The organism is Pseudomonas sp. RW10S2 (assembly GCF_014268985.1).
GTDB lineage: Bacteria > Pseudomonadota > Gammaproteobacteria > Pseudomonadales > Pseudomonadaceae > Aquipseudomonas > Aquipseudomonas wayambapalatensis.
Map to the genome: position 1 here is coordinate 1 of NZ_JABWRO010000035.1, position 42,608 is coordinate 42,608.

Consider the following 42,608-nt stretch of genomic DNA (forward strand, 5'->3'; position numbering starts at 1 on the left):
CGATCGCGGCACAAGGCCGCTCCCACAGGGGATCGTGTCGGACTCCAGAATGCAAAAAGCCCCGACGGGTCGGGGCTCTTGCATGCAGCTCGAGGCTTACTGGTTGACGGTCTTGCCCGCCACCACGGCTTCTTTCTTCTTGCCGTTGGCCTGGAGCAGCGAGTTGTAGTACGCCTCGCCCTTGGCGCTGTCGTACATGCCTTGCCACTTGGCGATCACCACCGCGGCCAGGGCGTTACCCACTACGTTCAGCGCGGTACGGGCCATGTCCATGATGCGGTCGACACCGGCGATGAAAGCCAGGCCTTCCAGTGGAATGCCCACGCTGCCCAGGGTCGCCAGCAGCACCACGAAGGAAACGCCCGGCACGCCGGCGATACCCTTGGAGGTGACCATCAGGGTCAGCACCAGCAGCAGTTGCTGGCTGATCGACAGGTCGATGCCGTACAGCTGGGCGATGAAGATCGCAGCGATGCTCTGGTACAGGGTCGAACCGTCGAGGTTGAACGAGTAACCGGTCGGCACCACGAAGGAGCAGATCGACTTCGGCGCACCGTACTTCTCCATCTTCTCGATGACGCGTGGCAGCACGGTTTCGGAACTGGAGGTCGAGTAGGCGAGGATCAGCTCGTCCTTCATGATGCGCATGATCTTGATGATCGAGAAGCCGAACACGCGCGCCACCAGGCCCAGCACCATGAAGGCGAAGAAGGCGATGGCGAAGTACACCAGCAGCACCAGCTTGGCCAGCGGCAGCAGGGAGGCGAAACCGAAGTTGGCGACGGTCGCGGCGATCAGGGCGAATACGCCGATCGGGGCATAGTTCATGATCATGTGGGTGACCTTGAACATGGTCTCCGACACGCCCTGGAAGGTACGCACCAGCGGCTCGCGCAGGTCGGCGTTGAGGCTGGAGAGGCCCATGCCGAACATGACCGAGAAGAAGATGATCGGCAGCATCTCGCCACGCATCAGCGCTGCGAAGATGTTCGACGGGATCAGGTTGAGCAGGGTCTCGATGAACGCATGCTCATGCTGTACCTCTGCAGCCGTGGCCTGGTACTTGGAGATGTCGACGGTGCCCAGGGTGCTCATGTCGATGCCGGCACCTGGGTGGAACACATTGGCCAGTACCAGACCGACGACGATGGCGATGGTGGTCACCACTTCGAAGTAGATGATGGTCTTCAGGCCGATGCTGCCCAGTTTCTTCGCGTCGCCAACCCCGGCGATGCCCACGATCAGCGACGAAATCACGATCGGGACGACGATCATCTTGATCAGGCGAATGAAGATGTCGCCGGCGGGCTGGAGGACGTTGCTGATCCACCATGCCTTTTCTGCACTGAAATGATTCAGTAGCGCGCCGACTGCAACGCCCAGGACAAGACCGATCACAATCTGCCAGGCGAGGCTCAGTTTTGCCTTCTTCATGTCGTTACCTTTGTTGTAGTGGTCATGGCCGACAGGTCGGAAAAGCGCATCCCAGCGCCGTTGGCAACGTCACGGGCAGCGATTGGCTTCCGTCCGGCGACCCTGTTCTCAGGTCACCGCCAGCGAGCGAACGAGCGCTCGGGCCAGCGAAAAAGGCGGCAACTATTGCGACGTGGACAGGGCCAGTCTAATGCCGGAAACGACTACCCTATGCCGAATCGGCATAAGAAAAGACCGCAAATCGGCCAATTCAGCGGCCATAAAATCCAGCCGTTCGGTTTTCCGAACAAGGCCAAACCGCCATTTTTAGGCAGAAACGACAGGATCAGTTCCAGGGTAGAGGAGGGTTGTTCGACAATCCGAATGGAACAAAAAGCACTGTGCGCACCGCACAATCGAGGGGAAAAAAATTCGATATACGGTTACGACAAAATGTGTCTTGAAGGGGAAATCGTACAAGTGCGCCCGAAAAGGCAAATCTGCGTGTGGACGCTTCGGAAGCCAGATCAGGCCGTCATGTCTTTTCCGACACCGCTGATCTGGATCTTCCGACGCTGTCTCTCCTGACCCGGCCCTTGTCGGAGGTACTCCCTGTACCCCTAGGCCACTCCGATCCTGAAGCGATCAGAACAGCCCGGCCCCCTGGTCATGTGCTGCCTCTCCTCGAGGCGGCGCATCATGGACGCCGCAACGGTAAGTACGTTCAGCGACCATATGATTACAATGCGCGACCGTTGGTCAGTACCAGTTCGGGTCGCGCTTGAGCTGCTCCTTCAGCAGCGCCTTCATGCCGTCGTCCGGCTTGCCCAGCCAGCGGTAATCCGCATGGCGGGTCGGCGACTTGTCCGAGGGCAAGCCTTCGGGAACCTCCACGAGCATCCCGTAGGCTTCATCCTTGTCCCAGCTGAACGCCACGATCAGGCGCTTGTAGGTGCAGTTGTGGTCCGACTCGCAGAGAGGGCCGACCAGATACTTGTCGCCGTCCTCGGTCACAGCCGACATCTGCTGCGTCGAGCTGCCGCTGAGGTTGATCACCCACTCGGGCAGGCGTTCTTCATTCTTTATGGTCTTCTGCCAAGTCTCTCGGTATTCCGGATCCGAACCCAGCAACTGGTTGGCCCGCACCTGGCCGTCATTGGCTGCCATCGCCGCAGAGCCACCGCCCAGTAGCAGGGCGGTGACCAGGGCCTTGCAGAGCATCCTGCTCATGGGCGTCAACCTCTACCGCGTCCGAAGAAGAAGGAAGCGACGAACAGGACCAGGAAGACGATGAACAGAATCTTCGCGATACCGGTTGCGGCGCCGGCGATACCACCGAAGCCCAGTACCGCGGCGACAATGGCGATGATCAGGAATGTGATGGCCCAACTCAGCATGATGACTCTCCTTTCTTTTCGGGATAGGGTCGGCGTGGCACCTAGAACACCCAGCGTTCCTGAGGAACGATTCTTTCCAGCGTGGCTGGCGAAGCCTTGGCCGAAGGCAGCGGCTGGGCGGCCTTGACCAGCGTGGTGGCATGAGCCGTCTTCAATTGCGTCAACAGCGCGGTCTGCGCCGCCACCTGATCGGCCAGGCGGGCGGTCTGCCAGCTGTGGTAGAACAGCCCGGCGGCAAGGGTCACGACCAACGCCATCGCGAGGTACAGAAACTGATGCAAGGGCAGTACTGCATCCTGCGAGCGGTTGACGGATTGGCGATTCATGCCGGCTCCTCCTGCTGTCTTTGTTATCCAAACCTTGAGGAGGTTATTGCAGCCTGCATGCCAGCTTTTAAGATGGATAAAAATCCTTATTAATCAACAAGTTATACAAATTCAACGGAGAAGGTGAGGACGTATCCTGCACGATGCCTCTCGTCGACCCGTGCGTTTTGCACGATTCACCCTTCCACCTTGCTCGCCACTTTCAACAGATCGGCATCCACGCCGCGTACCCCGAGGATCTGCCCGGCAATCTGCACGGCAATGGTCTTCTGCTCCTGGCTGACCACTTCGCCAGACAGCCGCACCAGGCCTTCCTGGCTCGCCACCTTGATGTTCGGCCCGTCGAGATTGCGGCTATAGCGCAAGCTGCTTTGCACCTTGTCGATGATCCAGGCATCGCTGGGCTGCGGCCCTGTCGGCGCAGTCGGCGGGTTTTCACGGGCCTGGGCCATGGCTGCGGAATCCAGGCTGATCAGGTTGTTGACCAGGTACACACCCTCGCTGGTACGGGCGATGACGCCGGCCAGCTCCTTGGCCTCGACGTTGTCGACGCGACCGCGCATGGTCACCACGCCGTCGCGGCTCTCGACCTCGATCGGCGCCTTTTGCGTTATCCGGCTCCAGAGCAGGCGCGCGCGGATGATCGCGGTCAGGGTGGCGTCCTCCAGGCGCTGGGCGTAGGCACGTCGCTCAAGCGGCTGCTCCGCCAGCTCGGCATTGACCTGCAGACGGTTGTCCACCCGCTCGATGCCGCGAGTGGCCAAGGCGACACGCTCGGCCAGGTCGCGCTCGACGGGGTTTTCCACCTCGCCGCTGAGACGCGCCTGCTGGCCCTCCACCTGCACCTCGATGCGGAACGGATTGAGCACCTTGTTGAGGGAAACCGCAGTCTGCACGGCCCCCTCCAGTCGCGCATCCTGCAACGGGTCGGCGACAGCAGGGCCGATTACCAGCAGCAGGCCGGCAGCCAGGGCGCAATGACGCATGAACAAAGGCATGGCACTTCTCCTTTTCGTAACAAATCCAGGCACTTTCGCAACCTGCATGCCAGCGTTCTCGAGTGCCTGAAACTCTATTTATTTCAATCTGTTAGCCAACAAACAGGGCAACAGCTAGCATGCATAGGGCGGAATCCTTCAGAATCGACCATGCAACTTGCCCGATTTTTCCGACACTAACTGAGATCAATCCCAAAGGAGCGCAGGAAAAATGGAGTCAGCCCAGGACAACCAAGGCCGCATTCTGCTGGTGGACGACGAGTCCGCGATCCTGCGCACCTTCCGTTACTGCCTCGAAGACGAGGGCTACAGCGTCGCCACCGCCAACAGCGCCGCTCAGGCAGAGACCCTGTTGCAACGCCAGGTGTTCGATCTGTGCTTCCTCGACCTGCGCCTGGGAGAAGACAACGGCCTCGATGTGCTGGCACAGATGCGCATCCAGGCGCCCTGGATGCGCGTGGTGATCGTCACCGCGCACTCGGCGATCGACACCGCGGTGGATGCCATCCAGGCCGGCGCCGCCGACTATCTGGTCAAACCCTGCAGCCCCGACCAGTTGCGCCTGGCCACCGCCAAGCAACTGGAGGTGCGCCAGCTGTCGGCGCGCCTGGAAGCGCTGGAAGGTGAAGTGCGCAAGCCCAAGGACGGCCTCGACTCGCACAGCCCGCAAATGATGGCGGTGCTGGAAACCGCGCGGCAGGTGGCGACCACCGATGCCAATATCCTCATCCTGGGGGAGTCCGGCACCGGCAAGGGCGAGCTGGCCCGCGCCATTCACGGCTGGAGCAAGCGCGCGCGCAAGGCCTGCGTGACCATCAACTGCCCCTCGCTGAACGCCGAGCTGATGGAAAGCGAGCTGTTTGGTCATACCCGCGGGGCCTTCACCGGCGCCAGCGAGAGCACGCTCGGGCGGGTCAGCCAGGCAGACGGCGGCACGCTGTTCCTCGACGAAATCGGTGATTTCCCACTGACCTTGCAGCCCAAACTGCTGCGCTTCATCCAGGACAAGGAATACGAAAGGGTCGGCGATCCGGTCACCCGTCGGGCCGACGTTCGCATCCTTGCCGCGACCAACCTCAACCTTGAGGAGATGGTGCGCGAAAGCCGCTTCCGTGAAGACTTGCTGTACCGCCTCAACGTCATCACCCTGCACCTGCCGCCACTGCGCGAGCGTAGCGAGGACATCCTCACGCTCGCCGATCGCTTCCTCGCCCGCTTCGTGAAGGAGTATTCGCGCCCGGCGCGCGGGTTCAGCGAGGAGGCCCGGGCGGCCCTGCTCAACTACCGCTGGCCGGGCAACATCCGCGAACTGCGCAACGTGGTGGAGCGCGCCAGCATCATCTGCCCGCAGGAACGCGTGGAAATCGGCCATCTGGGGATGGGCGAGCAGCCCACCGGCAACGCCCCGAAGGTTGGCGCAGCGTTGAGCCTCGATGAGCTGGAGCGCGCCCACATCGGTGCCGTCCTGGCGGCCAGCGATACCCTCGACCAGGCCGCCAAGACCCTCGGTATCGATGCCTCCACCCTGTACCGCAAGCGCAAGCAGTACAAACTGTGAAGTGGCCCATGAAGCTGCGCACGCGGCTGTTTCTCAGCATCTCGGCACTGGTGACGGTCGCACTGCTGGGCTTGCTGCTGGGGCTGGTCAGCGTGCTGCAGATGGCTGCGGTGCAGCAGAGGCTGGTGCGCGACACCACCCATACCCTGGAAGTCGGGCTCAAGCTGCGGCAGAACCTGGGTGAGCAGTTGAACCTGATACTCGATGCAGATACCGATCCGAAAAGCCTGGTGAACCTGCAGGAAAACTTCCAGGCGCTACTGGTATCGGGCCTAGAGCAGGGCGGTGAACGTACCGGGTTCAGCAAGGCCAGCAGCAACTACCAGGCCTTCCTCCAGGCCTATCGCGACAGCCCCTCACCGTCGCGCAGCATGGGCGTCGACGACCCCTTGGGCGCTGCGTTCAACCAGGTTCGTACCGACCTGATCGACTCGCACAAGCAGGCGTTGGAGCACATTTCCCGCAGCGAGGAACATGCCCGCGACCATGCCTTGCTGGTCAGTGGTGCATTGGGCCTGATGGGCCTTGCGGTGGTGGTGCTGGGCTTCATCACCGCGCATAACATCGCTCGTCGCTTCGGCCAGCCGATCGAGGCCCTGGCCAAGGCAGCCGATCAGGTTGGCCAGGGCAACTTCGACGTTACCCTGCCTGTGACCCAAGCCACCGAACTCAACCAATTGACCCGCCGTTTCGGCCTGATGGCCGACGCCCTGCGCAAGCACCAGGCCACCAATATCGACGAATTGCTGGCCGGCCAGCAGCGCCTGCAGGCCGTGCTCGACAGCATCGACGACGGCCTGCTGATCATCGATCGCCAAGGCCGCCTGGAGCACCTCAACCCCGTGGCTCAACGGCAGTTGGGCTGGGATGCCTCCCGGCTCGGCAGTAGCCTGGCCGAAGCCCTGAGCCGTCCGGAGCTGGAGCAACAGATGCGCCAGGTGCTGCGCGGCGGCAGCCTGGACCGGCCACCGGATGACCTGAGCATCGAGGTGGACGAAGAGACCCGCCTGCTGACCTTCAGCCTGACGCCCGTCAGCCATCCGCAGGGGCCGATTCTCGGCGCGGTGATGGTGTTGCATGACGTGACCGAACAGCGTGCCTTCGAGCGCGTACGCAGCGAGTTCGTCCTGCGTGCCTCCCATGAACTGCGCACGCCGGTCACCGGCATGCACATGGCCTTCGGCCTGCTACGCGAACGGATCACCTTCCCGCCCGAAGCGCGGGAAAACGATCTGCTCGACACCATCGGCGAAGAAATGCAGCGTCTGACCCAACTGATCAACGACCTGCTCAATTTCTCTCGCTACCAGAGCGGGCTGCAGAAACTGGAACTGGCGCCCTGCACACTCGATGACTTGCTGGAGCGGGCCCAGGCACGCTTCGCCGAATCAGCGGCGCACAAGCAGATCGAACTGGTCAGCGAGCTGGAGCGTCCGCTGCCGCACATTCAGGTCGACCTTGCGCAGATCGACCGGGTGCTGGACAACCTGCTGCACAACGCCATCCGCCACACCGCCAGCGGCGGGCACATTCGCCTGCACGCACGGCGGCATGCCGAGCGGGTGATTATCAGCGTCGAGGACGACGGCGAAGGCATCGCCTATGGCCAGCAGGGGCGGATCTTCGAGCCGTTCGTGCAGGTCGGGCGCAAGAAAGGTGGCGCAGGGCTGGGCCTGGCCTTGTGCAAGGAAATCGTGCAACTGCATGGCGGGCGCATGGGCGTGTTCTCGCGGCCGGGGCAGGGGACGCAGTTCTACATGGCACTGCCGGTGTGAGGCGTCGGCTCAAGGCTCATCATCGAGCCGCCGCCCGCCCATCCGCCGTCCTCGGGTGATCAGCTCAGCGAACTGTCGGGCGTTGAGCGGATGGGCGAACAGCCAACCCTGCCCATAGTTGACTCCTTCGCTGTTGAGCAACACGGCCTGGTCCTCGCACTCGATCCCCTCGGCGATCACCCGCAGGTGCAGGTCATGGGCCATGCGGATGATGTGCGGGGCAACGCCACTGCTGGCGGCGTCGTGGCCCAGGGCGTCGATGAACGCCTTGTCGATCTTCAGGCAATCGACCGGCAGGGTCTGCAGGTAAGCGAGGCTGCAGTAACCGGTGCCGAAGTCATCGATCAGTACCTGATGCCCGACCGAGCGCAGCGCCTGCAGGTTGTCGCGAGCCACCACCACATCGATCAGGCCGCGCTCGGTCACTTCGAACGCGATCTGCGTTGCAGACACCCGATGATGGGCCAGCAAGCGCGCTGCGACCCGGCCGATACGCGGCACCATCACATCGCACGCCGCCAGATTCACCGAGATGTACAGGTGCCGATTGGCCCGCAGCAACTGGCCCAGTTGCTCCAGTACCCGCTGCAGGACGAAATCGGTGATCTGGCGGATCTGCCCGGTGTTCTCGGCCAGCGGGATGAACAACTCCGGGCTGGTCAGGCTGCCATCCGGTCGCCGCCAGCGCACCAGCGCTTCGGCGCCGACACAGCGGCGACTGTCCAGCTCGAAGATCGGCTGGTAGAGCACCTGCAACTCGCCACGGCGCAGCGCCTGCTGCAACTCCGAGCTCATCGAGCGACGCTGCAGGATCAGTTGCAGCACCAGCCAACCGATGCAGCAGGCGAGCAGCAGGCTGCCGGGGAACAGCAACCAGAGCATGCCGTTGAGCTTCAGCGGCAGGCTTGCACGAGGGGCGATGAGGACGAGTTGGTAGTCCGGCGACTTGGTCGGCATCCGGTAGACGAGGCGGTCGCTGAGCTCGATCAGCGCCTTGCGCGACGGCGGCGGCCAGTCCGGCGCCGGTGGCCAGGGCTGGGGAGGGCCCAGCACCGGGATCGCCCGACTGCCGCGGTCGAGCACCACCAGCAGGCTGCCACCGGGCGGGAGATCGACCACGTCGGTCAGGTGGCCACGTGAGGTGGACACCAGGAAGTGGCCACGCCCCAGCATCAACGCAGCGAGATTTTCGTTCGGCTCGGTGGTGGTGTTCAGCCAGTAGCTGTAGGTGGGCCCTTGGATATCGGGGGCGCGCATAGGCCGCATGACCTGCTCTGCGCCTCGGCTGGAACAGGCGATGTCACCGTCGACATAGGCCGCCTCATAGACAAAGCGGTAGCTCAGGCCCACCTGACGCAGCGCAGACAACATCGCTGGATCACAGCCGCGTATCGGCAGCGTCTGCAACTGGTCGACCCCCTCGCGCAATTGCCCGAACACCTGCTCGAGGCGCTCGAGGAAGCGCTCGCCGCGGGCATTCATCTGCGCGCTTTCGCTCTGTTTCATCTGCTGCAGGGTGACACCGAAGCTGGCGGCCAGCAGCAGCGCAGCACTGGCCAATGCGACCAGAGAGGCCAACAGCCAGGGGCGGTGGAAAATTTGGCGCACAGAGGCGATCAGCGAAGACATGCGCGGCATCCAGTTGAATACCAAAGGTATAGCAACTGGATGAACAGTTGGCGCGGTGCGATAGGCGGTCCTGATTCACCGCATGCTGTTGAGCACCTGCAGTATCGCCGCGGTCTGTGCGTCTGGCAGGCCGTCGAAGCGCTGCGCACGGAAGTGCATCTGGAAAGCGGCGATGACATGGCGGGTCGAGACATCCAGCTCGCCGGTCTGCTCGATGGCATAGCCGAAACGGGCCAGTTGTTGCTGGTACCAGAGCGGGCTCGGTGGATTGGCCTCGAAATACACCTGCTGGCGCGCCACGGAGGCGGCGTTCGGCCAGATCCCGAGGCCTGCGTCAGCCAGGCGCTTCCAGGGGAACAGCGGCCCCGGGTCGAGCTTGCGCAAAGGCGCAATGTCGCTGTGGCCAATGATGTTGCGCGGCTGGATGTTGTTGCGCTGGACGATATCCTTGACCAGGGCGATCACTGCCTCGATCTGCGCTTCGCTGTAGGGGTGCCAGACACGTCCGCTGGGGGTATCGGTATAGCCGGGATTGACGATCTCGATACCGATCGAGCTCGAGTTGAGCCAGGTGCGGCCCTGCCACTGACTGTCGCCGGCATGCCATGCGCGGCGGCTTTCATCCACCAGCTGGTAGACCGTGGCATTGCCGTCGCCAACCAGGTAATGGCTGCTGACCTCGCCATGGGTCAGCAGCGCCAGCGAGCGCTCCAGCGAAGCGTTAGTGTAGTGCAGGACGACGAACTGGATGCGGCTGTCCTGGTTCGCCGAGGTGTGGCTGCGGTCGATACGCAGACCGCTGGAGCAGCCGGCGAGCAGGATGAGGAGAAGGGCAGTAGCGAACGTTTTCATCGGATGGAGGCACGTCATGTGTCGGTATAAGCGCTACAGTATAACGTGCTATCGCCGATTACCCATTCCCAACGATGCCCACTCAGCGGACTGAGCGCACGAACCGTGTCGAAAGCAACAGGGCTGGCGTAGCGGTACTTGTTACCCTTGCTCGACGCGATTGCGCCCCTGGTCCTTGGCGCGGTATAGCGCTTCGTCCGCACGCTTGAGCACCTGGTCGCCACGCTCGCCGGATCGGAAGGCGCTGACGCCGATGGACGTGGTGATCACCACGCGCTCGCCCTTGAAGTGAAACGGGCAGGCCTCGATTGCCGCACGCATCGCTTCGGCGACCTGCAGCGCTGTGGGGGGAGATGTCTGGGGGAGCAGCAGGACGAACTCCTCGCCACCAAAGCGGGCGATGAAGTCGCGCCCGCGCAAGCGCTTGCGCAACTGGTCGGCAACGATCTTCAGCACCTTGTCGCCGGCCAGGTGGCCATAGCCGTCGTTGATGCGTTTGAAATGATCGAGGTCGAGGATGGCCATGGCCAGGTGGCCGCCATTCTCCTGCCAGTCGGCAAGCTCGCGCTCGACCCGTTCGCTCCAGGCGGCGCGGTTGGGCAGACCGGTCAGCGGATCGACCAGTGCTTTCTGGCGCTGTTCTTCCAGATGCTCACGGTAGCCAAGCGCCTCCTGCTCCATGCTCGCCACTCGCTCGGCCAGGCCCTGCAGGCGTCCGGCCAGTTCCTGCTCACGGCGGTCACGCTCGTGCTGGTGCTCATCCATGGTGACCAGCAGGCCCTCGAGCCGGTTGTCCAGCAGGTGCTTGAGGCTGTCGATGTCTACTGCGCCCTGGACGCTGCTCTGCAGGCCATCGACCTGTTCGCGCAGCTGGCTGTCCAGCTCGCGGGCGGCGGTGCTGTTGTCGGCGTGTCCCTCGCTGGCCTCCTGCAGATGGCTCTGGAAGGTCTCCAGGCGCTCGTTGATCTGCTGCAGGTAGGCTTCGAATTCATGCTGGCCGCTGTCGTTGATTGCCAGCATCAACACCGCAAGGTCGTCCAGCACCGGGATCAGCTCATACCAGTTCAGACCGCGCGCCACCCGCTCGCGCATATCCAGGGCCTGGGCCTTGTGGCGCTCAGGCAGGCTGAGGTCATCGAGCAAACCGATGAGGGTTTCCTCGATGTGCGCGGCAACCTGACTGTAGGGCGGCTCCACGGCATCCGGCAGGTCGTAGGGGCCGTCCTCGGCAAGCGGCTCGTCCTCCAGCGGCTCGGGGGTGTCGGCGTCTTCCTGTGGCGAGCCGTCGGCGACAGGCTGCGGTTCGACTGGCTCAGGCTCGGCGGCAGCTTCAACAGGTGCGGGGTGGGTAAGGTCGGCTTGCTCGGGGGCCTCGGCGACGGGCTCCACCTGCTCGACAGACGGGGTGACTTCCGGCGCGGGCAGCGCGACTTCCGGGGCCGGCTCGGGTGCCGGCTGCACCGCAGGCAGGGGCTGCAGCTCGTCGGCGTCGAGCAAGCGGGGCGGGGCCGGTGGTTGCGCCTCGGGCAAATGGACGGGCGGAGCTTCGGTCACCGCCTCGACGTGCACCGCAGCGCGCGGCAATGCTGGCACCTGCTCCGGCTCTGGTGCGACCTGAGAGCCATCTTCACGACCGCCGAACAGCCGCTGCAACAAGCCCGGACGCGCCTCTTCGGTCACCTTGCGCAGCGACGACAACGCTCGCCCTTGCAGCCCGCTGAGCTCACCCAGTAGCGGCGGCAGCTCACGCGACTGGCTGACGCCACCGTCGAGTTTCTTGGCCAGCTTCTTCAGGGGGCGGGAAACATCGCCAGGCAGTTCCAACCCTTGCAGTTGGGTGACCAGCGAGGTCAGCGCATCGCTGACCTGGTTCATGCGCGTTTCGCGACGCTGTTCAGACTCCAGCACCGCCTTTTCCAGGCGTGGAATGAGCCCGGCAAGCCCCGCGTCCATGCTGTCGCTGCGGATGACCTCGCGCATTTCCTTCATGCACTGGTCGACGACCTTGTCGCTACCCTCGGCGGCCAGCGTGCTGCGGACCAGGCCACGGCGCAGCAGGTCGAGGCGGGCTTCCCAACGGCGCTCGAGTTTCTCCTGCCGTTCGATGCTTTTTAGATATTTTTCTTTCCAGCGCTCGGCTTCGTCGGTCATGCCTGGATCCGCAACGGTAATGGCATCAGGGAGTATGTGAATACTGGATTTCGGCGCGAAGCGCGAACTCTTGAGTGTGTCAGCGCACGACCGGCAGGGTATCCACAGTCAGGGCATCCGGCAATCGGATCTCGACCGCGACAGGCAGGTGGTCGGAAATTGGCTGCGACAGCACTTCGACCCGTTCAAGCGTCAGGCTCGGGCTGAGCAGGATGTGATCCAGGCAGCGTTGCGGGCGCCAGCTGGGGAAGGTCGCCTCGACCTGTGGGGCGATCAGGCCGAGGTCGCGCAGGGGCGAGCGCTCGAGCAGGTCATTGGCGTGGGTGTTCATGTCGCCCATGAGGATCTGGTGGCGGTAGCCGCCGATCAGCTCACGGACATACCCCAGTTGCAGGGCGCGGGTCTTGGCGCCCAGCGCCAGGTGCATCATCACCACGATCAGCGCGTTCTCGCCTTCGCCAAAGCGCACCAGGATCGCCCCGCGACCGGACGGACCGGGCAGGGGGTGGTCTTCAAGGTGCTGGGGCTTGAGTCGGCTGAGCACGCCGTTGCTGTGCTGGGCGAAACGCCCGAGATTGCGGTTGAGCTGCTGGTACCAGTAAGGGAAGGCGCCGAGCTGGGCCAGGTGCTCGACCTGGTTGACGTAGCCCGAGCGCAGGCTGCCGCCGTCGGCTTCCTGCAGGGCAACCAGGTCGAAGTCACCGAGCAGGTCGCCGATCTTCTGCAGGTTGCCGGCCCGCCCGGTATGCGGCAGCAGGTGCTGCCAGCTGCGGGTCAGGTAGTGGCGGTAGCGCTCGGTGCTGATGCCGACCTGGATATTGAAGCTGAGCAGCCGCAGGCGACCATCCTCCGGCAGGCCTGGGTCCTGCAGATGATGTTCGTTGACCCGCGGCTGGTGCAGGCCAACACTTCGCGTGGTACGCAAGCGGGCCATGGCTGCGCCGCTTACTTAGCGGCACGCTCCTTGGCGATCAGTTGGTCGGCGACGTTCAGGACGCCTTCCGGCCCGCCAGCGGTACCCAGGTCGAAGCGGTACTTGCCGTTGACCACCATGCTCGGCACGCCGGTGATTTCGTACTTCTTCGCCAGTTCCTTGGCCTGGTTGACCTGGCCCTTGATGGCGAACGAGTTGAAGGTGGCGAGGAACTTGTCCTTGTCCACGCCTTGGGTGGCGAGGAAGTCGGCCATGTCGTTCGGGTCGGTCAGGCGCTTGCGCTGGTTCTGGATGGCATCGAAGACTGCGGCGTGGACCTTGTGCTCGACGCCCATGGCTTCGAGGGTCAGGAACATCTGGCCGTGGGCATCCCAAGGGCCGCCGAACATGGCCGGGACGCGCTTGAAGTTGACGTCTGCCGGCAGCTTGTCGACCCAGGGGTTGATGGTGGGTTCGAAGTGGTAGCAGTGCGGGCAGCCGTACCAGAACAGCTCGACGACTTCGATCTTGCCTGGCTGCGAGACCGGGACCGGGTTGCTCAGCTCGATATATTCCTTGCCGGCCACAGGCTCTGCGGCCTGTACCGCGGCCATACCGAATACGCTGGCGGCGACCAGCGCAGCGCTGAGAATCAGTTTACGCATGCTTTACTCCTGAGCAGTCAGTGGTCGCCTCGACACGACCTATGCTGTGACAGGCCATGAAGGGCTCGAGTTCTGTAGTGTAACGGCTGGGACCATAAAAAAGGGCGGCCTGCGCCACCCTTTTCATGTTTAGCGATGGTGCATTAACCGAGTGTTAACGCTCGCCTCAATGCAGCCCCTGGATATAGCTGGCCAGCGCCTCGATATCCTTGTTGCTCAGCTTGCCGGCGATGGTGCGCATGGTCATGGCATCGCCATCGTTGGTGCGGTTGCCTTCACGGAAGTCGGTGAGCTGCTTGCTGACATACTGCGAGTGCTGGCCGCTCAGGTGAGGGAAGCCGGCCAGGGCGATGCCTGCGCCGTTAGGGGAGTGGCAACCGGTACAGGCCGGCATGCCTTTCTCCAGGTCACCGCCGTTGAACAGCGCACGACCACGCTCTACCAGCTTGGGATCTGCCGCGCCGACACTGCCTTTCTGGCTGGCGAAGTAGGCGGCGATATCGGCCAGGTCCTGGTCATTGAAGGCCGCCAGCATGCCGGTCATTTCCAGCACCGTGCGCTTGCCCGACTTGATGTCGTGCAGTTGCTTCTCAAGGTAGCGCTGGCCCTGGCCGGCCAGTTTCGGGAAGTTCGGCGCCAGGCTGTTGCCGTCGGGGTTATGGCAGGCACCACAGACCGCAGTCTTCGCCTGGCCGGCAGCGGCATCGCCTTTGATGGGGTCGGCAGCAGTGGCCGCACCTGCGACACCCATGGTCAACAGCAGACTCACGAATAGTTTGTTCATCAGCTAATCCAACACGGCTAAGGGTGAAATGTTATGTATCGGGACTGCCGCTCATCCAAAGGATGACCAATCGGTAGTCCTCGGCACTGCAGTCCATGCACAATCCACGCGGCGGCATAGCCTTGAAACCCTGGGTAACATGCGCCACCAGTACATCCAGACCTCGCGCCAGCCTCGGTTCCCAGGCCGCCGCATCGCCCTTCCTCGGGGCCTGTGGCAGCTGACCGGCGTGACAGGCCGCACATGTGCGGTTGTACAACGCCTCGGGATCCTGTGTAGCCTGTGCGCTGAAAAACGGCTGGAACATACCGACCGCCAGCAGCCATTTCGCCATGCGGAACGACCTGACAGGGTTGGGGGCCGCGCTGCGTTCTGATGCGCGAGCTAGTGATCGACACCCCATGCTCGTTCTCCTTCGCTGGGAGAATGAGCACACAAAAACTGGGGCATTATATACTTCCGCCCTCCAAACGGAAACGCGGCCTGGATCAGGCAACACCCACATCGGATATCCCATGCAAGTCAAGAACCCCATCCTCGGCCTCTGCCAGAAAGCCAAATTCGCCCTCAGCGCTGCCAAGGTCGAACAATGCCCGGAAGACCAGGGCTACGAGGTGGCTTTCGCCGGCCGCTCCAACGCCGGTAAATCCAGCGCCCTCAATACCCTGACCCATGCCAGCCTGGCGCGTACCTCCAAGACCCCGGGGCGCACCCAGCTGTTGAATTTCTTCAGTCTGGACGATGAACGGCGTTTGGTCGACCTGCCAGGTTACGGTTATGCGAAAGTGCCGATTCCGCTCAAGCAGCACTGGCAGAAACACCTGGAGGCCTACCTGGGCGGGCGCGAGTGCCTGCGCGGCGTGATCCTGCTGATGGATGTGCGCCACCCGATGACCGATTTCGACAAGATGATGCTCGACTGGGCCAAGGCCAGCGGCATGCCCATGCACATCCTGCTGACCAAGGCTGACAAGCTCACTCACGGCGCGGGCAAGAACACCCTGCTCAAGGTGCAGTCGGAAATTCGCAAGGGCTGGGGCGACGCGGCGTCCATCCAGCTGTTCTCGGCACCCAAGCGTCAGGGGCTGGAAGAGGCCTATCGGGTCTTGGCGGATTGGATGGAGCTGGAAGACAAGCCGGTGGCTTGAAGATCCACCTGCAATCTGTGGCGGCGGGCCGGTCCGCTGCCACAGGCTTCTCCAGCAGCGATGAGGCAAATTCCGGGCAAAAAAAACCCCGGACTTCATATGGGGAGGGGGAAGTTCGGGGTCCAAGTCCGGACCGCTAGGGCGGGGTCCAGATATCTGCCAACACTTAACACAACATAGGAGCATCGAAAGGCTTCACCAGCCATTCAGTTACTCTGAGTTCCGGTTCACCGGTTTAGTTCCGAAGCCTTGAAAACTATTTGCGATAGTTTCATGAATCTTCAGAACCGGGGGGGGCGAGGAGCCGACCCTGCGGATCTGCGGCACTACGACACAGATCCTACTCTTCTTCGCCCTACCGTTTAGTGAGCTTCGTCCCAATTCGAGCCTACGCCGACTTCGACCAGCAGCGGAACATCGAGCTGCGCGGCGTTGCTCATGTAGGGGCGAATTTCGGCCTTCACCTGTTCGACCAGGTCTTCACGCACCTCCAGCACCAGTTCATCGTGCACCTGGAGAATCACCCGGGCATCCAGGCCACTGTCGCTCAGCCAGTTGTCCACCGCGACCATGGCGCGCTTGACGATGTCGGCCGCCGTACCCTGCATCGGCGCGTTGATCGCGGTACGCTCGGCACCTTTGCGCAGGGCCGGGTTCTTGGCATTGATGTCCGGCAGGTACAGGCGCCGCCCGAACAAGGTTTCGACGAAGCCCTGCTCGGCGGCCTGGGTGCGGGTGCGCTCCATGTAGGCCAGCACGCCGGGATAGCGCGCGAAGTAGCGGTCGATGTAGTCCTGCGACTGCTTGCGATCGACGCCGATCTGCTTGGCCAGGCCGAAGGCGCTCATGCCGTAGATCAAGCCGAAGTTGATGGCCTTGGCGCTGCGACGCTGGTCGTTGGTGACTGCATCCAGCGCCACGCCGAATACTTCTGCGGCCGTCGCGCGGTGCACATCAAGGTCATTGCGGAAGGCGTGCAGCAGGCCTTCATCCTTGGCCAGGTGGGCCATGATGCGCAGCTCGATCTGCGAGTAGTCCGCGGCCAGCAGCTTGTAGCCGGGGCTGGCAACGAAGGCCTGGCGGATGCGTCGGCCTTCGGGAGTGCGTACAGGAATGTTCTGCAGGTTCGGATCGCTGGACGACAAGCGCCCGGTGGCGGCCACCGCCTGCTGGTAGGAGGTGTGGATACGCCCGGTACGCGGGTTGATCTGGTCCGGCAGCTTGTCGGTATAGGTGCTCTTGAGCTTGCTCAGGGAGCGGTACTCCATCAGCACCGTCGGCAGCGGATAGCCTTCGGCGGCCAGGTCCGCGAGCACGGCTTCGGCCGTGGAAGCCTGGCCCTTGGCAGTCTTGCTCAGTACCGGCATGCCCAGCTTATCGTAGAGGATCACCCCCAGTTGCTTGGGTGAACCCAGGTTGAATTCTTCGCCCGCCAGCTCGAACGCCCGACGCTCGAGCTCGGCCATCTTCACGCCCAGCTCACCGCTCTGCACCTTGAGCAGCTCCGCGTCGACCAACGCGCCCTGGCGCTCGATCCTGGCCAGCACCGGCACCAGCGGCATCTCGATGTCCATAAGCACCGGCTGCACACTGGGCGTTTTCGCCAGGCGTGCCTGCAGTGCGTGGTGCAGGCGCAGGGTGATGTCGGCATCTTCGGCGGCGTACGGGCCAGCCTTGTCCAGATGGATCTGGTTGAAGGTCAGCTGCTTGGCGCCCTTGCCAGCGATATCCTCGAAGGCGATGGTGCTGTGGTCGAGGTACTTCTGCGCCAGGCTGTCCATGTCGTGACGCGTGGCGGTGGAATCGAGCACATAGGATTCGAGCATGGTGTCATAGGCCACGCCACGCATCTGGATCGGCAGCGAAGCGTTGGCCAGGATGTTGATGTCGTACTTGGCGTTCTGCCCGACCTTGGCCTTGGCCGGGTCTTCCAGCAACGGCTTGAGCGCCTTCAGCACCGCGTCGCGGTCCAACTGCTTCGGAGCACCTTCGTAGTCGTGGGCCAGCGGCACATAGGCCGCTTCATGGGGCTCGACCGCGAACGACAGGCCGACCAGCTCCGCACGCTGGGCATCCAGGCCGGTGGTCTCGGTGTCGAAGGCGAACAGCGGCGCCTGGCGCAGCTTCTCGAGCCAGACATCGAAGCGCGCCTGGTCGAGGATGGTTTCGTATTTCGCCTCGACCTGGGCCGCAGGCTCCTCGACCGGAGCAATGGTGTCACCCTCCCGGGCGGCGTCGCGCTGTACCTCGGCGACCCAGCTCTTGAACTCCATTTCGGTGTACAGCGCCAGCAATGCTTCGCGGTCCGGCTCGCCGCACACCAGGGCATCGACCTCGACATCCAGCTCGACATCGACCTTGATGGTCGCCAGCTCATACGACAGGAACGCCGCGTCGCGGTGCTCCTCGAGCTTGGCCGGCAGGGTCTTGGCGCCGCGAATGGCCAGGCCCGGCACCTTGTCGAGGTTCTCGTACAGGTCACGCAGGCCCCCACCGATACCGGTCAACAGGCCCACGGCGGTCTTCTCGCCGACTCCCGGAACACCCGGGATGTTATCGACCTTGTCGCCCATCAGGGCCAGGAAGTCGATGATGTGCTCGGGACCGACGCCGAACTTCTCGTGCACGCCAGCCACGTCGAGCACCGTGCCGGTCATGGTGTTGACCAGGGTGATGTGGCCGTCTACCAGTTGCGCCATGTCCTTGTCGCCGGTCGAGATGATGACCGGACGCCCGGCTGCCGCACTGCTGCGGGCCAGGGTGCCGATCACGTCGTCGGCCTCGACGCCTTCGACGCACAGCAGCGGGTAGCCCAGGGCCCTGACGCTGGCGTGCAGCGGTTCGACCTGCAGGCGCAGGTCGTCGGGCATGCTCGGGCGGTTGGCCTTGTACTCGGCGAACATGGCATCGCGGAAAGTGCCGCCCTTGGCGTCGAAGACCACCGCGAACAGGCTGTCCGGGTATTGCTTGCGCAGGCTCTTGAGCATGTTCAGCACGCCCTTGACCGCACCGGTGGGCATGCCCTTGGACGTGGTCAGCGGCGGCAGGGCGTGAAAGGCGCGGTAGAGGTAGGACGAACCGTCCACCAGGACGAGGGGCGCTTGGCTCATGAGGAGAATCAACCTTTTCGACGGGTCCGGAGCTAGAATAGCCGGATCAGTGACGACAAAAGGACTTAGGTTATCATGCGTACACCCATTCGCCTGTTACTGCTCAGCCTGCTGGCCACCATGCCGGTCGTTACGCTGGCGGCGGACGACGCCCCATCGGCAGATCCCGATGTGACCATTCGCACGGAAGGCGACAGAACCATCCAGGAGTACCGTCAGAACGGTTTCCTGTATGCGATCAAGATCACGCCGAAAAACGGCAAGCCTTATTTCCTGGTACGCGCCGATGGCTCCGATGGCAATTTCATTCGATCCGACCAGCCGGACATGCTGATTCCGTCCTGGAAGATCTTCGAATGGTAAGGTAGTAACGCGTATCGTTCTTATCAACCAGGCACTTCCTCCTGGAAGTGCCCGTATGGGCAACTTTTCAACATGTCAGTCTTCACCCCTGTGTCCCGGCCTGAGCTGGAAACCTTTCTGGCGCCATACGAGCTGGGCCGTCTGCTCGACTTCCAGGGCATTGCCGCCGGAACCGAAAACAGCAATTTCTTCGTAAGCCTGGAAAAAGGGGAATTCGTACTGACGCTGATCGAGCGTGGGCCGGCCGAAGACATGCCGTTCTTCATCGAACTGCTCGACGTGCTGCATGACGCCGACATGCCCGTCCCCTACGCGGTGCGCGATCGCGACGGCAATGGTCTGCGCGAACTGTGCGGCAAGCCGGCACTGCTGCAGCCGCGGCTGTCGGGCAAGCACGTCAAGGCGCCGAACAACCAGCACTGCGCCCAGGTCGGCGAGTTGCTGGCGCATATCCACCTGGCGACCCGTGAGCGCATCATCGAGCGCCGCACCGACCGCGGCCTGGACTGGATGCTGGCGTCCGGCGCCGAGCTGCTGGCCGGGCTCGACGCCAGCCAGGTGGCGCTGCTGCAACCGGCGCTGGACGAGATCAACGTGCACAAGGCGCAGATCCTCGCCCTGCCACGGGCCAACCTGCACGCCGACCTGTTCCGCGACAACGTGATGTTCGAAGGCACCCACCTGACCGGTCTGATCGACTTCTACAACGCCTGTTCCGGGCCGATGCTGTACGACATCGCCATCACCGTGAATGACTGGTGCCTGAACGAAGCGGGCGGCATCGACCTGCCGCGCGCCCAGGCACTGTTGGGCGCCTACGCCGCGCTGCGGCCGTTCACCGCCGCCGAGGCCGAGCTGTGGCAGGTGATGCTGCGGGTGGGTTGCGTGCGTTTCTGGCTGTCGCGGTTGATTGCGGCGCGGGACTTTGCCGGCATGGACGTGACGATCCATGATCCGAGCGAGTTCGAGGTGCGGTTGGTGCAGCGCCAGCAGGTGGCGTTGAAGTTGCCGTTCGCGCTGTAAGCGCGGCGGCCCAATCGCGGGGCAAGTCGAATCGTCGCACCGCCGCTCCCACAGACACAGCGCTGCCCCCAGAATCAGCGCCTTGCCTGTGGGCGGTGCGACGATTCGTCTTGCCCCGCGATAGGGCCGGGTCAGCCGCTAGAGATGCTCCAGGCAACCGGTCAGATCATTCCCCAGCTTCTCCAGCAAGCGCTCGTAGCCCTTGCCATCCACCGTATCGGTCCCACCCAGCGCATCCAGTTCCGCCAAGGTCACCGGCAGCCCGGCCACCAGCGTTTCGGCGAGGCGCGGACGGATCGGCGGTTCACTGAACACACAGGTCGGACCAACTTCCTGCAGGCGCTTGCGCATCGCCGCGACATGCTGCGCGCCCGGCTGCACCTCGGCGGCGACGCTGAACACGCCGGTATGGCGCAACCCGTACTCTGCCTCGAAGTAGTCGAAGGCTTCGTGGAACACGAAGTAGGGCTTGCCGGCAATGCCGGCCACGCGGGCCTTGATCCGCTGATCGAGCGCATCCAGGCGCTCGCCGAAGGCCTTCTGGTTGGCCTGGTAGCGCGCCGCATTGGCCGGATCCGCCGCCGCCAGGTCACTGGCCATTTTCGCCGCGATCACCCGAGCATTGACCGATGACAGCCACAGGTGCGCATCGAGCGACCCCGGGCGGTGATCATGATCGTGGTCGTCGTGGTCTTCTTCATGCGAGTGGCTGTCTTCGCCGAAACGGCGCAGCTTCATGCCAGGCAACGCCTGCACCGCGACAGTCGGCTTGCTCCGGCTGCCCAGCACGCGCGGCAGGAAGCTCTCCATGTCCGGGCCGATCCAGTACAGCAGGTCGGCGTCGCCCACCTTCCGTACGTCGGACGGGCGCAGGGCGTAGTTGTGCGGCGAGGCGCCGGGCGGCAGCAACACGTCGGGGCTGCCGACACCGTCCTGAACCGCGGCAGCGATCTGCTGCAGGGGCTTGATGCTGGTCAGCACACGCACGTCGGCGTGGGCCGAGAAAGTGATGAAAGCGACAAAGAGAGCAAGGAATCGGGACACGGTGGATACTCGGCTCGTCAGAAACAGGTAACATAATAACGTCTCCATCGATAACCGTCGCCGCCCATGTCAATCACGCCGCTGGCTCACCGTCCCCACGATCATTCCCATTGCGTCCACAGCGCCCTGGCCGAAGCCGACGCCCTGTGCGTCCGCCAGGGTCTGCGCCTGACCGCGCTGCGCCGCCGTGTGCTGGAGCTGGTGTGGCAAAGCCACAAGCCGCTGGGCGCCTACGACATCCTCGCGGTGCTCAGCGAGCAGGACGGTCGCCGCGCCGCGCCGCCGACCGTGTACCGCGCCCTGGACTTCCTGCTCGAGAACGGCCTGGTGCACCGCATCGCCTCGCTCAACGCCTTCATCGGCTGCAGCCACCCTGAACACAAGCACCAGGGCCAATTCCTGATCTGCCGCGAATGCCACGTGGCCATCGAACTGGAGCAGGAGAGCATCAGCGGCGCCATCGTCGCCAGTGCCAAGGCCGTGGGCTTTGCCGTCGAATCCCAGACCGTCGAAGTGGTCGGCCTGTGCGGCAACTGCCGGGGCGCCGCATGAGCGACGCGCTGATCCGCCTGGAGCAGGTCGGCGTCACCTTTGGCGGCGAGGCGGTGCTCGACAGCATCGACCTGTCGGTCGCACCGCGCCAGATCGTCACCCTGATCGGCCCCAACGGTGCTGGCAAGACCACCCTGGTGCGCGCCGTGCTCGGCCTGCTCAAGCCGCACAGTGGCAAGGTCTGGCGCAAGCCGCGCCTGCGCATCGGCTACATGCCGCAGAAGATCCAGGTCGACGCCACCCTGCCGCTGTCGGTGCTGCGTTTTCTGCGCCTGGTGCCGGGCGTGGATCGCGCCGCGGCGCTGTCGGCATTGCAGGAGGTGGGCGCCGAGCATGTCATCGACAGCCCGATCCAGACGGTCTCCGGTGGCGAGATGCAACGGGTACTGCTGGCTCGGGCGCTGCTGCGCGAGCCTGAGCTGCTGGTGCTCGACGAACCGGTACAGGGCGTGGACGTGGTTGGCCAGACCGAGCTGTACAACCTCATCACCCGCCTGCGCGACCGCCACGGCTGCGGCGTGCTGATGGTCTCCCACGACCTGCACCTGGTGATGAGCGCCACCGACCAGGTGGTCTGCCTGAACCGCCATGTGTGCTGTTCGGGCCACCCGGAGCAGGTCAGCAACGACCCGGCATTCGTCGAGCTGTTCGGCCAGAACGCGCCAAGCCTTGCGGTCTATCACCACCATCATGATCACAGCCACGACCTGCACGGTGCGGTGATCGCCCCCGGCGCCCATGTCCACGGAGAGCACTGCAAGCATGGCTGATTTTCTTCTGTACGCCTTGCTTGCCGGTCTTTCCCTGGCGCTGGTGGCCGGCCCCCTGGGCTCCTTCGTGGTCTGGCGGCGCATGGCCTATTTCGGCGACACCTTGTCCCATGCCGCGCTGCTGGGCGTGGCCCTGGGCTTCGTACTGGACGTCAGCCCCACGCTCGCGGTTACGGTCGGCTGCCTGTTGCTGGCGATCCTGCTGGTGACCCTGCAACAACGCCAGCCGCTGGCCTCCGACACCCTGCTCGGCATCCTCGCGCCCAGCACCCTGTCGCTGGGCCTGGTGGTGCTGAGCTTCATGCACGACGTGCGCATCGACCTGATGGCCTACCTGTTCGGTGACCTGCTGGCGATCAGTACCACCGACCTGTCATGGATTCTCGGCGGCAGTGTGTTGGTGCTGGCCTTGCTCGCGGTGCTCTGGCGCCCGCTGCTGGCAATCACCGTGCACGAGGAGCTGGCGATGGTCGAGGGCCTGCCAGTGGCGGGCCTGCGCATGGCGTTGATGCTGCTGATCGCGGTGGTCATCGCCGTGGCGATGAAGATCGTCGGCGTGCTGCTGATCACCTCGCTGCTGATCATCCCGGCCGCTGCGGCACAACGTCACGCGCGCTCGCCCGAGCAGATGGCCCTGGGCGCCAGCCTGCTGGGCGTGGCCGCGGTTTGCGGGGGGCTGGCGATGTCCTGGTTCAAGGATACGCCTGCCGGTCCGTCGATCGTGGTCTGCGCCGCAGTGCTATTCTTGCTGAGCCTGGCATTGCCCAAGCGCTGATATTTTCAGGGTGCGCATTGACGCACCCTGCAACCTTTGCGCCCGTAAAGGGTCTGTAAGACTTGTTTTCGAGCGTGCGCACCTGGGTGTAGACTTGCTCGCTTTTTGCGCAAATAGAGAGTCGCAGGAATGAAGCCGTTCGCCTCCCGTTATCTGCTTGTTGCCGCGTTTTCCCTGTTCCTGGCTGCCTGTTCCAGTGCCCCGGTCGAGCAGCCCGTCGCGCCTGCGCAGCCGGACGCCTGGCAGCAGTTGCAACAGAACATCGCCAGCAACGAGCTGGCCACCGCCGAAGACCAGCTCGCCAGCCTGCAGGCACAGTCGCCGAACGATGCGCGTATCGAGCAATACCAGCGCCAGATCGCCGAAGCCTACCTGCAGCGCAGCCAGATCGTCCTGCAGAAAGGCGACGTCAACGCGGCCGCCACCGCACTGGCCCGCGCCCGCGCACTGATGCCACAGGCACCGGCGCTGACCGGCGGCGATGCCGTCGCCCACGCCCGCCAGGCCGAGCTGGACAAGGCTGAAGCCGCGCTGAAGGCTGCAGAATCCAAGCCGCAGGCCCGGGTCATCGACCCAGCGGCACCGAGCACGGTGATTGCGCTGAAAACCACGGACATTGCAGCCATGCGCAAGCAGCTGGATGACATCGCCGCCGATGTGGTGAGTTACCAGTGCGAAGTGGTGTTCCAGGTGCCGCGCACCCAGGATGCACCGTGGCTCAAGACCCTGCTGCAGAAGCGGGTGAAGCGGGTCGATGCCGATTTTGCGTTGAAGCAGAAGCACGAGATCCAGCGTGCATTGCCAGCACAGGTGGTGCTGGTGCCGCATCAGCGCTGAAACAGCGTCGACATCTTCGCGGATAAACCCGCTCCCACAGATGCGTACATAACCTGTGGGAGCGGGCTTACCCGCGAACATATGCTACGGCATCAAGCCGGAATCGCTTCTGCAGCCGCCTCCCGCGCCCACACCCGGTGCCCTTCGACCGCCTTCACGAAAGCCTCCACGGTCTTCTGGTCATCCCCCAGCAGCAAACCCTTGTCCTCCTTGAGCCCCAGCGCCCCCAGCAGCGCCTTGCCGTCCTTGGCCAGGCCGATCGCCTTGAGGTGCTTGTAGCCTTCAAGCAGGAAGTGCTTGGACACCCCGCTCGCCGCCAGTGCATCCAGCGAGGCCTTGCCAGCCGGGACCAGGATCCCGTCGAACATGACCGACGGCATGCCTTCCATCGAGGCATCCACCGCCAGCGCCTTGCCGTCAGAGGTCTTCACCGGCGCCGAGGTCGGCCCCAGCAGCATGGGGCGTGCGCTGTGGGCCTCCAGCGCCTTGACCAGCCTGTCGACGCTGTCGCCATCCACGCCATTGGCTACCAGCAGCGCAACCTTGCGCCCCTTGATGCCCACATCGCCCGGATGATTCATCTGGCTCAAGGCCGGTGACGACTTGAGCTTCGATTCCTTGCCCTTGACCGTCCCGGCCTTGGGCGCCGGCAGGCCGAGATTCTGCGCGACTGCCGCTGCCAGCTTCAGGTCGATATTGGCCAGGATCTCGTTAACCTCCCGCGCGCGAATGTGCTCGCGCTCGACCTTGCCCAGCTCGAAGCTGTAAGCCTTGATGATGTGCTGTTGTTCGTTGTCGCTCATGCTGTGGAAGAACAGCCGCGCCTGCGAGAAGTGATCGCCGAACGAATCGCTGCGCTGGCGGATCTTGTGCGCGTCGACGCGCTCCTGATAGCTCTCGAAGCCGCCGTCCTGCGCTGCCGGCGGGGTTTCCTTCGGCCAGCCGCCATCGATGGAGTTGGGCTCGTAGGACGCACGCCCCTTGTCGATGGTCATCCGATGCATGGCATCGCGCTGGCCGCTGTGGTTAGGCGCGATTGGCCGGTTGATCGGGATTTCGTGGAAGTTCGGCCCGCCCAGGCGGCTGATCTGCGTGTCGGTGTAGGAGAACAGCCGGCCCTGGAGCAGCGGGTCGTTGGTGAAATCGATACCCGGCACGATGTGCCCCGGGCAAAAGGCGATCTGCTCGATTTCGGCGAAGAAGTTGTCCGGGTTGCGATCGAGCACCATCTTGCCCAGCGGCGTCACCGGCACCAGCTCCTCGGGGATGATCTTGGTCGGGTCGAGCAGGTCGAAGTCGAACTTGTGCTCGTCTTCCTCTGAAACGATCTGCACCCCCAGCTCCCACTCCGGGTAGTCACCGGTCTCGATGGCTTCCCACAGGTCGCGACGGTGATAGTCGGTGTCCTTGCCTGCCAGCTTCTGCGCTTCGTCCCACAGCACCGAGTGCACGCCCTGGCGGGGTTTCCAGTGGAACTTGACGAAACTGGCCACGCCCTCGGCGTTGATCAGGCGGAAGGTGTGCACCCCGAACCCTTCCATCATCCGCAGGCTGCGCGGAATGGCGCGGTCGGACATGGCCCACATGACCATGTGCGCCGACTCGGGCACCAGCGAAACGAAATCCCAGAACGTGTCGTGTGCCGAGCCGCCGGTGGGGATCTCGTTATGCGGTTCGGGTTTCACCGCGTGGACGAAGTCAGGAAACTTGATCGCATCCTGGATGAAGAACACCGGCATGTTATTGCCCACCAGGTCGAAATTGCCCTCATCGGTGTAGAACTTGACGGCAAAGCCGCGCACATCGCGCACCGTGTCACCGGAGCCACGAGGCCCCTGCACAGTGGAAAAACGCACGAACACCGGGGTGATCTTCTGCGGGTCCTGCAGGAAACCGGCCTTGGTCAGGGCACTGTGGTTGGCGTAGCTCTGGAAATACCCGTGGGCGCCGGTGCCGCGGGCGTGGACGATACGCTCGGGGATGCGCTCATGGTCGAAGTGGGTGATCTTCTCGCGCATGATGAAGTCTTCGAGCAGCGAAGGCCCGCGAGCGCCGGCCTTGAGGCTGTTCTGGTTGTCGGCGACCTTCACCCCCTGGTTGGTACGCAGCGCCTGGCCGGTGGCGTCGCTGCGGAAGGTTTCCAGGCTCTGCAGCTTGGCGTTGGTGTTGGCCTTGTCCGGGGTGTCGGCCCCGGCGACTTGGCTGGCATGCGGCGCGGTGCTCTTCTTGCTGGCCATCGGCGGTTCTCCTCATCAGTCTTCAGGCTGCCCTTTCGGGCTTGTTGAAGTAGTGACTGGACGCTTTCGCCAAGCGTTCCATCGGGATTACCGGTTGTCGCGTTATGCCGGATGGATTGGTCGATTACGAAATAAATGCTAAGAACAACTATGGGAAAAGGCTAAAATGCGCCACCCCAGCTCACCGCTGACCCCAATTTCCATGCGCCCCACAAGGTTCGCTACGTGATCGAGTTCCAACATGTGCACAAGACCTACCGCGTCGCCGGTAGGGACATCCCCGCCCTGAATCCGACCAGCCTGACCATCGAAAATGGCCAGGTGTTCGGCCTGATCGGCCACTCCGGCGCTGGCAAGAGCACCATGCTGCGCCTGATCAACCGCCTCGAAGCGCCGTCCGGCGGCAAGATCATCGTCGATGGCGAGGACGTCACCGCCTTCGACGCCAACCAACTGCGCCGCTTCCGCCAGCAGGTCGGCATGATCTTCCAGCACTTCAACCTGCTGGCCTCGAAAACCGTGGCCGACAACGTCGCCCTGCCACTGGTGCTCGCCGGCGAGCTGTCGCGCGGCGAGATCGACAAGCGCGTCAGCCAGTTGCTGGCCCGCGTCGGATTGTCGGACCACGCGAAGAAATATCCGGCACAGCTGTCGGGCGGCCAGAAACAACGCGTGGGCATCGCCCGGGCGCTGTCGACCAACCCGAAGATCCTGCTGTGCGACGAGGCCACCAGCGCCCTCGACCCGCAGACCACCGCCTCGGTGCTGCAATTGCTGGCCGAGATCAACCGCGAGCTGAAGCTCACCATCGTGCTGATCACCCACGAGATGGATGTGATCCGCCGCGTCTGCGACCGCGTGGCGGTGATGGACGCCGGGGTGATCGTCGAGCAGGGGCCGGTGGCGGACGTGTTCCTGCACCCGCAACACCCGACCACCAAGCGCTTCGTCCAGGAAGACGAGCAGGTCGACGAAGGCGACCAGCGCGACGACTTCGCCCACGTGCCGGGCCGTATCGTGCGCCTGACGTTCCAGGGCGACGCCACCTATGCGCCGCTGCTGGGCACCGTGGCCCGTGAGACCGGGGTGGACTACAGCATCCTGGCCGGCCGTATCGACCGCATCAAGGATGTCCCCTACGGCCAACTGACCCTCGCCGTCACCGGCGGCAACATCGACGCAGCGTTCGACCGCTTCAAGGCGGCTGACGTACATATGGAGGTCCTGCGCTGATGGACGCCCTGAATTTCTTCGCCAACGTCGACTGGTCCGAGATTTCCCTCGCCACCGGCGACACCCTGATCATGCTGTTCGGCTCCCTGCTGTTCACGGTACTGCTCGGCCTGCCGCTGGGCGTGCTGCTGTTCCTCTGCGGGCCGCGGCAGATGTTCGAGCAGAAGGGCGTCTACGCGCTGCTGTCGCTGATCGTCAACATCCTGCGTTCGCTGCCGTTCATCATCCTGCTGATCGTGATGATTCCGATCACCGTGCTGATCACCGGCACCTCGCTGGGCGTGGCCGGTGCCATTCCGCCGCTGGTGGTGGGCGCCACACCCTTCTTCGCGCGCCTGGTCGAGACCGCGCTGCGCGAGGTAGACCGCGGCATCATCGAAGCCACCCAGTCGATGGGCGCCACTACCCGCCAGATCATCACCAATGCCTTGCTGCCGGAGGCCCGTCCGGGCATCTTCGCGGCCATCACCGTCACCGCCATCACCCTGGTGTCCTACACCGCGATGGCCGGTGTGGTCGGCGCGGGCGGCCTCGGCGACCTGGCCATCCGCTTCGGCTACCAGCGTTTCCAGACCGACGTGATGATCGTCACCGTGGTGTTGCTGCTGGTGCTGGTGCAGATACTGCAGACCGTCGGCGACAAGCTGGTCGTACATTTTTCCCGTAAGTAAGCCTAACAGGGTCGGCCCGGCCGTCCCGTTCGGGGGCCGTCGCGGCCCTCACAAGGAGTGATCGATGAAAAAGCTGTTCGCTGTCGTCGCCGCCGTCGCGGCCTTCTCGGCCAATGCCGCCGAAACCCTGACCGTCGCCGCCACCCCGGTGCCGCACGCCGAGATCCTCAACTTCGTCAAGCCACAGCTGGCGAAGGAAGGCGTGGAGCTGAAGGTCAAGGAGTTCACCGACTACGTTCAACCGAACGTGCAGGTCGCGGAAAAACGCCTGGACGCCAACTTCTTCCAGCACCAGCCGTACCTGGATGAGTTCAACAAGGCCAAGGGCACCAAGCTGGTCAGCGTTGCCGGCGTACACATCGAGCCGCTGGGCGTGTACTCGGCCAAGATCAAGAAGCTCGACGAGCTGCCATCCGGCGCCACCGTGGTCATCCCCAATGACGCCACCAACGGCGGCCGCGCCCTGCTGCTGCTGGACAAGGCCGGCGTGATCAAGCTCAACGACAACACCAACATCCTGTCCACCGTGAAGGATGTGGCTGAAAACCCGAAGGGCGTGAAATTCCGCGAACTGGAAGCGGCCACTATCCCGCGCGTGCTGACCCAGGTCGATGCGGCGCTGATCAACACCAACTACGCACTCGAAGCCAAGCTCAACCCTCAGAAGGACGCCCTGGCCATCGAAGGCAGCGACTCGCCGTACGTGAACATCCTGGTGACCCGTGAGGACAACAAGGACGCGGACGCGGTGAAGAAACTGGTGCAGGCGCTGCACTCGCCTGAGGTGAAGCAGTTCATCAACGAGAAGTACAAAGGGGCTGTGGTGCCGGCGTTCTAAGCCGAACGATCGCGCTGAGCTCTTCGCGGGCAAGTCGGAACGCCGAACCGCCGCTCCCACAGGAAATCGCGTTCCCGTAGGAGCGGGCTTGCCCGCGAAGCTTTTGGGGGTTCATCAATCCCGCTTGACCAGCCCCGGCAACTGCGCCACCAGCTTCTGGTTGTTGAACGGCGCACGAATGAACCCACGCTGACGCCCGTCCGGCCCGACCACCGCCAGGTTGCCACTGTGATCGACGGTGTACCCCGGCTTGCTGGTGTCCGCGGGGATGAACGGAATGCTCAGGGCATTGGCCAGCTTCTGGGTATCCTCGATGGATCCTGCCAGCCCCACGAAATCCTTGTCGAAATAGCCCAGGTACTGCTTGAGCTGCTGCGCCGTGTCGCGGTTCGGGTCGACGCTCACCAGCACCACCTGCAAGCGGTCGATCGCCTCCTTGGGCAGCTCGCTTTTCACCTGGCGCAACTGCGCCAACGTGGTCGGACAGATGTCCGGGCAGTAGGTGTAGCCGAAGAACAGCAACGACCATTTGCCCTTCAACTGATCCAGCGCCACCGGCTGGCCGTTCTGGTCGTTCATGGTCACATCCGGCACGCTGCGGCTCTGCGGCAGGAGGATGATGCCGGCGTCGATCAGCTCGGCCGGGTTGGCCTCGCCGCGGCCATTGAGCACCTTGTTGACGGTCAAGCCCATGATCAGCGCGACCAGGGCAACGAGGATGAAGACGGTTTTCTGGGTTCGGGTCATAGGTTCAGCAACAGGTAGTGATCAACGAGCAGGGCGATGAACAGCAGGAACAGGTACGCGATAGAGTACTTGAAGGTGCCGATCGCCGCGTGCGGCCGGGTGCCACGGTACAACACCCAGGCCCACTGGACAAAGCGCAGCCCCAGCAACAGGGCGCAGGCCAGGTAGAGCGGGCCGCTCATGTGGATGGCATAGGGCAGCAGGCTCACCGCCAGCAGCACCAGGCTGTAGAGCAGGATATGCAGCTTGGTGTAGTGCTCGCCGTGGGTCACCGGCAGCATGGGTATCTCGGCTTTGGCGTATTCCTCCTTGCGGTGGATGGCCAGGGCCCAGAAGTGTGGCGGCGTCCAGGCGAAGATGATCAGCACCAGCAACAGCGGCTCGGCGCTCAGGTGCCCGCTGACCGCGACCCAACCCAGCAACGGCGGGGCGGCGCCTGCCAGGCCGCCGATCACGATGTTCTGCGGCGTGGCGCGCTTGAGAAAGCCGGTGTAGACGACCGCATAGCCCAACAGGGAGGCAAGCGTGAGCCAGGCCGTGAGCGGGTTGGTGAAGGCCAGCAGCAGCGCCATCCCGGCGCTTGCCAGGGCAAGGGCGAACGCCAGCGCCGGCAAGGGCGCCACCCTTCCCTTGGCCACCGGGCGCTTGCAGGTACGGGCCATCAAGGCATCGATCCGCCGGTCCAGCACGTGGTTGACCACCGCCGCGCCGCCGGCGCACAGGGCGATGCCCAGATTGCCGAACAGCAGTACCGTCCACGGCACACCCGCGCGGGTGGCGAGGAACATGCCCACCAGCGAAGTGATCAGCATCAGCACCACCACCTTGGGCTTGGTCAGCTCCAGGTAGTCGCGCCAGCCAGCGCGCTGCCGCCCTTGGCTCAGAACCGTCGCCACGTGTCATTCCTCAGGTGATGGGAAACGCCGCCAGGCGTGACCGGCCGCAGGCGCCAGCCCAGGCCGACACGCACCTTGTCGACCACCCGAATGCGGTAGTTCACCAGCACCATGGTCAGCAGCAGCAGGGCGCCCCCGGCGTTATGCGCCACGGCCACCCCCAGCGGCAGGTGCAGCAGCACGTTGCTGATCCCCAACCCCACCTGCAGCGCCAAGGCAGCCAGCACCAGCCGAGCCAGGCCGGACAGGCCATTGCGGTGCAGCTTCCAGCTCAGCATCAGCAGCACTGCCACGACCATCAATGCGCCCAGGCGATGGCTGATATGGATGGCCGTACGCGCATCACTGTCGAGCTGCCCACCCAGGTAGTTCGGGCCGACGTGCTGGGTGAGATGGAAACCGTTGCTGAAGTCTGCCGCAGGCCACCATTGACCATGGCAGGTCGGCAAGTCGATGCAGGCGACTGCCGCGTAGTTGGCACTCACCCACCCACCCAGGGCGATCTGCCCAATCACCACCAGCAGTGCCAGCGCAGCCACCCGACGCAGACTCAACGGCAGCTTGGGCGGTGGCGCAAAGGCCCGGGATAGACGCAGGGATAACAGGAACAGCAGGCTCAGGGTGGTGAAGCCTCCAAGTAGATGCGCGGTGACCACCTGCGGCCAGAGTTTGAGGGTCACCGTCCACATGCCGAACGCCGCCTGCGCCAGCACCACGGCCAGCAGCAGCACCGGCAACCGGTAGGGCCCGCCGTCGCGGCCATGACGACGTACCGCACCTATCGCCAGCCAGGCGATGACCAGCGCCAGCGTGCCGGCGAAATAGCGATGCACCATCTCAGCCCAGCCCTTGGCTTCTTCCACCGGATGCTCGGGGAAGTGCAACTCGGCATGGGCCAGTTGCGCGTCGGTCTTGGGCACGCCGATGAAACCATAGCAGCCGGGCCAGTCGGGGCAGCCGAGGCCGGCGTGGGTCAGGCGCGTGTAGGCGCCGAGCAGCACGACGACCAATGCCAGCAAGGTGGCGAACACAGCAAGTCGGTAACCGGGTCTGGCCATGCTGGCCTCCTAGCCGATGTTGGACAGCTTGAGCAGGTGGCGCAGGTCGTCGAGCACATGCTTGCCCTTGACCTTGGCGTCGTAGCGCAGCACCAGGTTGCCATGTGGATCGACGATCCACAGTTGCGCGCCGGGCTCGACGACCTTTGTGCGGTAGCGGTCGGCATCCAGCGCATAGCGCTGCAGTTGCGGGTACTCGCGTTCGAGCAGCGCCTGGTAGTCGCCACTCAAGGGCGTCGCGGTTGCCAGCGCATGGCTGGCACGACTGGCATCGCGGCCAAGGCCGACCTGGATCTGCCGGGCCAGGTAGACCAGCTGCCGGCAGTCCTCGGCGCAGGCATCGGGCGTGCTGACCAGCAGTTGCCAGCGCTCGTCCTGGGCCTGGATGCCGATATCGGCGCGGCTCTGGCCATTGCCGATCATCACGCCGTGGTAGCTGCGACCCTCCGGCACCCAGAACTTGAGCTTGTACATACTGGTGGCAAGGATCATCGGGCCGAGGGTCACCAGCAGGATCAGGATCAGCTGCAAGCGCCCGCGGGTGCGGGACTTGCTCCCTTCAGGCACGTCCAGTGGACTCGTGGCGGCGGCCATGGCGTTTCTCCTTGTTGTCGTTGTGCCAGCCGAAATACAGGTACAGCAGCACCAGCGCCGTGCTCAGGGCAAACCATTGCACGGCATAGCCGAGGTGTTTTTCCGGGCCCATGGCAACGACCGGCCAATCCAGCCGATAGCTGGCAGGGCCTGGCTCCAGGCGCAGTTCATGGGCGAAGCCTTCACGCGCCAGCTGCTGCCAGAGCTGTGCGGGATCAAGGGCTGTCAGCAGGTGCGGCCATCGGCCGCCGGGCGGGTCGGGGTGCAGCTGGAAGGTGCTGCCTGGCGGCACGTAGACCGTGGCCTGCAACGCCAGTGGCTGGGCCGGGGTGTCGAAACGCACCGGCACGCGGCGGTCCGGCCAAGGCAACCAGCCACGGTTGACCAGCAACCACTGGCCGCTGGCCTGGTCGTGGAAGGGTTGCAGCAGCTCGACACCGGCCTGGCCGTCGCGCAGGCGGTTGTCCAGCAACAGGCTGTGCTCGGGGTCGAACTGGCCGAACAGGCGCACGCGGTAGAAGGCCGGGTCGGGCAGTTGCACAAGCTGCGCCACGGTCACCGGCGCCTCGATGCGCCGCTCGGCGTAGCTGTCGAGCAGTTGGCGCTTTTCATCGGCCCGACGCAGTTGCCAGCAGCCAAGCGCGATCAGCCCCGGCAGCAGTGCGAACACCACCAGGGTCGGGACCAGCCCTGGGCGAAACGGCCTCACCGCGGCCTCGCTCTGTCGATCGCTATACTTGTCCACATCACTGCATCCCCCCGGAGTTTCGCCATGCTCAAGGCCGCGATTGTCCTGATGCTGTTGGCCACCATCGCCAGCCTGTTCAGTGGCCTGGTGTTCCTGGTCAAGGACGACGACCAGTCCACCCGCTTGCTCAAGGCCCTGACCCTGCGCGTCACCCTGGCCGTCCTGACCGTCGGCCTGGTGGCCTGGGGCTTCATCAGTGGGCAATTGGTTTCGCACGCGCCGTTCTGAATCACCCCACCCACAGGGTCCACCTTGCGGCTAAAGCACATACACAAAGATGAACAACCCCACCCATACCACATCCACGAAGTGCCAATACCAGCTGGCCGCCTCGAACCCGAAATGCTTGTCCGGGTTGAAATGCCCGCGCAGCACGCGCACGAACATCACGATCAGGATCAAGGTGCCGAGCGTGACGTGCGCACCATGAAAACCGGTGAGCATGAAGAAGGTCGCGCCGTAGATCCCCGAGCCAAGGGTCAGGCCCAGGTGCACATAGGCCTCGTAGTATTCGTAGGCCTGCAGCGCCAGGAACGACAGCCCCAGCAGGATGGTCAGCCCCAGCCACAGTTTCAGCGCGCCGCGATGGCCCTTGCGCAGGGCATGGTGGGCGATGGTGATGGTGACGCTGGAGCTGACCAGCAGGATGGTGTTGATCAGCGGCAGGTGCCAGGGGTTGATGATGTCCTTCGGCGGCGGGAACAGCTTCGGATCCGGCGTGTGCAGCAACGGCCAGACGAACTCGAAATTGGGCCAGAGCATGTGCGTCACGCCCTTGGCGCCTTCGCCGCCGATCCAGGGACCGGCCAGCACCCGCACATAGAACAGCGCCCCGAAGAAGGCCATGAAGAACATCACTTCCGAAAAGATGAACCAGCTCATGCCCCAACGGAACGAGCGGTCCATCTGCGCACTGTACAGCCCGGCATGGCTCTCCTTGACCACCGCACCGAACCAGCCAAACAACATGTAGGCCAGGAACAGCGCACCGACGAAGAAGATCAGCGGCCCATGGGATTCCGGGTGTCCGGCCTTGAGATCGTTGAACCAGGTGCCCAGGCCGAACACCGTGATGAACAGCCCGACAGTGGCGATGATCGGCCACTTGCTCTGCGCCGGAACGTAGTAGTGCTCATGACTTGCCATTGCTGTTCTCCTTCCCTCAGCGGGCGCCCTGAGCGTCCTGTACCGCGGCATGGGCAACCGGCGGGTGACGCGCAGTGATGTCGAACAAGGTGTAGGCCAGGGTCAGGTGCTTCACGTTGCCCGGCAGGTCGCGGTCGACGATGAAGCGCACCGGCATCTCGATGCGCTCGCCCGGCTGCAGCACCTGCTGGGTGAAACAGAAGCACTCGGTCTTGTGGAAATACGCCGCCGCTTCGGCCGGGGTGATGCTGGGAATCGCCTGGGCACTCATCGGCCGGTCGGTCGGGTTGTGTGCGACGAACACCATCTGGTTCACCGCGCCCGGATTCACTTCGAGCTGGTCAGCGGTGGAGTAGAAGTCCCAGACCATGTCGCTGGCGTTGGTCGACATGAACTGCACCCGCACCGTGCGCGAAGGGTCGCTGATCTGACTGCCTTCGTACTGCCCGCCCGTCTTGCCGTTGATACCGAAGGCCTTGCACATCACGTCGTAGATCGGCACCAGGGCAAAGCCGAAGGCGAACATCACCACCGTCAGCATCAACAGGCGCAGCACCAGGCGTTTGAGCGACAGGCCGGTCATCGCGTCGGTCTCCTATTTCACTTCCGGCGGGGTCTGGAAGGTGTGGTAGGGCGCAGGCGAGGGCACCGACCACTCCAGCCCGTCGGCGCCATCCCAGGGCTTGGCCGGAGCCGGTTCGCCGCCGCGGATGCACTTGATGACGATGAACAGGAAGAAGATCTGTGTGGCGCCGAACATGAACGCGCCGATGGACGAGATCATGTTGAAGTCGGCGAACTGCAGGTTGTAGTCCGGAATCCGTCGCGGCATACCGGCCAGCCCGACGAAATGCATGGGGAAGAAGGCCAGGTTCATGCCCACGAACGACAGCCAGAAATGCAGCTTGGCCAAGGTTTCGTCGTACATGTGCCCGGTCCATTTCGGCAGCCAGTAATAGGCCGAGGCAAAGATGCCGAAGATGGCGCCGGGCACCAGCACGTAGTGGAAGTGGGCGACCACGAAATAGGTGTCGTGGTATTGGAAGTCCGCCGGGGCGATGGCCAGCATCAGCCCGGAGAAGCCGCCGATGGTGAACAGGATGACGAAGGCGATGGCGAACAGCATCGGCGCCTCGAAGGTCATCGCGCCCTGCCACATGGTGCTGACCCAGTTGAACACCTTAACCCCGGTGGGCACGGCGATCAGCATGGTCGCGTACATGAAGAACAGCTCGCCCACCACCGGGATGCCGACCACGAACATGTGGTGCGCCCAGACGATGAACGACAGGAAGGCGATTGCGCCGGTGGCGTAGACCATCGAGGTGTAGCCGAACAGCGGCTTGCGCGAGAACGCCGGGATGATCGAGCTGACCGCGCCGAAGGCCGGCAGGATCATGATGTACACCTCTGGATGGCCGAAGAACCAGAACACGTGCTGGAACAGCACCGGGTCGCCGCCACCCGCCGCGCTGAAGAAGCTGGTGCCGAAGTGGATGTCCATCAGCATCATGGTCACCACGCCGGCCAGCACCGGCATCACCGCGATCAGCAGGAAGGCGGTGATCAGCCAGGTCCAGACGAACAGCGGCATCTTCATCAGGGTCATGCCCGGGGCGCGCAGGTTGAGGATGGTGGCGATCACGTTGATCGCGCCCATGATCGAGCTGATGCCCATCAGGTGGATGGCGAAGATGAAGAAGGTCACGCTGGCCGGCGCATAGGTGGTGGACAGCGGCGCGTAGAAGGTCCAGCCGAAGTTCGGCCCCCCGCCGGGGCTGAACAGGGTCGAGACCAGCAGCAGGAAGGCCGCCGGCAGCAGCCAGAAGCTGAAGTTGTTCATCCGTGGCAGGGCCATGTCCGGCGCGCCGATCATCAGCGGAATCATCCAGTTGGCCAGGCCGACGAACGCCGGCATCACCGCGCCGAACACCATGATCAGGCCGTGCATGGTGGTCATCTGGTTGAAGAACGCCGGCTCCACGATCTGCAGGCCCGGCTGGAACAGCTCGGCGCGGATCACCATGGCGAACGAGCCGCCAAGCAGGAACATGGCGAAGCTGAACCACAGGTACATCGTGCCGATGTCCTTGTGGTTGGTGGTCAGCACCCAGCGCATCAGGCCCTTGGCCGGACCGTGCGCATGGTCATGGCCGTGGGCGTGGTCGTCGATCACTGCACTCATGTCCTGTCTCCTGCACGTTGCGGGATATCAAGCGGGCACCGGCTCATTTGCTTTGCGCCTGCTTGAGCGCCAGTACGTCCTTGGGCGTGACCATGTCGCCCTTGTTGTTGCCCCAGGCGTTGCGCTCGTAGGTGACCACTGCGGCGATGTCGACTTCCGAGAGCTGCTTGCCGAACGCGGCCATCGCCGTGCCGGGCTTGCCATGGAAGACAATGCCCAGGTGGTCTTCCTTGGGCCCTGTGGCGATCTTCGAGCCCTTGAGCGCCGGGAACATTGGCGGCAGGCCCTGGCCTTCGGCCTGGTGACAGGCCACGCAGGTGGTGTGGTAGACCTTGTCGCCGCGCTCGACCAGCTCTTGCAGCGTCCACTCCTTGCTGGTCAGTTCCTTGAGCTGGGCCGCCTCGGCCTTGCGCTCGCCGAGCCAGGTGTCGTAGTCGGCCTTGGATTTCACCTCGACCACCACGGGCATGAAACCGTGGTCCTTGCCGCACAGCTCGGTGCACTGCCCGCGGTAGATGCCGGGCTTCTCGATGCGCGTCCAGGCTTCGTTGACGAAACCGGGGATGGCATCACGCTTGACCGCGAAGGCCGGCACCCACCAGGAATGGATCACGTCGGCGGCGGTCACCAGGAAACGCACCTTGGCCCCGACCGGCAGCACCAGCGGCTGATCGACCTCGAGCAGGTAATGCTCGTCCTTGGGCGCCTGGTTGCGGATCTGCTCGGAAGGGGTGGCGAGGTTGCTGAAGAACTCGACGTCCTGGCCCAGGTACTTGTAGTGCCATTTCCACTGGTAGCCGGTGACCTGGATATCGATATCCGACTCGCTGGCGTCGTAGATGTCGATCAGGGTCTTGGTGGCCGGGATGGCCATGGCGACGAGGATGAGAAACGGGACGACCGTCCACATGATCTCGACCCAGGTGTGCTCGTGGAAATGCGCAGGCTGCTGGCCGGTGGAGCGGCGGTGGATGACCATCGACCAGAACATCGCGCCGAACACCACGATGCCGATGACCACGCAGATCCAGAAGATGGTCATGTGCAGGTCGAACACGGCGTGGGAGACTTCCGTCGCCCCCGGAGACATGTTCACGGTCCAGGCGGCGTGCGCCTGACCGAACACCGTCCACAACAGGAGGCCCATCCAGACATGTGGATGTCGCATCATTGCGGGTTCCCCTTATCGTTCTTGTAGTCCCGGAGGCGTGGACGACGTTTTCTACGGCATAAGGGGGGGAACGGGGGTCAAGACTGCCTGGCTTCGACGACCGAGCCCCCTGCAAACGGCAGTCGGGCCTCATCAACGAATCACGTTCAAGCGGAGTATAGACAGCGACCAATCGCACGCAACGCGTGATGTGAAAACAACTTCACGCATTGGCTGAAATGGCTGAAAGGATTATTCCAGAGGGCTTGGGGCATAATAGTGGCACATTGATATAACCCGGCGGAACAAGTGCCCTGTTGTTATAACAAATGCGTCTTAGCAATCTACGCAGCCGAGCTAACTTAGTGTCTTCCGTTTGTAACGCCTTGTCCCTGGAGTTGTCATGAACATCGCAGCTGTACGCGAGCAGATCGAACAAGCCCATCAACATGAGAGCCGTACAGGCCAACTGAAGCAACGCCTCGAACAGCAACTGCCTCACCTGCATCCTTCGATCCAACTGCCCCCGCAGGACGCCCAGGGTACCTTGACGCGCTTCGTCCGCGCCTACATCGACCAGGTTCCGGAATTGCTCGAGGCTGCCAACACGGTCGCTCGCGAAGCCGGTATCGAAGCGCAGATCAAACCGGTATTGAAGATCGCCGAAGCCTACTTCCTGCAACCTCCGCAGGTCATGGACGGGCACGTCGGGCTCGACTGCCTGCTCGATGAAGCCTACTTGGCCCATCGCCTAGTCGAGGAAGTCAACGACCTGTATATCCGCCACTTTCAGCAACCGCTGATTCCGGTAGACACCACCGTCGCCAATCTCATCGCCCACCAGTTGATCGGCGAAACCTTCGCCAACCAGCTGGATGAAGTGGTGCATCACTCGGTCGACGAGATGCTCGATGACCAGAGCTTTGCAGTGGAGTCTGTGGAAAAGTATCGCGACACCCTCTGCAGCCCCGAGACCGGCGCAGCCTGGAAGCGCTGGCCGTGCCTGTCGCGCCAGCTTGGCGTGGAGCTTGGGCAGTCGGCTTGAATCCGATCCTGGCAGATCGGCCCCAGCGGTCCCGCCATACCTGTAGGTGCGGTCATATGCCGTTCCTACAGGTATTCCGGCCCCGGCGGCGTCGATGTCAGCCTCCGGCCCCGACCCCGGCCGTGGTGCGCAATCGTCCTTCGATCCGCCGCTTCAACCGCCGCTGCTCGATCAGCATCCGTGAGCCGTTGGCCTTGTTGCTGCGGCTCCAGTCCTCGAGCAGTTCCAGGCAGGAGTGATCGATGTAGCTCAGATTGCCCAGTGGCACATGCAGGGTCGTACCTGGCGGTACGCTCTCCAGCACCTGGGTCAGCGCCGGGACCTTGAGAAAGGTCGCCGCACCGCTCAGGCGCAGCTCCATGTGCCCTGGCTTGGCCAGCGTCACCAGGTTGATCTTCAGACGCGCCGCCCGGAATGCCAGCTTCAACAGGGTGAGGGCAAAGCCCAGCAACACACCGGTCAGCAGGTCGGTGAAGATGATCGCCAGCGCCGTGGCAGCATAGGTGAACATCGGCATCCGGCCATAGCGCCCCAGGCCGCGGAAGGCCTTGAAATCGACCAGCTTGATACCGGTGTACACCAGCACGCCCGCCAGGCTTGCCACCGGAATCTGCTGCAGCACGCTGCTCAGCACCACCACGAACGCCAGCAACCAAAGACCATGCAGAATCGCCGACGCACGCGTCTGCGCACCCGCCTGGACGTTGGCCGAACTGCGCACGATCACGCCGGTCATCGGCAATGCCCCCAGCACACCGCACAGCATGTTGCCGATACCTTGCGCCGACAGCTCGCGATCGAAATCCGATCGCTGGCCACTGTGCATGCGGTCTACCGCTGCAGCCGACAGCAGCGTCTCGGCGCTGGCGATGAAGGCCAGGGCGAAGGCGGCCACCAGCAAGGTCGGATCGGCCAGTTTGAGCAGGTCGTCCGGACGAATCCAGTCGATCGCCTCCGACAGGTCCGCAGGCACCTGCACGCGATTGACCGGCAGCGCCAGCCAGATGCTGATCGCGGTCATGATCGCCACGCCCAGCAAGGCACCGGGGATGAAGCGCAGGCGCTGTGGGCGCCAACGCTCCCAGCTCCACATCATTGCGATGGTGCCCAGGCCCAGGGCGCCGGCCTGCCAGCCATTACCGGCGGTTTCCAACGGCAGTGCCGAGGCCAGGGTCGCGGGGAAACCCAGCAGGTTCTCGACACCCGAAGGCTGTGGCGCGCTGTCGAACATCACATGCACCTGCGACAGCACGATCAGTACGCCGATACCGGCCAGCATGCCGTACACCACCGCCGGTGCAGTGACGCGAAACCAGCAGCCCAGACGCAGTCGCCCGGCCAGCAGCTGCAACAGGCCTGCCAGCAGCAGGATCGGTCCGAGCATGGCCACACCGTGCTGGCGCACCAACTCGAACACCAGCACCGCCAGGCCCGCGGCCGGGCCGCTGACCTGCAGGGGCGAGCCGGCCAGAAAGCCCACGACGATGCCACCGATGATCCCGGTGATCAGCCCTTTGGCGGGTGGCATGCCCGAGGCGATCGCGATGCCCATGCACAGCGGCAGGGCCACCAGGAACACCACGACCGAAGCCAGTAACTCTCGCGGCAAGGCCGCTTTTATCTGTGTCATGTTCACCATAACGCTCCTTTTCTGATTCACGGCCATTCCACTGGCCGACGGCACGGGGATCCCTGAATCGCGCGCAGGCGCGGGCCGCCAGCAGGATTGCCGGCAAGTAGGTCAGGGAAACTCAAGGCAGCAGAAAGCCCTGCCGCGCCTGGTGGGCGCAGCCGGCTATCAAGGTTTCTTCAGGTGTTGGGGTCGCTTAGTAGCGGCCTCTCGGAGTTGCGCACGGCACTGGCTCGCCAGCAGCCAGGGGCAGGAAGCTGTCGCTCGCGGCGTCGTAGGCCTCGATGCGGCTGGTTTCGATATCGTAGACCCAGCCGTGGATGTAGAGCTGTCCGGCCGCCAGGCGCGCGGCGACCGAAGGATGAGTGCGCAGGTGGTGCAGCTGGGCGATGACGTTTTCCTTGGTCAGCACCTTCATGCTCTCGTGTTCCGTTGCGCACGAGCAGTTGCTCTCGACCACGGTACGGGCCACTTCGGCGTGGCGCAGCCAGGCGGAAACGGTCGGCATCTTGGTCAGCGACTGCGGGTTGAGCACTGCGCGCATCGCACCGCAGTCGGAGTGACCGCAGACGATGATGTGGTGAACACCCAAGGCCATCACGGCGTATTCGATGGCGCTGGAAACACCGCCGTTCATCTGTCCGTAGGGCGGTACCACGTTGCCGACGTTACGGGTCACGAACAGATCGCCCGGCGAGCTCTGGGTGATCAGTTCGGGCACGATGCGCGAGTCGGCGCAGGTGATGAACATCGCGCGCGGTTTCTGCGCGGTGGCGAGCTTCTTGAACAGCTCCTGCTGCTCGGGGAAAACGTCATGGTGAAACTTCAGGAAGCCGTCGACGATGTGCTTCAGGGCAGCATCGGCGCTCTCGGCGGGAGCGGCCGGAACAGGCTTGGATGGGTCCTTGACGGGCATGATTCATCCTCTTGACGGTTTGTAGGTAAGTTCCATTTTACCGGGGAAAGATTCTGGCTATGCGGAGAATTAGATGACGCGCACAGGTAATAAATCACAGTCGCGCTGGACTGACTTCCTACGCTAGCGGAGAAAACTTAACTGAAACTGAATTCGGAGGCTCTAGAACGGGCGTTCCAGGTTTTCGAGGGGAGGTTTTGATAATAGCAAAAAAGCATCAGCCGCCAATACCCTCCAATGAAATTATTGGTAGGTATTAGTCAGATTACAGGGTAGTGGAGCACTGTGCTGTGGTGGCGTCTTCGCGGGTAAACCCGCTCCCACAAGACCATCACCGGTTCAGAACAATGCCATCTGCCCGCCTGGCGGGCAGAAGGCGCTGCAATCGAGCGACACCTGCTCCCGCCCTTCGAACCCCAACTGCCGCGAAGCTTTGCGAAAACGCTGCGCCAGCAGCTCGGCGAACACACCTTCACCGCGCATCCGCGCCCCAAAGCGGCTGTCATACAGCTCACCGCCCCGGCTCTGACGAATCAGGCTCAGCACGTGGGCCGCGCGCTGCGGGTAGTGGTCCTGCAACCACTGTTCGAACAACGGCGCCACCTCCAGCGGCAGGCGCAGCATCATGTAGGCGGCGCTCTGCGCGCCAGCTTCCTTGGCGGCCTGAAGCAGGTGCTCCAGCTCGCTGTCGTTGATCATCGGGATCATCGGCGAACACAGCACGCCCACCGGTACACCCGCCTCGCGCAACACGCGGATCGCCCGCAGGCGCGCCTTGGGTGCCGCCGCGCGGGGTTCGAGGGTGCGTTTGAGTTCGTCGTCGAGGGTGGTCAGGCTGATCATCACCCGCACCAGGCGCTGGCTGGCCAGTTCGCTCAAGAGCTCCAGGTCTCGTAGCACCAGCGAGCCCTTGGTGACGATGGTCACCGGGTGTCGGTAGCGCAGCAGCATCTCGAGCAGGCGACGGGTCAACTGGTGCTCGCGCTCTATGGGCTGGTAGGGGTCGGTGTTGGCGCCGAGGTTGATCGGTGCACAGACATAACCCGGCTTGCTCAACTGCTGTTCGAGCACCTCGGCGGCATTGGTCTTGGCGATGAGCTTGGTCTCGAAGTCGAGGCCGGGGGAGAGGTCCCAATAGGCGTGGCTGGGCCGGGCGTAGCAGTAGATGCAGCCGCGTTCACAACCGCGGTAGGGGTTGATCGAACGGTCGAAGGGCAGGTCGGGCGAGGTGTTGCGGGCGATGATGGTCTTGGCGGTTTCGATCCGCACCTCGGTGCCCTGGGTGAGGGGGACTTCCTGGTGCCAGCCGTCGTCCTCGACCACCGAATGGCTGGGGGCGAAGCGATTGTGGGGGTTGGTGGCGGTGCCGCGACCACGGACTGGGGTTGGTTTCATGGTGGAAAACCCGGATTACTGTATGCGCATACAGTA

The 42,608-nt window shown here is 63.7% G+C and carries 41 protein-coding genes; 14 read left to right on the forward strand and 27 right to left on the reverse strand.

Features of this window, described 5'->3' with window-relative positions:
• Positions 1–96: 96 nt before the first annotated feature.
• The 5 genes from gltP to HU729_RS10145 form a co-directional block, all read right to left on the reverse strand.
• On the reverse strand, positions 97–1,434 hold the full coding sequence (gene gltP / locus HU729_RS10125; RefSeq protein ID WP_186669929.1) for a glutamate/aspartate:proton symporter GltP: 1,338 nt from the start codon (positions 1,432–1,434) through the stop codon (positions 97–99).
• Between the two features lie 738 nt (positions 1,435–2,172).
• Entirely contained in the window at positions 2,173–2,643 is a 471-nt protein-coding gene (locus HU729_RS10130) for an inhibitor of vertebrate lysozyme family protein (RefSeq protein WP_186709808.1), read from the reverse strand.
• 5 nt (positions 2,644–2,648) lie between these two features.
• Positions 2,649–2,810 carry a DUF1328 domain-containing protein gene (locus HU729_RS10135; protein ID WP_003252966.1) on the reverse strand — a complete coding sequence of 54 codons (162 nt, stop codon included), beginning with the start codon at positions 2,808–2,810 and terminating at the stop codon, positions 2,649–2,651.
• A 41-nt stretch (positions 2,811–2,851) separates the two neighbouring features.
• Complete coding sequence (locus HU729_RS10140; RefSeq protein ID WP_186709810.1) at positions 2,852–3,136, reverse strand: hypothetical protein; 285 nt, start codon at positions 3,134–3,136, stop codon at positions 2,852–2,854.
• A gap of 176 nt (positions 3,137–3,312) precedes the next feature.
• Positions 3,313–4,134: a BON domain-containing protein gene (locus tag HU729_RS10145; protein WP_186709811.1), complete on the reverse strand. Its 822-nt coding sequence runs from the start codon at positions 4,132–4,134 to the stop codon at positions 3,313–3,315.
• A gap of 211 nt (positions 4,135–4,345) precedes the next feature.
• Between HU729_RS10145 and algB the strand changes: the two genes are divergently transcribed.
• Both algB and HU729_RS10155 read left to right on the forward strand, forming a co-directional pair.
• Positions 4,346–5,692 (forward strand): sigma-54-dependent response regulator transcription factor AlgB, encoded by a 1,347-nt coding sequence (gene algB, locus HU729_RS10150; RefSeq protein ID WP_186669937.1) that lies wholly within the window; start codon positions 4,346–4,348, stop codon positions 5,690–5,692.
• Positions 5,689–7,467, forward strand: coding sequence for a KinB sensor domain-containing domain (locus tag HU729_RS10155; RefSeq protein ID WP_186709813.1), 1,779 nt, complete (start codon positions 5,689–5,691; stop codon positions 7,465–7,467). Before algB ends, HU729_RS10155 begins: the two co-directional genes overlap by 4 nt.
• Before the next feature lie 9 nt (positions 7,468–7,476).
• Here the strand turns inward: HU729_RS10155 and HU729_RS10160 are convergent, their stop codons facing one another.
• From HU729_RS10160 to HU729_RS10190, 7 genes are all read right to left on the reverse strand, one after another.
• A complete protein-coding gene (locus HU729_RS10160) occupies positions 7,477–9,096 on the reverse strand; it encodes an EAL domain-containing protein (protein WP_186709814.1) in 1,620 nt (539 codons plus the stop codon).
• Between the two features lie 75 nt (positions 9,097–9,171).
• The gene (locus tag HU729_RS10165; protein ID WP_186709816.1) at positions 9,172–9,948 is read right to left on the reverse strand and encodes an N-acetylmuramoyl-L-alanine amidase; all 777 of its coding nucleotides are present in this window, start codon (positions 9,946–9,948) and stop codon (positions 9,172–9,174) included.
• Between the two features lie 141 nt (positions 9,949–10,089).
• On the reverse strand, positions 10,090–12,099 hold the full coding sequence (locus HU729_RS10170; protein ID WP_186709822.1) for a diguanylate cyclase: 2,010 nt from the start codon (positions 12,097–12,099) through the stop codon (positions 10,090–10,092).
• Positions 12,100–12,178: 79 nt separating this feature from the next.
• On the reverse strand, positions 12,179–13,033 hold the full coding sequence (locus HU729_RS10175) for an endonuclease/exonuclease/phosphatase family protein (RefSeq protein ID WP_186669942.1): 855 nt from the start codon (positions 13,031–13,033) through the stop codon (positions 12,179–12,181).
• A gap of 11 nt (positions 13,034–13,044) precedes the next feature.
• The gene (gene dsbA, locus HU729_RS10180) at positions 13,045–13,677 is read right to left on the reverse strand and encodes a thiol:disulfide interchange protein DsbA (protein ID WP_186669943.1); all 633 of its coding nucleotides are present in this window, start codon (positions 13,675–13,677) and stop codon (positions 13,045–13,047) included.
• A 166-nt stretch (positions 13,678–13,843) separates the two neighbouring features.
• Positions 13,844–14,461, reverse strand: coding sequence for a c-type cytochrome (locus tag HU729_RS10185; RefSeq protein WP_054893351.1), 618 nt, complete (start codon positions 14,459–14,461; stop codon positions 13,844–13,846).
• A gap of 31 nt (positions 14,462–14,492) precedes the next feature.
• Positions 14,493–14,795: a c-type cytochrome gene (locus tag HU729_RS10190; protein WP_186669944.1), complete on the reverse strand. Its 303-nt coding sequence runs from the start codon at positions 14,793–14,795 to the stop codon at positions 14,493–14,495.
• A 181-nt stretch (positions 14,796–14,976) separates the two neighbouring features.
• On the opposite strand from HU729_RS10190, the gene yihA reads away from it, so the two are divergent.
• Complete coding sequence (gene yihA / locus HU729_RS10195; protein WP_054893353.1) at positions 14,977–15,609, forward strand: ribosome biogenesis GTP-binding protein YihA/YsxC; 633 nt, start codon at positions 14,977–14,979, stop codon at positions 15,607–15,609.
• Between the two features lie 362 nt (positions 15,610–15,971).
• Here yihA and polA read toward each other — a convergent pair whose 3' ends face one another.
• Complete coding sequence (gene polA / locus HU729_RS10200) at positions 15,972–18,719, reverse strand: DNA polymerase I (RefSeq protein WP_186709823.1); 2,748 nt, start codon at positions 18,717–18,719, stop codon at positions 15,972–15,974.
• A 75-nt stretch (positions 18,720–18,794) separates the two neighbouring features.
• On the opposite strand from polA, the gene HU729_RS10205 reads away from it, so the two are divergent.
• Positions 18,795–19,082: a DUF2782 domain-containing protein gene (locus HU729_RS10205; protein ID WP_063542000.1), complete on the forward strand. Its 288-nt coding sequence runs from the start codon at positions 18,795–18,797 to the stop codon at positions 19,080–19,082.
• A gap of 72 nt (positions 19,083–19,154) precedes the next feature.
• On the forward strand, positions 19,155–20,105 hold the full coding sequence (locus HU729_RS10210) for a homoserine kinase (RefSeq protein ID WP_186669947.1): 951 nt from the start codon (positions 19,155–19,157) through the stop codon (positions 20,103–20,105).
• Between the two features lie 138 nt (positions 20,106–20,243).
• Here the strand turns inward: HU729_RS10210 and HU729_RS10215 are convergent, their stop codons facing one another.
• Positions 20,244–21,149: a zinc ABC transporter substrate-binding protein gene (locus HU729_RS10215; protein ID WP_186669948.1), complete on the reverse strand. Its 906-nt coding sequence runs from the start codon at positions 21,147–21,149 to the stop codon at positions 20,244–20,246.
• Positions 21,150–21,215: 66 nt separating this feature from the next.
• Here HU729_RS10215 and zur point away from each other — a divergent pair, with 66 nt between their 5' ends.
• The 4 genes from zur (at position 21,216) to HU729_RS10235 (ending at position 24,083) form a co-directional block, all read left to right on the forward strand.
• Positions 21,216–21,701 carry a zinc uptake transcriptional repressor Zur gene (gene zur / locus HU729_RS10220; RefSeq protein ID WP_186669950.1) on the forward strand — a complete coding sequence of 162 codons (486 nt, stop codon included), beginning with the start codon at positions 21,216–21,218 and terminating at the stop codon, positions 21,699–21,701.
• On the forward strand, positions 21,698–22,471 hold the full coding sequence (gene znuC / locus HU729_RS10225; RefSeq protein WP_186669952.1) for a zinc ABC transporter ATP-binding protein ZnuC: 774 nt from the start codon (positions 21,698–21,700) through the stop codon (positions 22,469–22,471). Before zur ends, znuC begins: the two co-directional genes overlap by 4 nt.
• The gene (gene znuB / locus HU729_RS10230) at positions 22,464–23,246 is read left to right on the forward strand and encodes a zinc ABC transporter permease subunit ZnuB (protein WP_186669954.1); all 783 of its coding nucleotides are present in this window, start codon (positions 22,464–22,466) and stop codon (positions 23,244–23,246) included. The genes znuC and znuB overlap by 8 nt, the downstream gene beginning before the upstream one ends.
• 129 nt (positions 23,247–23,375) lie before the next feature.
• Positions 23,376–24,083: a PA5502 family lipoprotein gene (locus tag HU729_RS10235; RefSeq protein ID WP_186669956.1), complete on the forward strand. Its 708-nt coding sequence runs from the start codon at positions 23,376–23,378 to the stop codon at positions 24,081–24,083.
• Between the two features lie 92 nt (positions 24,084–24,175).
• Here HU729_RS10235 and katE read toward each other — a convergent pair whose 3' ends face one another.
• Positions 24,176–26,320 (reverse strand): catalase HPII, encoded by a 2,145-nt coding sequence (gene katE, locus HU729_RS10240; protein ID WP_186709824.1) that lies wholly within the window; start codon positions 26,318–26,320, stop codon positions 24,176–24,178.
• 225 nt (positions 26,321–26,545) lie between these two features.
• On the opposite strand from katE, the gene HU729_RS10245 reads away from it, so the two are divergent.
• The 3 genes from HU729_RS10245 to HU729_RS10255 all read left to right on the forward strand — a co-directional run bounded on the left by HU729_RS10245 (position 26,546) and on the right by HU729_RS10255 (position 29,062).
• Positions 26,546–27,553 (forward strand): methionine ABC transporter ATP-binding protein, encoded by a 1,008-nt coding sequence (locus HU729_RS10245; protein WP_186669960.1) that lies wholly within the window; start codon positions 26,546–26,548, stop codon positions 27,551–27,553.
• Complete coding sequence (locus HU729_RS10250; protein ID WP_186669962.1) at positions 27,553–28,224, forward strand: methionine ABC transporter permease; 672 nt, start codon at positions 27,553–27,555, stop codon at positions 28,222–28,224. Before HU729_RS10245 ends, HU729_RS10250 begins: the two co-directional genes overlap by 1 nt.
• A 64-nt stretch (positions 28,225–28,288) precedes the next feature.
• Positions 28,289–29,062: a MetQ/NlpA family ABC transporter substrate-binding protein gene (locus tag HU729_RS10255; protein WP_186709826.1), complete on the forward strand. Its 774-nt coding sequence runs from the start codon at positions 28,289–28,291 to the stop codon at positions 29,060–29,062.
• Between the two features lie 114 nt (positions 29,063–29,176).
• Here HU729_RS10255 and HU729_RS10260 read toward each other — a convergent pair whose 3' ends face one another.
• From HU729_RS10260 to HU729_RS10280, 5 genes are read right to left on the reverse strand one after another with little or no spacing between them, the layout of a single operon-like run.
• Positions 29,177–29,809: an SCO family protein gene (locus HU729_RS10260; protein ID WP_186709828.1), complete on the reverse strand. Its 633-nt coding sequence runs from the start codon at positions 29,807–29,809 to the stop codon at positions 29,177–29,179.
• Complete coding sequence (gene cyoE, locus HU729_RS10265; protein WP_186669968.1) at positions 29,806–30,705, reverse strand: heme o synthase; 900 nt, start codon at positions 30,703–30,705, stop codon at positions 29,806–29,808. The genes HU729_RS10260 and cyoE overlap by 4 nt, the downstream gene beginning before the upstream one ends.
• Positions 30,690–31,763, reverse strand: a complete 1,074-nt coding sequence (locus tag HU729_RS10270) for a COX15/CtaA family protein (RefSeq protein WP_125931061.1) — start codon at positions 31,761–31,763, stop codon at positions 30,690–30,692. The genes cyoE and HU729_RS10270 overlap by 16 nt, the downstream gene beginning before the upstream one ends.
• 9 nt (positions 31,764–31,772) lie before the next feature.
• Complete coding sequence (locus HU729_RS10275; RefSeq protein ID WP_186709829.1) at positions 31,773–32,357, reverse strand: hypothetical protein; 585 nt, start codon at positions 32,355–32,357, stop codon at positions 31,773–31,775.
• A complete protein-coding gene (locus tag HU729_RS10280; protein ID WP_186709837.1) occupies positions 32,323–33,066 on the reverse strand; it encodes an SURF1 family protein in 744 nt (247 codons plus the stop codon). The genes HU729_RS10275 and HU729_RS10280 overlap by 35 nt, the downstream gene beginning before the upstream one ends.
• A gap of 63 nt (positions 33,067–33,129) precedes the next feature.
• On the opposite strand from HU729_RS10280, the gene HU729_RS10285 reads away from it, so the two are divergent.
• Complete coding sequence (locus HU729_RS10285) at positions 33,130–33,333, forward strand: twin transmembrane helix small protein (protein ID WP_186709830.1); 204 nt, start codon at positions 33,130–33,132, stop codon at positions 33,331–33,333.
• A gap of 30 nt (positions 33,334–33,363) precedes the next feature.
• Here the strand turns inward: HU729_RS10285 and HU729_RS10290 are convergent, their stop codons facing one another.
• Genes HU729_RS10290 through coxB form a run of 4 tightly spaced genes read right to left on the reverse strand, consistent with a single transcriptional unit; the run spans position 33,364 to position 37,607 of the window.
• Positions 33,364–34,251, reverse strand: a complete 888-nt coding sequence (locus HU729_RS10290; RefSeq protein ID WP_186669974.1) for a cytochrome c oxidase subunit 3 — start codon at positions 34,249–34,251, stop codon at positions 33,364–33,366.
• A 16-nt stretch (positions 34,252–34,267) separates the two neighbouring features.
• Positions 34,268–34,834 carry a cytochrome c oxidase assembly protein gene (locus HU729_RS10295; RefSeq protein ID WP_186669976.1) on the reverse strand — a complete coding sequence of 189 codons (567 nt, stop codon included), beginning with the start codon at positions 34,832–34,834 and terminating at the stop codon, positions 34,268–34,270.
• Positions 34,835–34,846: 12 nt separating this feature from the next.
• Complete coding sequence (ctaD, locus tag HU729_RS10300) at positions 34,847–36,436, reverse strand: cytochrome c oxidase subunit I (RefSeq protein ID WP_186669978.1); 1,590 nt, start codon at positions 36,434–36,436, stop codon at positions 34,847–34,849.
• 43 nt (positions 36,437–36,479) lie between these two features.
• A complete protein-coding gene (gene coxB, locus HU729_RS10305; protein WP_186669979.1) occupies positions 36,480–37,607 on the reverse strand; it encodes a cytochrome c oxidase subunit II in 1,128 nt (375 codons plus the stop codon).
• 382 nt (positions 37,608–37,989) lie between these two features.
• Here coxB and HU729_RS10310 point away from each other — a divergent pair, with 382 nt between their 5' ends.
• Entirely contained in the window at positions 37,990–38,631 is a 642-nt protein-coding gene (locus tag HU729_RS10310; protein WP_186709831.1) for a hypothetical protein, read from the forward strand.
• Positions 38,632–38,728: 97 nt separating this feature from the next.
• Here HU729_RS10310 and HU729_RS10315 read toward each other — a convergent pair whose 3' ends face one another.
• From HU729_RS10315 to HU729_RS10325, 3 genes are all read right to left on the reverse strand, one after another.
• Positions 38,729–40,270: a SulP family inorganic anion transporter gene (locus tag HU729_RS10315; RefSeq protein WP_186709832.1), complete on the reverse strand. Its 1,542-nt coding sequence runs from the start codon at positions 40,268–40,270 to the stop codon at positions 38,729–38,731.
• Positions 40,271–40,457: 187 nt separating this feature from the next.
• On the reverse strand, positions 40,458–41,177 hold the full coding sequence (locus HU729_RS10320; protein WP_186709833.1) for a carbonic anhydrase: 720 nt from the start codon (positions 41,175–41,177) through the stop codon (positions 40,458–40,460).
• Between the two features lie 339 nt (positions 41,178–41,516).
• Entirely contained in the window at positions 41,517–42,572 is a 1,056-nt protein-coding gene (locus tag HU729_RS10325) for a PA0069 family radical SAM protein (protein ID WP_186709835.1), read from the reverse strand.
• Between the last annotated feature and the right edge of the window lie 36 nt (positions 42,573–42,608).

Excerpts from the sequence above, each read along its gene's own strand:
- ctaD (WP_186669978.1), bottom strand. The coding sequence starts at position 36,436 with ATGAGTGCAGTGATCGACGACCACGCCCACGGCCATGACCATGCGCAC.
- HU729_RS10185 (WP_054893351.1), bottom strand. The coding sequence starts at position 14,461 with ATGAACAAACTATTCGTGAGTCTGCTGTTGACCATGGGTGTCGCAGGT.
- znuB (WP_186669954.1), top strand. The coding sequence starts at position 22,464 with ATGGCTGATTTTCTTCTGTACGCCTTGCTTGCCGGTCTTTCCCTGGCG.
- HU729_RS10130 (WP_186709808.1), bottom strand. The coding sequence starts at position 2,643 with ATGAGCAGGATGCTCTGCAAGGCCCTGGTCACCGCCCTGCTACTGGGC.
- HU729_RS10205 (WP_063542000.1), top strand. The coding sequence starts at position 18,795 with ATGCGTACACCCATTCGCCTGTTACTGCTCAGCCTGCTGGCCACCATG.
- gltP (WP_186669929.1), bottom strand. The coding sequence starts at position 1,434 with ATGAAGAAGGCAAAACTGAGCCTCGCCTGGCAGATTGTGATCGGTCTT.
- HU729_RS10325 (WP_186709835.1), bottom strand. The coding sequence starts at position 42,572 with ATGAAACCAACCCCAGTCCGTGGTCGCGGCACCGCCACCAACCCCCAC.
- coxB (WP_186669979.1), bottom strand. The coding sequence starts at position 37,607 with ATGATGCGACATCCACATGTCTGGATGGGCCTCCTGTTGTGGACGGTG.
- HU729_RS10260 (WP_186709828.1), bottom strand. The coding sequence starts at position 29,809 with ATGACCCGAACCCAGAAAACCGTCTTCATCCTCGTTGCCCTGGTCGCG.
- HU729_RS10275 (WP_186709829.1), bottom strand. The coding sequence starts at position 32,357 with ATGGCCGCCGCCACGAGTCCACTGGACGTGCCTGAAGGGAGCAAGTCC.
- HU729_RS10190 (WP_186669944.1), bottom strand. The coding sequence starts at position 14,795 with ATGGCGAAATGGCTGCTGGCGGTCGGTATGTTCCAGCCGTTTTTCAGC.
- HU729_RS10295 (WP_186669976.1), bottom strand. The coding sequence starts at position 34,834 with ATGACCGGCCTGTCGCTCAAACGCCTGGTGCTGCGCCTGTTGATGCTG.
- HU729_RS10210 (WP_186669947.1), top strand. The coding sequence starts at position 19,155 with ATGTCAGTCTTCACCCCTGTGTCCCGGCCTGAGCTGGAAACCTTTCTG.
- katE (WP_186709824.1), bottom strand. The coding sequence starts at position 26,320 with ATGGCCAGCAAGAAGAGCACCGCGCCGCATGCCAGCCAAGTCGCCGGG.
- HU729_RS10160 (WP_186709814.1), bottom strand. The coding sequence starts at position 9,096 with ATGTCTTCGCTGATCGCCTCTGTGCGCCAAATTTTCCACCGCCCCTGG.
- HU729_RS10175 (WP_186669942.1), bottom strand. The coding sequence starts at position 13,033 with ATGGCCCGCTTGCGTACCACGCGAAGTGTTGGCCTGCACCAGCCGCGG.
- HU729_RS10235 (WP_186669956.1), top strand. The coding sequence starts at position 23,376 with ATGAAGCCGTTCGCCTCCCGTTATCTGCTTGTTGCCGCGTTTTCCCTG.
- zur (WP_186669950.1), top strand. The coding sequence starts at position 21,216 with ATGTCAATCACGCCGCTGGCTCACCGTCCCCACGATCATTCCCATTGC.
- HU729_RS10135 (WP_003252966.1), bottom strand. The coding sequence starts at position 2,810 with ATGCTGAGTTGGGCCATCACATTCCTGATCATCGCCATTGTCGCCGCG.
- znuC (WP_186669952.1), top strand. The coding sequence starts at position 21,698 with ATGAGCGACGCGCTGATCCGCCTGGAGCAGGTCGGCGTCACCTTTGGC.
- HU729_RS10145 (WP_186709811.1), bottom strand. The coding sequence starts at position 4,134 with ATGCCTTTGTTCATGCGTCATTGCGCCCTGGCTGCCGGCCTGCTGCTG.
- HU729_RS10285 (WP_186709830.1), top strand. The coding sequence starts at position 33,130 with ATGCTCAAGGCCGCGATTGTCCTGATGCTGTTGGCCACCATCGCCAGC.
- HU729_RS10320 (WP_186709833.1), bottom strand. The coding sequence starts at position 41,177 with ATGCCCGTCAAGGACCCATCCAAGCCTGTTCCGGCCGCTCCCGCCGAG.
- algB (WP_186669937.1), top strand. The coding sequence starts at position 4,346 with ATGGAGTCAGCCCAGGACAACCAAGGCCGCATTCTGCTGGTGGACGAC.
- HU729_RS10250 (WP_186669962.1), top strand. The coding sequence starts at position 27,553 with ATGGACGCCCTGAATTTCTTCGCCAACGTCGACTGGTCCGAGATTTCC.
- yihA (WP_054893353.1), top strand. The coding sequence starts at position 14,977 with ATGCAAGTCAAGAACCCCATCCTCGGCCTCTGCCAGAAAGCCAAATTC.
- dsbA (WP_186669943.1), bottom strand. The coding sequence starts at position 13,677 with ATGCGTAAACTGATTCTCAGCGCTGCGCTGGTCGCCGCCAGCGTATTC.
- HU729_RS10165 (WP_186709816.1), bottom strand. The coding sequence starts at position 9,948 with ATGAAAACGTTCGCTACTGCCCTTCTCCTCATCCTGCTCGCCGGCTGC.
- HU729_RS10270 (WP_125931061.1), bottom strand. The coding sequence starts at position 31,763 with ATGGCCAGACCCGGTTACCGACTTGCTGTGTTCGCCACCTTGCTGGCA.
- HU729_RS10255 (WP_186709826.1), top strand. The coding sequence starts at position 28,289 with ATGAAAAAGCTGTTCGCTGTCGTCGCCGCCGTCGCGGCCTTCTCGGCC.
- HU729_RS10290 (WP_186669974.1), bottom strand. The coding sequence starts at position 34,251 with ATGGCAAGTCATGAGCACTACTACGTTCCGGCGCAGAGCAAGTGGCCG.
- HU729_RS10315 (WP_186709832.1), bottom strand. The coding sequence starts at position 40,270 with ATGGTGAACATGACACAGATAAAAGCGGCCTTGCCGCGAGAGTTACTG.
- HU729_RS10310 (WP_186709831.1), top strand. The coding sequence starts at position 37,990 with ATGAACATCGCAGCTGTACGCGAGCAGATCGAACAAGCCCATCAACAT.
- polA (WP_186709823.1), bottom strand. The coding sequence starts at position 18,719 with ATGAGCCAAGCGCCCCTCGTCCTGGTGGACGGTTCGTCCTACCTCTAC.
- HU729_RS10140 (WP_186709810.1), bottom strand. The coding sequence starts at position 3,136 with ATGAATCGCCAATCCGTCAACCGCTCGCAGGATGCAGTACTGCCCTTG.
- HU729_RS10170 (WP_186709822.1), bottom strand. The coding sequence starts at position 12,099 with ATGACCGACGAAGCCGAGCGCTGGAAAGAAAAATATCTAAAAAGCATC.